Below are 56413 nucleotides of genomic sequence, written 5' to 3' on the forward strand. Positions count from 1 at the left end.
CCGCCGGCGGGGAGGTACGCCGGCGCCGGCACGTGGGGCGTAGGGCGAGCCGAGTGCTCCCCCGTTTTTCTAACCTGCTTCCAGATCCTCTTTCGTGTTCCCAAAGTCGTCGGCGAACGGTGGCCGAGCATGCACTGGCAGAGAGATCAGTCCCCTGTGACTGCTGCGACCTGTCGGGGTGGTTGCCGGTCTGTCCTTGCCTGTCGTCCGTCTGACTGAGGCGTCTCGGGGTATGAGGGCCGGGGCGCTGTTCATATCTGATGCCAGGGCAGGGGAGGGGCCAACATCGAGCGTGGGATGGTTGAACCCACCGGTTCAAGCATCGCACGCTCGATGTTGGCCCTTAGTACCGGCTGCGGTTGCGGAGGGCCGGTCGAGCAGGGTACCAAGTTGGACCTGGGAGCGTTGAGTTGGACGACTCAGAGCCTCCAGGTCCAACTTGGTACCCCGCGGTCGTCCATTGCCGCCGCCGGGCACCGAGAGCACCTCCGAGAGCACATTCGTCGCGCACCCCCCCAACGCACAATGAAGCCCCCACGACCAGATGGTCGCGGGGGCTGAGATTCGTACGTTAGCCGGCCGAACGGCTCCTACTCCGTGTGCTCCTCCAGCAGCGGCACGAGCTGCTCCAGGGCGTACTCGATGGCGGCGGGGGAGCCCAGGGCGTAGGCGCTGGAGATCTCCTTCGGCATGGGGAAGGAGTGGCCCTCCTCGGTGGCGGACAGACGCTGCCACGCGCTGTTGGCCTCCACGTCCTCCGGTGTGGTGCCTACGGCGAAGGCCACGACCAGGTCGGAGTCTGCGAGGGAGAGCGTCTCATCGCTGAGCTTCACGGAGAAGCCGGTGTCCCCGGTCTCCTCCTCGGCCAGTGTCTCGTTCTCCTGGAAGCCAAGGTCAAGCAGGGTGTCATAGCGCTCCGAGCCGCGGATGTAGGCACCCCAGCCCTCGGAGGACAGGGCGACAGTTGCGGCGGTCTTGTCCGCCCACTCGGGGTGGTCGTCGCGGATGCCGGAGACCATGGCCTCGTAGCTCTCGTTGAGCTCGTCGCCCTCGTCCGGCAGGCCCAGTGCGGTGGAGATCATGTCGACCTGCTGCTCGCGCGGGGTCAGGTAGGAGTCGGCACCCTCAGGGATGCCCACGGTGGTGGCGATCTCGGAGAGCTTGTCGTAGCGGTCCTCGTCGCCGGAGCTACGTACGTCGAGGATGAGGTCGGGCTCCAGCGAGGCGATCGTCTCGAACTCGGGCTCCATGGTGCCGATGATCTCGGGGGACTCCTGGTAGGCACCCTCGAGCCACGGGCCGACTCCGTCGCCGCCGAAGGCGAGCCAGTCAGACGCACCGACGGGCTGCACGCCCAGGGCCAGCGCGGTCTCCGCGTCGCCCCAGCCGAGTGCGACCACGCGGGTGGGCTGCTCGTCGACGGTGATGTCACCGAACTTCGTGGACACCGTCTGGGGGAACGTCCCCGCGGTCTCCACGGCGGAGGAGTCTGCGGCGCTGGCAGCGTCCTCCCCGTCGGAGTCGTTGTCGGAGCAGGCGGTGAGGGCGAGGGCGACACTCGCCGCGGCGAGGATGCCGACGCTGCGGCGATGATTGCGGAGTCTGAACGTCATGGAGGTCAGCCTACGCTAGCCATTGAGGTCCTTCGAGGCCAGTCGGGCACCCTCGACGAGGGATTCTAGCTTCGCCCAGGCGATCTGCTCGTGCAGGCGTCCACCCAGACCGCAGTCGGTGGAGGCCACCACGCGCTCCGGGCCGACGACCTCGGCGAAGGTCAGGATCCGGTCGGCGACGGTGCGCGGGTGCTCGACCACGTTGGTGGAGTGGCAGACCACGCCCGGGTAGATCAGCGAACCCGCGGGGAGTTCGTGGTCGGCCCAGACGCGCCACTCGTGGGCGTGCCGGGGGCTGGCGCCCTCGAAGGACAGACCGCCGACCTCGGCGCGAAGCACCTCGTCGATGATGTCGGCCATCGGGATGTCGGTGGTGTGCGGGCCGTGCCAGGAACCCCAGCAGATGTGCAGGCGGGTCTGCTCTTTCGGCAGTCCGGCCAGGGCGCGGTTGATGGCGTCGATGCGCACGCGGATCCACGCCTGGTAGTCGGCGACGCTGGGCTCCGGGTTGATCTGGTCCCAGGCCTCGGCGAGGTCCGGGGCATCGATCTGCACGGTCAGTCCGGCGTCAGTGATGGCCTTGTACTCGTGGTGCAGGGCGTCGGCGCAGGCGTTGACCAGGGCGGTCTCGTCGCCGTAGTGCTCGTCGGTGAGGCGGGCGGCGGAGCCCGGCGAGATCGCGGCGATGAAGCCGTCGCGGGACGTCCTGCCCGCGGCGTCCAGCGCGTGGGTGAGCAGGCGGGCGTCGGCGTCGACCTGGTCGCCGCCGATGTAGCCGATCTCGCCGGTGAACTTCGGGTTGCCGACCTTGTTGCGCCCGGTGAAGATGCCGGACTCCGGGTCCTCGTAGGCGGCGGAGAAGGCGGCGCGGTCACGCCGGTCAGGGAAGGAGGTCAGCCGGATGTTGCCCGGGGTGGAGCGGACCTTCTCGGCGTTGGCCCAGCGGTCGGTGTCGGTCATGGTCAGGCCGCTGAGGCGGGAGAAGATGTAGTTCCACCAGGCGCCGTAGTCGACCGCGCCGGAGGTGACGTGGCCGTACTCGCCCTCGTTGATGATGTCGAGGCCGAGGTCGACCTGGCGTTGGACGACCTTGTCCACGCCGTCCTGGAGGATGCCGAGGAACTCGTCCTGGCCGATGTCGCCGTTGTTGCGGCGCAGGTTGGCGTCCAGCAGTTCGGGGGTGCGGGGCAGTGAGCCCACGTGGGTGGTGCGAATGTCAGTCATGGGCACCATCGTAGTGTTTATGTTCAGCTGCTAATCAGTCGCGTCCGATCCGCGTCCAGTCGGCGGCCAGCAGCCGCTCCTCGGCGAGCGCCAGGGTCTCGGCGGACTTGCAGAACGTCCAGCGCACCAGCGTGCTGACCTGCTCATCCGGTTCCTCCACGAAGCTGCTCACCGGGATCGCCGCGACACCTACCGCCGCGGGCAGCGCCCGGCAGAACTCCTCGCCGGTGAGCCCGGTGCCCAGTGCGGCGATGTCGGTGACCAGGAAGTAGGTGCCGTCGGACGCCAGGACGTCCTGCCCGGTGTCGCGCAGGACGCCGGCGAGGCGTTCGCGGCGCTCGCGCAGCGTCGCCGTCCACGCGTCGCTCCAGTCCCCGGCGTTGTCGAGCGCCCAGGCGACCGCCGGCTGCAGCGGCGTGACGCCGACGTAGCTCAGGAACTGCTTCGCTGCGGTCACCGCCTCCAACAGGTGCGGCGGGGCGATCGCCCAGCCGGTCTTCCAGCCGGTCACATTGAAGCTCTTCGCTGCGCTGGACAGCGTCACCGTGCGCTCGGCCATGCCATCCAAGGTGGCGAAGGCGGTGTGCGGACGGTCGAAGGCGAGGCGTTCGTACACCTCGTCGCTAATCACCACCGTGGTGGTGGCGCGCAGCTGCTCGGCGATGAACTCCAGGTCGTCGCCGTCCAGCACCGTGCCGGTGGGGTTGTGCGGGGAGTTGAGGATCACCGCGGCCGGGCCGTCGGCGATGGCTGCGGCGAAGCCCTCGCGGTCCAGGTGCCACCTGCGCTGCGGCCCGTCGTCCAACAGCAGTCGGACGGGGCGGGCGACGGCCTCGGCCAGGTCGATCGCGGCAGAGTAGGCGTCGTACGTCGGTTCCAGGACCACGACCTCTTCTCCGCGATTGACCAGCCCCAGTACCGACGCGGCAATACCTTCCGTCGCACCCACGGTGACCAGGACGTCCTGCGCGTCGACGACGTGGCCGAGCCGCCGGGCGCGGTCGGCGGCCACCGCCTCGCGCAGCACCGGCAGGCCACGTCCCGGCCCGTACTGGTTATTGCCGCCGGTGATCTCCGACGCCGCGCGGCGCAGCATCTCCTCGGGTCCGTCCTCGTCCGGAAAACCCTGGCCGAGGTTCGCCGCCCCGGTGCGCACCGCCTCGGCAGTGATCGTGGCGAAGACGGTGGGGCCCACGCCGGCGACGCGGCTGGCTGGGGAGTGGGTGGTGTGGGGGTGAAGAGCCATGCGGCCATAGTATGGGGTCATGAGCATTCAGCCGATCACCGCCACCGGGGCCGACCCGGACGAGCCCGTCGCCCTGGAACAGACCGACCCCGCGTCCCTGCCGAAGGGTCACCCGGTCGACGCCCAGGCCGGCAAAGACGGCATCAGCCCGCGCGCGCAGCTCACCCAGCTGCTCAACTACTTCGAGGACAGCTACCCGGAGATCTTCCACTCGCTGACCACCGACGAGGCCGCGTCCTCGCCGGACGGCGTGACCGCCGAGCTCAAGGACCGCACCGAACGCATGTGGGCGCGCGTGCCCGACCTGATCACCCACTGCAGCCTGCTGGTGCTCGGCGCTGGCCTGGACCACGCGATGCCGACCGCGGCGTTCCTGAAGACCGGTCCTACCGCGGAGCCGACGGCGGTGGCGGGGTTGCCGGCCACGGTGCTGCGCCCCAGCGAACCGACCGGGGCTGTGGCCGTCAGCCTGCACGGCGGACCGGGCTGGTTCGGCGACGCCGAGGCCCACGACCAGTTGTGGCTGCCGCTGTTCGCCGCCCTGGCGGAGCGCTCCGGGGTGACCGTGGTGGACCTGGTGTACCCGCTGCCCGCCTTCGGGCAGGACGGCTCGGCCGCCGCTGGGGTTGCCGCCACGCAGGACGCCGTGGCCGCCGCCTTCCGCGAGGTGCAGGGCTGGGATCAGCCGGGGCAGCGCACCGGGCTGATCACCTTCGGCTCCGGCTTCGGCCTGGCCACCCAGGTGCTGCAGGACGCGGCGTTCCTGCTGGCGATGTCACCGCGCATCTCCCCGGAGCTGGTGGACGCCCCGCCGGCGTTGTCGCAGGTGCCGACGCTGGTCTCGGTGGCTTCCGAGGACTCCCGGGGGACGCCGGCCGCCGAGGTCCGCGACTTCTTTTCCGCCTGTGCCCCCTCGTCGGAGTTCCGGGCGTACCTGTCGGAGCACATCATCGGTGCACCGGACGTGTGGCGCCGCCGGGTCAGCGACGACGCGGGGTGGCTCGCGCAGCGGTAGGTGCTGTGGGCGGTGTGGGTGCTGTGGGCCCCAGCGTTCAGAAGTGTTACCACTTTTTCGACCGCCGCTCCGGCAAAACCCCAGGTCGCGGAAAATCTCGCCGCCGAAAAGTGGTAACACTTCTGGTCCCTCTGTGACAGGATCAGCGGTATGGAAATCCTGCTGATGGCCTTCTCCCTGCTGTTCAACGTCGGGATCCCGATCGTCCTTCTGGTCGCGGCGGTGATCTTCCTGCGCGAGCACTTCTCGAAGAAGAACTGAGCGCCGGCGGTTCAGTGTCCTAGATTCACCGTCTGGCGATCAGGGAGGGGAGCGAGTGCCCGGTGTCGGTGATGGAGGTGCGCAGGGCGGACGCAGCGCCGGGCCGGTCACCGGCCTGTAGGAGGGTGACGATCTGCCGGTTCGTCGCGACGAAGGGCCGGTGGAACTCGGGGTCGGCCCGCTCGGCGAGGAGGAATACCAACCGCATGCGGGCGAGCAGGCGGTCCATCTCCTGATCCAACAGCCGGGAACCCGCCGCCGTGACGACGGTGCGGTGAAACTGCTGGTTCGCCAGCCCGAGCTCGGTGAGGTTGCCGAGCGCCAAGTGCCGTTCGGCGTCGGAGACAACCTGGTCAAGTGCGGCGGCGTCGAGCATCTCGCCCCACAGCAGCGCCGCGGGTTCGATGACCGCGCGCTCGCGGTAGAGGTCCCCGATGTCCTCGGCGGTGGGGGAGGCGATGAACACGCCGCGGTTGGGGATGCGGTCGATGATGCCGTCGGCGGCGAGCGTGGCGAAACTCTCGCGCAGCGTATTGCGCGACACCCCGAGTTGCTGGGCGAGAACAACCTCATTGAGTTTGGCCCCGGGGGCGTACTCGCCGGCAGATACGGCGTGGCGCAGGCGGGTGGAGGCTGACTGGGCGCGCATGGTGGTCCAGTGTAAACGAGGGGTGCGGGCCGGTTACCCGGCCGTCTCCACAGTCGACACCGTCGCCAAAGTCTCCTTCGCCGTCACGGACTGCCCGGCGTGCGCGGTGATGCTCAGGACGCCGTCGGCCGGGGCGGCCACGGTGCGTTCCATCTTCATCGCCTCGACGGTCGCCACGGCTTGGCCCTTCTCGACCCGGTCACCGTCCTCGACCTTCCAGGCTACGACGGTGCCGGCGAAGGGGGCGGTCACTGCGGCCCCCGAAGTGGTGGTCCCCGAGCCGGCGGACTCCGAGCCGGTGTCGGCCGGAGCACCGCCCGAGGCCACGCCACGCGTCAGCAGGTCGGACGGGACCCCCACGCGGTGCAGGCGTCCGTCGATCTCCACGGAGATCTCGGTACGTTCGGTGTAGGCGTCCTCGACGGAACCGTCGCCGAAGGCCCCACCGGCACCCGGGGTGTAGCAGGTGTCCACCCAGTCGGTGTAGATGCCGAAGCTGTCGTCCGGCCCGTCGGCGGTGAACGCGGGGTGGCGCACGATGTCCCGGTGGAACGGCAGGACGGTCCGCACACCTTCGATGCGGAACTCGTCCAGTGCCGCCGTCGCGCGCCGCAGGGCGACCTCGCGGGTCGGCCCCCATACGATGAGTTTACCGAGTAGTGAGTCGTAGAACCCGGGCACGGTTCCGCCAGCGCGCACTCCGGCGTCGACGCGGATGCCGGGGCCGGTCGGGACCTCGAAGGTGCTCACGGTGCCGGGGCAGGGGACGAACCCGTTGGCGACGTCCTCGGCGTTGAGGCGGAACTCGATGGCGTGCCCGTGCGCGACCGGATCAACGCCATCAACACCCTCAGCCCCCAGGAAGCTCAGCTCCTCCCCGGCGGCGATGCGGAACTGCTCGGCCACGATGTCCACCCCGCTGGTCATCTCGGTGACGGGGTGCTCGACCTGCACGCGCGTATTGACCTCGAGGAAGGACACCGTGCCGCCGCCATCCCCGCCACCAGCCACGATGAACTCCACCGTCCCAGCCCCCACGTAGCTGGCGGCGCGGCAGATCGCGCGGGCACCCTCGGTGATCTCCTCGCGTTGGGCGTCGGTGAGGAAGGGGGCGGGGGCCTCCTCGACGAGTTTCTGGAAGCGACGCTGCGTCGAGCAGTCGCGGGTGCCGAGCACGGCGACATTGCCGTGCGTGTCGGCGAGCACCTGTGCCTCGACGTGCCGGGGATGCTCGAGGAACTTCTCCGCGAAGCACTCGGCGCGCCCGAACGCGGCCTCGGACTCGCGCGCGGCGGATAGGAAGGCGTCCTCGATGGAATCAACACCGTCGGATTCCCGGACGAACTTCAGTCCGCGTCCGCCCCCGCCGAAGGCGGCCTTGATCACGATCGGCAGGCCGTGTTCCTCGGCGAAGTCCCGCGCCTGCTCCCAGGATTCCAATGGTTCCGAGGTGCCCGGTGCCAGGGGTGCGCCCACGGATTCGGCGAGCTGGCGGGCGGCGACCTTGTCGCCCAGGGTGTCGATGGTCTCCGGGGTGGGCCCGATCCAGGTCAGCCCGGCCTCGGCGACGGCGCGGGCGAAGTCGGAGTTCTCCGACAGGAAGCCGTAGCCGGGGTGCACGCAGTCCGCCCCGGCCCGCGCGGCGACGTCGAGCAGCGCGGGGATGTTCATGTAGGTCTCCGCCCCGCTGGATCCGGGCAGGGCGTGGGCCTCGTCGGCGACGCGGGTGTGCAGCGCGCCGGCGTCCGGTTCGGAGTACACCGCGATGGCGCGGATTCCCAGGTCGCGGGCGGCCCGGGCGATGCGTACGGCGATCTCGCCGCGGTTGGCGATGAGGACGGTTCGGGTGTTCACAGCATCTCCTGGAAGGTCTGGAAGGCGATCTCGGTGCCGGGGGCGAGTTGGGCGGCCAGGTCGAGGTCCTCGGGGACCACGGTGGCGATGACGGGGTAGCCGCCGGTGACGGCGTGGTCGCGCAGGAAGACCACGGGGTTGCCGTCCGGCGGCACCTGCACGCAGCCGGGCAGCATCCCCTCGCTGGGGATTTCACCGGTCTGGGCGCGCTGTACGGGCTCGCCGGTGAGCCGGACGCCGATGCGGTTGGACGCGCCGCTGACCTGCCACGTCCTGCCGGTCAGTGCGTCCACGCCGTCGGTGAACCAGTCGTCGCGCGGGCCGGCGACCACGCGCAGCACCACCGGTCCCGTATCCGGCGCATGAACTTCCACGCAGGACGCTCCGACCACGCCGCGGGCCTCGCCCGCGCGGACGCTGTCGCCGTCCTGCAGGGGTGCCGGCCCGAGGCCGGACATGACGTCGGTGGACACCGACCCCAGCACGCTGCGTCCGGCCACACCGCCGCGCACGCCGACGTAACTGCGTAAGCCACCGGTCGCCGCGCCGACGCTCAGCCGGCTGCCCGACGGCACCAGCAGCGGGACGCCGGACGCCACGGCCCGGGTGCCCACGCGCACCGGGGCCTGCGCGCCGGTGACCGCGACGACGGTGTCGACCAGCGCGGTGAGTGTCAGCCCGCCGATGTTCTCCAGCACTCCGGCTCCGCGCCGGTTGCCCACCGCGTCGTTGGCGGCGATGGCGGAGGCGCGGTCCGCCGCCCCCGAGGCCGACACTCCCAGGTCGCCGAAGCCGGGACGTCCCAGGTCCTCGACGAGGGTCTGCAATCCGGCGTCGTCGAGGCGCAGCACCGGGCGCGCCGGGGCATCGGAGTGAGCCCCCGATTCGGCGGGACGAGAGACCTCGGCGAGGTCGCGCACGGCCCGGTAGCGCACCACGTCGCCCGGGGCGAGCAACGCCGGCGGCTCGGCGTCAGCGTCCCAGAACCGTTCGGCGGTGGTGCCGATCAACTGCCAGCCACCCGGTGACGTGCGCGGGTAGACCGCGGAGAAGCCGCCGGCCAGGCCCACCGCACCGGCCGGGATGGCCGTGCGTGGGCTGTCGCGCCGGGGGACGGTGAGCGCGCCCGAGGCGTCCTGCGCGCTGTTGTGCGGAGCGCAGTAGGTGAAGCCGGGGGCGAAGCCGCCGAAGGCGGCGACCCACGTGGTGGAGGTGTGCCAGTCGATCAGCGCCTGGCTGGACATGCCGAGTGTGTCGGCGAGGTCGGCCAGGTCCTCGCCGTCGTAGACGACATCGACCGTGACCTCCTTCGGGGTGGACGCCTCGGCCGCCGCCGGACGGAACCCCCGCAGCGCCTCCACCGCGGTGCGGGCGTGCGCCGATGCGCTGAACTGCAGCAACACCGTGCGCGCCGCGGCCACCACACCGGTCTGCCCGGGCAGCGGCGCGGCGCTGAGCGCACCGTGCCACGCCATCACCGTGTCCAGGTCAGGCAGGTCGACCAGCAGCGCGCGGGTGCCGACCGGATGGATGCCGCTCACAGGAACCCCCTGACCGCCACGCCCTCCGCCTGCAATCGCCCGACCACCGCGCGAGTCAGTTCCACCGCGCCGGGCGAATCGCCGTGCACGCACACCGACTCCGCGTCCACGGCCAGCACCGTGCCGTCCACCGCGGTCACCGCGCCGGACGTCGCGACCTGCAGGACGCGCCGGGCGACCGCGTCCGCCTCGGCGATGACCGCGTCCGGCCGGGAGCGGGGGACCAGCGTGCCGTCCGGCAGGTAGTTGCGGTCGGCGAAGGCCTCCCGGATTACCCGCAGCCCGGCCCGCTCGGCGACGTCGACGGCCACGCCGCCGGGCAGCAGCATCAACGGCAGTTCGCCGAAGGCGCGCACCCCCTCGACGACGCCGCGGGCCTGTGCCTCGTCGTGCACGATGGTGTTGTACAACGCCCCGTGCGGTTTGACGTAGCTGACCTTTGTTCCGTTTGCCCTGGCCAGGGCGTCGAGCGCGCCGATCTGGTAGAGCGTCTCATCGGCGAGGCGGGCGGGGTCGATGTCCACCGGGGTGCGTCCGAAGTTGGCGGGGTCGCGGTAGCCGATGTGTGCGCCCACGGTGACGCCACGCTCGGCGGCGGCGCGCACGGTCGCGGCGATGGCATGGGGATCGCCCGCGTGGAAACCGGTGGCGATATTGGCGCTGGAGACCAGGGCGACCATCGCGGGGTCGTCGGCCACGGGGACACCGTCGGTGGTCTCCCCGAGGTCGGCATTGAGGTCGATGGTGGTGGTCTTGGCGGTGGGGTTGGTGGGGTTGGTGGTCATGGGAGCGCCTTCCCGTCGCTGCGTTCAGGATTGTTGAACAATCCTGGTGGTGGTTCACAGTGTAGCGGGCGTCACGGCGTGGTGCACGGGGTTCTGCGTGGTGATTGCGGGGGCTGTCGGATTCTGTCGCGGCCTGGATGCAGCGAGATCACCCTCCCAGGTAGCGAATCGGGGTGTTTCGCTACCTGGGAGGGTGATCGGTCTACAGCGCGGAGGACCGCCCAGCGCTACTCCAGCTCCAGCAGCAGGTGCCGGGTCTTCTGCACGTCGGCGAGGCGGTCCACCAGGGACTCCACCTGTGCCCACTGCTCGGCCGGGATCGCGTCCTCGGCGGCGGCGATCACCGAGCGGTCCTGCGTCCCCCAGGCCACGGGCATCGGGGAGACCTGCTCCCAGTGGTCCTGCTGGCCGACCGAGCGCATCCCGGTCACGGCCATGGCAGGCACACGCTCACCCACGCGCCGTTCAATCCCGGGGATCGAGGTCACGGTGCGCAGCGCGAGGGCGGGGCGTGAGGACGCCGACTCGGTGGCGGCGGTGTCGACCAGCGACATCAGCACCACGTCGCGCGGGTTGACCTGCGCGATCACGGTCGGGGCCAGGGCGTAGGCGTCGTAGTAGCGCTGCGGGGAGCCGAGCTGGCGGGGGAAGACGGGCACCATGATGAAGCAGATCAGGCCCATCACCAGGGCAGCAGCGCCCACGATCACGGCCCAGCCGGTGTCGACAACCACGAACAGCACTACCGCGGCGATGACGAGGATCGCCCCCATCAGCCCGGCGGACCACTGGAACCGGCGGGCGTCACGGAAGAACTCATTGTGCTTGCGGGCGAAGGACTCGTCGACGGGGAAGTTGAAGCTGACCACGGTGAATGATCCTACAGGCCGGGCTACAGGTCGACCGAGTCGATGATGCGGTAGCCGTAGCCCTGCTCGGCGAGGAAGCGCTGGCGGTGGGCGGCGTAGTCGGCGTCCAGGGTGTCGCGGGCGACGACGGAGTAGAAGAACGCCGGGCCACCGTCCGGCTTGGGGCGCAGGATGCGTCCCAGGCGCTGGGCCTCTTCCTGGCGCGAGCCGAAGGTGCCGGAGACCTGCACGGCGACGGAGGCGCCCGGCAGGTCGATGGAGAAGTTGGCGACCTTCGAGACGATCAGGACGCGCAGCTCGCCGCGGCGGAAGGCGTCGTAGAGTTCCTCGCGGCGGTGGGTGGTGGTGCGCCCGTCGATGACGGGGGCGTCGAGTTTCTCGCCGAGTTCCTCGAGCTGGTCGATGTAGGCGCCGATGACGAGGGTGGGTTCGTCGGGGTGCTGGTCGAGGATGCGGCGCACGATGCCGGTCTTCGTCGGCGAGCACGCGGCCAGGCGGTACTTCTCGTTCTGCTCGGCGGTGGCGTAGACCATGCGTTCCTCCTCGCCGAGCTGCACGCGGACCTCGGTGCAGTCCGCCGGGGCGATCCAGCCCTGGGCCTCGATGTCCTTCCAGGGGGCGTCATAGCGTTTCGGGCCGATGAGGCTGAAGACGTCGTCCTCCCGGCCGTCCTCGCGCACGAGTGTGGCGGTCAGGCCGAGGCGTCGGCGCGACTGCAGGTCGCTGGTCATGCGGAACACCGGGGCGGGCAGCAGGTGGACCTCGTCGTAGATGATCAGCCCCCAGTCGCGGGAGTCGAAGAGTTCCAGGGCGCGGAATTCGCCCTTCGTCTTACGGGTCACGACCTGGTAGGTGGCGATGGTGACCGGGCGGATCTCCTTGCGCTCGCCGGAGTACTCGCCGATCTCCTCCTCGGTGAGGGAGGTGCGGCGGATGAGTTCGTCCTTCCACTGGCGTCCGGCGACGGTATTGGTCACCAGGATCAGGGTGGTGGTCTGCGACTTCGCCATCGCCGCGGCACCGACCATGGTCTTGCCGGCACCGCAGGGCAGCACGACCACGCCGGAGCCACCGGCCCAGAAGGACTCGGCCGCCATCTCCTGGTAGTCGCGCAGTTCCCAGTTCTCCTGCTCGGTGGACAGGGCGATGGGGTGAGCCTCGCCGTCGACGTAACCGGCGAGGTCCTCGGCCGGCCAGCCGACCTTCACGAGTTCCTGCTTCAGGCGTCCGCGTTCGGACGGGTGCACGACCACGGTGTCGGGGTTCTCGGGGTCGATGGGCTCGCCGAGCATGGGGCGGATCTTCTTGTGCCGGCGGATCTCGGCGAGCACGGCGGGGTCGGTGGACTCCAGCACCAGCCCGTGGGCGGGGTGGCTGGACAGGATCAGCCGGCCGTAGCGGTCCATGGTCTCGGCGACGTCGACGAGCAGCGGCTGGGGCACGGGGAAGCGCGAGTACGTCTCGAGGACGTGGACGACCTGTTCGGCGTCGTGCCCGGCAGCACGGGCATTCCACAACGCCAGCGGGGTGATCCGGTAGGTGTGGACGTGCTCGGGGGCGCGTTCGAGTTCGGCGAAGGGGGCCAGGGCGGTGCGGGCCTCCTGCGCCTGGGCGTGTCCGGTCTCCAGCAGCACGGTCTTGTCCGACTGGACGATCAGGGGTCCGTCACCGAGTCCCACGGATGCCTCCTTGAGGGGTTATTGGGGGTTCGAAAAGCAACCCGACCATTCTACCCGTTCCGGCTCACTCCAGCGGGGTGCCCACCCAGGCGACCCGGTGCGGCTGGATCTGCAGCGACTGACCGCCGGCCTCGGTGACACCCACGATGGACACCGGGCTCATCGTGACCACGGAGATCCATTCGTGCACCGCGGAGCCGGTGGCGTCGACGTAACTGATCTCCACGGATGTGCCGGAGTCGTAGGCGTGGCGCAGGGCGGTCATGATGGCGCGCGGCTCGTGCACGCGGGTGGTCTCCCCGTCATGGCCGGACGCATCGGCGCTGTTGCCGCTGCCGTCCGTGCCGTTGCTGCCGGCCTGCCGGCTGCGTCGGAAGCCTTCGACGGCACCGGCGAGCTGGTCGGCGACCTGCTCGCGCGAACTCACGGGACGTTCGGGGTCGGGCACGGTGGGCAGCAGCGGCATGGCGGTGGCGCGCCCCACTCCGGTGTCGCCGTCGATGCTGATGCGCACGCCCTCGTCCTCCAGCGCCTCGACGACGAGCGAGAGTTGCACAGAGCTGGCGGCGACGGTGGGGGAGAGCAGGCGCAGGCCGGTCTCCTCGGCGGCGTCGGTGTCCATGATGGTGGCCATGGATTTTTCGTCGGGTGCGGTGAGCACGCTCGCCGCGGTGCTGCCGACGACGGGGTTCTCCGGGCGGTGGGTGCGGAAGGTGTCCTGCACCAGGTACCACATGGATTGCGGCACGTCCGGGGCCATGCCGGCGAGGAAGTCCTCGATGCCGGCAGCGGTTTCGCCGTGTTCCACGGCGCGTTGCATGCTCTGGCGGGTCACGCGCCACACGCTGGCCATGCCGGTGGATTCCACGTCGGCGAAGGTGCGCAGCCGGGCTTCGGTATCGCCGTCGAGCAGGCCGGGGGCGAGGATGGTCATGTCGGCCTGGATGATGAGCATGTGGACGGGGTCGGGCAGGATCTTCGCCAGCGCGGCGGTCAGCTCGTCTTCGGCATCCTCGGAGTCCGCGACGGCGGCCAGCGCGAGTGCCGCGGAGGAGACCTGCCCCTCAGCGCTCAGCCCCAGGATCACGCCCTCGTCGACGACGCTGGCCACCGCCTCATCCGAGGTCACTGCCGCCACCGCCGGGCGCAGTCGCCACAGGTCAGCCCCGGTAGGAATGACGGCTGCCTCGGCGATCACGCCGCGCAGCGCGGCGGCCTCCGGAGCGTCCAGCGACTCCTGCAGCAGGTGCGAATCGGTGCCGGACGGCTCCTTCGCCAGCCACGGGGCGTGGGCGCTGTGGCGCCAGCCGTCGAGCAGCATCGCCCAGCGCCGCGAGAGCGGGGCCGACAGGTAGGACGCACCGCGTTCGGTGAGCGTCCAGAAGTCGCCGCTGCCCACGGCGTCCTGCGGGGCGGGCACCGGCAGGCCGACGGCGATGAGGTCGGCGTGGCGGCACAGCACGAGCGTGTCGCCGACGACTGCGGCGTCCACCCCGAGGGCCTTGGACAGGCGTGCGATCTCGCGCACGCCGACGCCGCCGGCGTTGAGCGGACGCACCGGGGCGCGTCCGACCTCCTCGAGGACGTCGGCAACGAGCCGGACGGTCTCCACCACGCGCGCCACCGCGGTGGCGTCGGTGCGCTGGTCGGGGGTTTCGGTTGCGGCGCGGGCACGGAAATCGCCGCCGGCCGGGGGGACGACCCGTCCCGTGATGGACGCCGCGACGCGCGGGGACAGGCGCGCTGTCTGCGCGTCGACGCGGTCGAGCAGGCCCGCGGAGATCATCCGGGCCAGCGGACGCTCCGGATCGTCCAGCGTGGCGGAGTGCCCGATGCCGCCGGAGAGTTCCAAGGTGTCGAGCAGGCGACGCTGCCGGGTGGGCAGAGCGTCGAGCACCTCGGGGAGTTCCTCGGTGGGTACCGGGCAGCGGTAGCCGTCGACCAGCACCCACGGAAGGTCCGTGGTCGCGGAGAACAGCGGCGGCAGGTGCGAGGGCACCTTCACCTGCCCCGGATCGGTGGTGCTTCCCGTGCCTGACACCGTGAGGCCGGGGCCGAAGGCCAGGCCCCAGGACGCCAGGACGTGCACCATCGCCGTCACCGTTTCCGCGTCCGCCCGCGCGTCGGCGGCGGTGCCCGCGGCGTCCCACAGTTCGGTGAGCGCCTCGTCCACCGCGTCGATACCCACCGGGTCATGGGCGGCACCGGCGGCCACCAGGGCGTGCAGGACGGCGAGTCCGGTCGCGTCGAGACGACGCAACGCCGCCACGTCCGACACCGAGCCCAGGGACCCGGGGTGGAAGGCGCGCAGACGCCAGAGCAGGTCGACGAGCTCGTCGTCGGAGTGGCCGGCGAGCCACTCGGCGTAGGTGGGGAAGGAGTCAGGCATAACGCCGGTCACTTTACCCGCCGACGGGGTCACGGGTGTAGACGCCGGTGTAGACGGCGATGTCGGAAAGTCGCCTGACGGGCACGGATGTGGAATGATCGGGGATATGTCTCACGCAAAGAAGAAGCACTACGTTGATCCGGGCTGGCCGCAGAACCTGCCCGAGGGTAAGCACGCGGTCACCGAACTCATCGCCGAGGACGCTGGCGCACTGAGCCCCTTCGGGGACGCCGAATTCCCGGTGCCCGCCGAGAAGCTGTCGTACGTGCACCCGTACACGGTCATTAACCGCTAGTCGGTTTTCTGCGCGCACGAACGTCGCCCAGCTCATATCCCGTTTGTACGGGAATGGGCTGGGCGACGTTGTTGTCGTGCGTTGTTGCGCATCGACGAGTGGGACCGTGGGCCCGTCAGATGGAGGGCCCGGTGCGACCGCGGGGGCGGCGCGGAGAACTAGAAGAGGTTGCCGGCGAGGGCAGCGTACTGGTCGCCTGCGGCCTTGGCCTGGTCGGCGGCACCCTGTGCCTGGTCGACGGCGGCGGAGTAGTTGTCGTTCAGGACCTCGCGGTTGTCCTGGTAGAGGGCCTGCAGCTCGGTCGGGACCTCGATGCCGTTGGCGGCGAAGGCTGCGGTGATCTCCTCCCAGACGGAGTCGATGGACAGGACGTCGCTCTGGCTGCTCAGGTCGGCAGCGGCCTCGCCGGTGTTCTCGGCGTAGTTGTCGGTGGAGGTGGTCTCCTGGGTGCTGGCACCCGGGGCGTCACGCTGCTCGGCAGCGGAGCTCAGACCCAGCTGGGAGGAGCAGGACGGCCATGCGCCCCAACCCTGGCCCTCGAGGACGCGCTCGGCGACCACGATCTGCTCTTCGCGGGAAGCCTGGTCGGCGGAGGCTGCGAACTCGTCGCCGCCGTAGCCGCTCCAGGTGCTCGGGGAGAACTGCAGTCCACCCTGGAAGCCGTTGCCGGTGTTGATGGACCAGTCGCCGCCGGACTCGCACTCTGCGAGGCGGTCCCAGTCGGAGTCGGGGGCGGCGTTGGCGGCCGGGGCGGCTGCGGCACCGAGTGCCAGTGCGGCCATGCCGGCGACGGCGAGGCGCTTGGTGCTGAAGGTGCTCTTACGGATGGTGTGTCGTCCCATGTGGGTTGATTCCTTTCGGAGTCGTTGATGCGGGGATCCGGTCCCGTGGATCACCGCGGTGTTCATTGCTGAGGTCCGACACTAACGGTTTGTCACGATTGAGTCACGCTGATTGCGGGGATTCGTGGCTGTTCAGGCGGTGTAGCGGCGAATCCTGCTCGATGTGAGTTGCGTCGTGGTGGCGGTCGAAACCGGGCTTGCCCTGCGCGTTATCGTTCCGTGTCTCCGCCGTTACCGAACCGTTATTTTCTGGCTGTGACCTTCGTCACATTCCTCGTGGGCGTCGCGATGTCGACCCCACGCGCCCCACGGGTAAAATGGCTGGTTCCCCACCGGACAGACAGTACACAGCAGTAATACAGGGCAGTAGTACAGAGAAGTGACAGAGAGGACTGGCGAGGAACATGCCGACCGGAAGAGTGAAGTGGTACGACCCGGACCGGGGATTCGGCTTCGTGTCCAACCCCGAGGGTGAGGACGTCTACGTCGGGTCCCAGGTGCTTCCCGACGGGACCAGTGAACTACGCAAGGGACAGCGCATCGAATACGACTTCGCCGAGGCACGCAAGGGGCCCCAGGCGATGCGGATCTCGGTGCTGGACGACGGGCCGCCGCCGTCGGACGAGAAGTCCGGTGGCCGGGGTGCCAGCCGGGGCGCAAAGAACGCCCGGGGTCAGCGCGGAGCACGCGGTCATCGCTACAGCCCCGACCAGCTCCACGAACTGGTCCAGGACACCGTCACCCTGCTGGAGTCGCGCGTGCAGCCCAGCCTGGCGGCAGGGCGGCGTCCCGACCGAAAGGAAGGACGCCAGGTCGCCGAGATCCTGCGCACCATCGCCAGCGAGCTTGAGAGCTGACATAGAGAACTGACGCAAAGAGCAACCCCCAGGGTGGTGAAACCATCCTGGGGGTTGCTCTGTGACTAGCGCTGTTCTCGGCGCCGTTCTCGAATCATTCTTCTTCGTCGGCAGTGGGGTCGGGCTCGACGCCGGTGCTGAAGGCCCACACCACTCCATAGGGCACCTCTTCGCCGTCTTCCTCCCCGAGGATCAGCGCATGGACCTCGACGATGGCGAGCTGGGCAGTGCCGTCCTCTTCATCGCTGTCGAGGTCGGCGGACCCGTGGACGGTGACCTCATTTCGCTCCCCGGCTGCCGAGGTGCTTTCGGTGTCCGCGGCATGGTTGTCGTAGATCTCCAGAAGTGACCAGTCCTGGCTGGTGATCTCTTCGGGGAGCGACAGGGTGAGGTCGTCGTCCGGCCCCAGGTCGATGTCGATGGGATCAGACTCATCGCACTCACCGGTGAATCGCTGGCATATCCGGTACGGGGCGTATTCCTTCTCCTCGCCGGAGGCGTCGGTGACGGTGACCCGCAGATCCTCCGGCGGGGTGCCGGGGCGGTTGTTGCTCCAGTGCTGATAGCCCAGCACCGCGGCGGCCACCACGACGACGAGCAGCACGATCGCACCGAAGGTCATCAGCTGCTTGCGCTGGGCGGCCCGACGACGCTGCTTCTTCGTCTGTTTCTTCGGCGGGTTGGTGTTGTCCGTGCTCATCCGGTGGGGAACTCCTGTCGGCGTCTGATGAGGTGCGCGGGGGTCGGGGGTTTCGACCAGCTCAGCGCGAACTTCTCGCTCGACCGATCAGGGCCCCGGCGCCGACACCACGTGACGCGGCGATGACGTTGACGTACATCACTGTACCGGCGACGGCCAGCACAGCCATACCCACGGTGAGCTCCGGGGGAAGCAGGATGCCCAACGTGCCTCCGAACACCCACGACAGCTGCAGTGCGGTCTCGGAGACGCCGAAGGCCGAGGCCTGGGCGGACTGGTCGAGTCCGGACTGAATCGCCGCGTCCAGACACACCTTGGACATCGCGCTGCCCAGCGACAGCACCGCGGTCGCGACCGCGGCGGTGAGCGTGCCGTCCCACACCGCGGCTAGCACCACCGTGGCGATCGATACCGCGCCGAGCACCAGGACGGCGGCCTGCGGCCGGGCGAAGCGGATCCGCGAGCCCAGGGCGTTGCCGGCGAAGGTGCCGACCCCGCCGGCCGCGCCGACGGCGGCGAGGATGGACAACTGCTCGAAGCCAGACAGATCGCTGGACGACTTGGCGACGAAGGCGATGTAGATCGTCATGAACCCGGTGCCGCAGCGCTGCAAGGCGGTGGCCCAGAGGCAGGTCCGGGCGGCGTCGGGGAAGCGCACACGCACGGCCCGACGCCAGCCGGTCACCGCGCGACCGCCGGCGTGACCCGTTCCGTGACCCGTTCCCTGGCCTTCCGGCACGAACGGGCTCACCGTCACCTCGTCGCGTCCGCGCTCGGCGCTGGACGGGATCAGCGCGCAGCCGTAAATACCCGACAGGGCCACCACCATCAGCAGCCACAGTGCCGCCTGCGGGTCGATGAGGTAGGCGATGGCCGCGGCGAGACCGCCGGCGACCAGCGAGCCACCAATGTGACCGGCGATGGTCAGCCGGGCGTTCGCGCGCACCAGGTCCAGACCGTCCGGCGCGACACGTGGGGTCACCGAGGATTTCAGTACTCCATAGGACTTGCTGAGTACCAGCATTCCCAGCGCCACGGGATAGAGCAGCCATGAGTCGAAGTTCTGCAGCAGGATGGCGGCCAGCAGGACGCGTCCGGTGAAGGTTAAGGACAACGCCAGACGCCGCCCGGTGCGCAGCCGGTCCAACGCCGGGCCGATCAACGGGGCGAGTAGGGCGAAGGGGGCGATGGTGACCAGCAGGTAGGCGGCCACCGAGGTCCGCGACTCCGCCTCGGCGGCGGAGAAGAACAGGGTGCCGGCCAAAGAGACCGCCAGCACGGCGTCCACCGCGAAGTTGGCGATCGAGGTGTACATCAGGGCGGTGAGCCCGGACTCGCGGGCACCGTCGGCACCCATCAGCCCGGAGACCCGGTTGGCCGAACGGGCCATCACGCCAGTACGAGCACCACCACGAGCCCCACGGTCATTCACTGAAACGCACCTCGTAGAGGGTGTCCCACAGCTTGCCGGTCACCAGGAACGTGTCGTCCCCGGCGCCGCCATCCGCGGCGATGCCATTGAGCACGTCGGCACCATCGCGGTCACCGGCGGGCAGATCGAGCTCCACGACCCCGGTGACCTCCCCGGAGTCCGGGTCGATGCGCAGCACCCGGTCGGAGTGCCATACGTTGGCCCACACGGTGCGGTCGTCCCCGCTGCCGGTGCACTCCAGCTCATTGAGCTGCTCGACGGGCTCGCCGTCCAAGGTGACCTCTACCTCGCCGGTGGCGGCGAAGGTCTCGGGGTCGCGGAAGGTCAGCCCCGAGGAGCCGTCCGACATCACCAGACGCTCGCCGTCGGAGCACAGCCCCCAGCCCTCACCGTCGTAGGACACCTCGTCGGTGACCTCCAGGGTTTCTGCATCGCGGGCGAAGGCCACCCCAGACTTCCAGGTCAGCTGCCACACGGTGTCGTCGTGCACGGTGGCGCCCTCGCCGAAGTAGCGTTCGTCGAGGGCCTGGTTCACGGTGGGGGACGTCGCGTCGTCCACCGGCGCACGGTAGATCCGCGACTCGCCGTTCAGGCCGGTAGACACCAGCAGGTCACCGTCCGGCATAACCTCCAGGCCCTGGGTGAAGGCGTCCGGGTCGAAGGGGTGCTCGGCGAGGACCTCCGCGGACAGCACCGGCACCGAGCCGGTGCCGGAACCGCCGGGGGTACCGTCCTGCCCGTCGGTCGTGCACGCGGCCAGCGCGCCGACCAGGACAGTGGAGGTCAGGACGGTGCCGGCCATGGTGAGGGCGCCGGGTGCGCCGCGCGGTGCCAGGAGAACGCGGGGGGTCATGTGTCCCATGCTGCCATACCGGTTGCACACGGGCCTGCCTGGTGCGATTCTTACTTCTTATGTCAGCTTCCTCGGGATCCACGGGACCCACGGTCGAAAAGACCGGTACAGAATCGACCGGTGCTCTCGACCGGTACTTCCACATCACCGAGCGTCGCTCCACGATCGGCACGGAGGTCCGTGCCGGTGTCGTGACGTTCTTCGCGATGGCGTACATCATCATCCTCAACCCCCTCATTTTGGGGACGGTGGAGGACGGCAACGGCGACGTGCTGGGTACCTCGCGCGTCGCGGCGGTCACCGCCCTGGCCGCCGGCGTGATGACCATCGCCTTCGGTGTGTTCGCCAAGTATCCCTTCGGCATCGCCGCCGGTCTCGGCATCAACACCCTGGTCGCGGTCACCTTCGTGGCGACGGAGGGCCTGACCTGGCCGCAGGCGATGGGCCTGGTGGTGATCGACGGCGTGATCATCGTGCTGCTCGCCGTCACCGGATTCCGCGAGGCCGTGTTCAACGCGATCCCAGGTTCGCTGAAGGCGGCGATCAGCGTGGGCATCGGCCTGTTCATCGCCATGGTCGGCGTGGTGGACGCCGGCTTCGTGCGCCGTGTGCCCGACGCCGCCGGCACCACCGTGCCCGTCGGTCTCGGCGACGGCGGCTCCATCGCCTCCTGGCCCACCCTGATCTTCGTGGTCGGCCTGATCGTCTGCGGCATCCTGGTGGCCAAGAAGGTCCGCGGCGGACTGTTCATCGGCATCATCGCCACCACCGTGTTCGCCATGATCGTCGAGGCCGCCGCCGGGCCTTTCGACAGCGACGCCGGCAAGGGCTGGCAGATGGCCACCCCGGCGATCCCGGACTCCTTCGGCAGCATGCCCGACCTCAGCCTCGTCGGCGCGGTCGACCTCTTCGGCGCCTTCGGCAAGATCGGCGCACTGTCGGCCTGCCTGCTGATCTTCACCCTGGTGCTGGCGAACTTCTTCGATGCGATGGGCACGATGACCGCGCTGGGTAAGCAGGCGCAGCTCGTCGACGAGCAGGGTAACCTGCCGAACCTGCGCACCGCCCTGATCATTGAGGGCGCGGGTGCTGCGGTCGGCGGTTCGGTGTCGGCGTCGTCCAACACCGTGTTCGTCGACTCCGCCGCCGGCGTCGGCGACGGTGCGCGCACCGGCCTGGCCAACGTGGTCACCGGCGTGATCTTCCTGGCCGCGATGTTCCTCACCCCGCTGTACTCCGTGGTGCCGATCGAGGCCGCCGCCCCGGTGCTGGTCATCGTGGGTGCGATGATGATGGCCCAGGTCGCCGACATCGACTTCACCCGCTTCGAGGTCGCCCTGCCGGCCTTCCTGACCATCGTGATCATGCCGTACACCTACTCCATCGCCAATGGCATCGGCATGGGCTTCATCGCCTGCGTGGTGATGTACCTGGTCACCGGCCGTGCCAAGGAGCTGCACTGGCTGATGTACCTGGTCGCCGCACTGTTTGTGGTCTTCTTCGGCATCGACCCGATCATGGATGCGATCGGGTAGGACGCCATGAGCAGCATCGTCCCCGTGACCGATCCGTCCGACTCCCGTCTCGACGACGTCCGCGACCTGAACTCCTCCGATAAGCGTCCCGACCTACCCGGCGGCCGCGGCCTCGTCGTCGCCGAGGGCAATCTGGTGGTGCCGCGCCTGGCGGCGTCGCGCTTCCCGGTGCGCTGCGTGGTGGGCTTCGCCCACCGTCTCGAGCAACTGCAGGACGCCGCGGCGTCCGACCCGGACGTCGCCCGTGGGCTCGACGGCGTGCCCTTCTACGAGGTCACCCGGGAGGTGCTCGCCGAGGTCGCCGGCTTCGACATGCACCGCGGGCTGGTGGCCACCGCCGACCGGGTCGACGAGCCCGACGCCAGTGACGTGCTGGACGCCCTGCCGGCCGGCAACCGGGTCGTTGCCGTGCTGGAGGGCGTCGGCGACCACGAGAACATCGGCGCGCTGTTCCGCAACGCCGCCGGCCTCGACGTTGGCGCGGTGCTGCTGGGGGCCGGTTGCGCCGACCCGTTGTATCGGCGGGTGGTGCGCGTGTCGATGGGGCATGTGCTGCGCACCCCGTTCGCGCACCTCGGCAGCCGTCCGACGACGTGGCAGCACAGTCTCGCCGACCTGCAGGAGCGTGGCTACCGGGTGGTGGCGATGACACCGAATACGGACAACACCCTGGCTGAGGCCGTGGCCGGCGCCGACAAGGTCGCCGTGATGGTCGGGGCGGAGGGGCCCGGGCTGACCGAGCACGCCATGCGCGCGGCGGACGTGCGGGCGAAGATCCCGATGGCCCCGGGTACTGACTCGCTCAACGTGGCGACGTCCGCGGCGATCGGCTTCTACGCCGCACAGTTCTGACGCTACCGCCCGGTATTGCGGGCGCGGCGGCGGACCTCGTCGCCGATCCTGTGCGCCCCGGTCTGTAGTAGACGCACCCCACCGACCACGCCGCGTCCGACCCCGGTCACCGCGGACACCGTGGCGCCCTTGAGCAGGTCGGACGTGGAGCGCACCGCCGACTCCTTGCCCTCGGCGTAGTCGTCATAGCCCGGGGGGAGCGGGTTCTGAACGTTCTGGGGGCGCTGGGGCCGCTGGGGGTTTCGGGTCCGCGATGCCGGTCGGGAGTCGCCGGGCACCGCACGCGGTGCGGGGCGTCCGTCCAGCGCGAAGGCGCACACCGGGATGTCGATGCCCTCGCGCTCGACCCGGAATCCCAGCCAGTGTTCCTCGGCGGCAGCGGCGAACTCGCCGGGCCGGAAGGGTAGTTGGATGCCCGTGGCCTCCACGTTGCCCTCCCAGAACGGGGCCTCGAAGGGCTCGGGTAGGCCGGTGTCCTCGTAGATCTTGTCGCGCGTGGCGGTGAAGGCGCGCTTCAGCGTGCCGCCGGACCAGTGGGCGAAACCGCCGAGGCCGTCCGGATCGTCCGGCGTCCGGCACGTCACGTACAGGTCGGCGGCGGCGATGAGTTCCCGCAGCGGGGCCGGGACTTCCGACATCAGGCAGGGTTCCGGCAGTACGGTCTGCACCAACGACAGACCCGCGTAGCCGCCGATGTAGAACTCGGCGCGCCCCGGCGGGGCCGAGCGGTTCATGTCGAAATCGCCGATGTGGGTGGGGGAGGAGAAGTCGCCGAAGGTATTCGCCGAGCCTTCGGTGCTCAGGCGCACGCCGAGTTGGGCGAGGAACTTGCGGGCGAAACCACGGTCAGGCGTCGGTTCGGCACGCAGTACCTGCACCGGGATGGCGGCGCTGGCGAACCACAGTGTCACCACCGTGTCGGGGGATCCCACCGTGGTCTACTTCTTCTTGTTCCGGCCATTGGCCCGCGGGTTCGTGCGGACCCCGAGCAGGACGTCCTCCCAGTGAGGCGTGACGGCCTTCTTCTTACGCTTCGACGGGTCCTCGCCGCCGCTGGCCGGGTGGGAACGGCGACCGAAGAGGTCGACGGGGGCGTCGGCGGTGGGATCCTGGGGTTCGGCAGACTCAGAGGTCTCAGGAGCACCAGAAGTCTCTTCAGCGGGCTCCTGCACCGCGGCGGTATCCGGCCGGGTCTCCTCGGTCGCGGGGGTACCGTCCTCCCCGCGGCTGGAGGGAACCATCGGGGACACCGTGCGCACCGGGCGCTCGAAACGCGGGTCGATGAGGTCGGAGGCCACGGAGTTCACCGGCTCGGCGGTGGCCGGACCGTCCTCACCCGGGACGAAGCGGAAGTCGGCGACGAACCGCGAGGCGCCCTCCCGGTTGCCCTTCGTCCAACTCACCGAGATCACCCAGTGGTCGGACGAATCCATCGCCGCCGACCAGTCGGCAGCGCGCAGGCTCTCGCCACGGGCGGCGAAGGCGCCGGCGAGCACCTCACGCAGCGGCGCGTCCGTCGGACCATCGGCACGGACCGGGTGGGCGTCGCGCGCCATCTCGGCGATGCGGTGGCGCTCCATCGCGATCGGCACGGCGAAGGGGCGGACGCGGCGGTCCTCCATGCCGGTCTCCGCGACGATCTGCTCCACGGTCTCACCGTGGCGGATGCGGTCCTGGATGTCGCGCGGGCGCAGGTGCACGCGCTCACGCACCGGGATGACGGCGGGTTCCGCAGCGTCCGGCGCCTCGGTGCTGTCCTGAGCGGGGGCAGGGGCGGCTTCTGTGGAGGTGTCTTCGGCAGGCTCTTCCTTGGGCTGCACCAGGGTCCCGAGGAACTCGGTGAGCTCGTCGGTGACCGGCAGGAAGAACTCGGGGGCCGCGTCCTCCCCGTCGGTGCCTTCGGTGCCGTCGGTACCGTCGGTACCACTTTCGGCCACGCGGAGAACGAGGGACGCCCGGTCGCTGTCGTCCTGGACGAACCGCAGTTCCTGCATCGGTGGGACCTCCATCATCCACTCGGTGTTTTCCGCCACACTAGCGCAAAAACCCCCGGAAGACGGTGATCTTCCGGGGGTGAGTCAGGGGTCTGGACCTGACGGTACGTCCTGTTCGGACTAGCGCGAGGCAACACCCGAGTCGAGGATGTAGTCGATCGCGGTGGTCAGCGTCTTGACATCCTCCGGGTCGATCGCCGGGAACATGCCGACGCGCAGCTGGTTGCGGCCCAGCTTGCGGTAGGGCTCGGTGTCGAGCACACCGTTGGCGCGCAGCGTCTTGGCGATGACGTCGGCGTCCACCGAGTCGTCGAAGTCGATCGTGCCGACCACCAGGGAACGGCTCGACGCCTCGGCGACGAAGGGCGAGGCCTCCGGGCGGGCTTCCGCCCAGCTGTACAGAGTGGAGGAGGACTCAGAGGTGCGGGCGACCATGCCGTCCAGACCGCCATTGGCGTTCATCCACTTCACCTGGGCGTCCATCATCAGCAGCGTGGAGACGGCCGGGGTGTTGTAGGTCTGGTTCTTGCGCGAGTTGTCCACCGCGGTCTTCAGGTCCAGGAAGGCCGGGATGTAGCGGTCGGTGGCGGCGATCTCCTCGACGCGCTCCAGGGCTGCCGGCGAGAAGGCGGCGAACCACAGGCCACCGTCGGAGGCGAAGCACTTCTGGGGTGAGAAGTAGTAGACGTCGGTCTCGGCGATGTCGACGGGCAGTCCGCCGGCACCGGAGGTGGCGTCGATGGCGACCAGGGCGTCCGTGGCGGGACGCTTCACGTCCACCATCGCGCCGGTGGAGGTCTCGTTGTGCGCCCAGCCGACCAGGTCGACGTCGGCGTCGACGCCGTCGAGCTCGGAGGGGGAGGGGGCGGTGCCCGGCTCGGAGGCGAAGACCTGCGGCTCGTCCAGCCACGGGGCCTTCTTCGAGACGGAGGCGAACTTGCCGGAGAACTCACCGTAGGTCAGGTGCGCCGAGCGGTTGCGGATCAGGCCGAAGGAGGCGGAGTCCCAGAAGGCGGTGGCGCCGCCGAGGGAGGTGATGATCTCGTAGCCCTCGGGCAGGTTGAACAGGTCCGACAGGCCCTCGCGCACGGAGCCGACGAGGTTCTTCACGGCCGGCTGGCGGTGGGAGGTGCCGATGACGTCCCGGCCTCCGGAGACGATGGCGTCGATCTGGTCCTGGCGGACCTTCGAGGGGCCGCAGCCGAATCGGCCGTCGGCGGGCAGGAGGTTCTCGGGCAGGGTGGGGAACTGGTCGCTCATGATCGGCTTTCCTGGCTCTCTTCCTAGTCTTCCAAGCACGGTCGTACGGGAACTCCGCCAGCCTAGCCGGTGGGGACGCTTCTGGGACAGGTTGTCCCACAGTCCGGGATGCAGCGGGGGTGGCTGACGGGGATACCGTACGACCCTACTGTGTCGGCGCCGGGGGGATTCGGTACAGTGTGTCCTATCCCACGATCGTTGACGGTCCGCTCCGTGAGATTCTCTCACCTCGGGCCGCTCGGTTCGAGGCGGGCCCCGGGACGGTGATCTCCGTCTGGGGGCATAACCGAAAGCATCGAAGTACCTGAATAAACGAAAGGGCTGTCAATGGCTTCCGACAACCAGGACAAGGCCGTTCTCCACTACCCCGGTGGCGAATACGAAATGCCGATCGTCAAGGCCAACGAGGGCAATTCCGGATTCGCGCTGGGCAAGCTGCTCGCCGAGACCGGTCTGACCACCGTTGACCCCGGCTACGTGAACACAGGTTCCACTCTCTCCGAGATCACCTACATCGACGGTGGCGAGGGCATCCTGCGTTACCGCGGTTACGACATCGCTGATCTGGCGAACAACGCCACCTTCAACGAGGTCAGCTACCTGCTCATCAACGGCGAGCTGCCGAACAACGAGGAGCTGGAGGCGTTCAACGCCAACATCCGGCGCCACACGCTGCTCGACGAGGACTTCAAGAGCCAGTTCAAGATCTTCCCGCGCAATGCGCACCCGATGAACGTTCTGGCCTCGTCCGTCAACATCCTCGCGACCTACTACGAGGATGAGCTTGACCCGTTGGACAAGGGCTTCCAGGTCAAGAACACCCACCGCCTGATGGCGAAGGTGCCGATGCTCGCGGCCTACGCTTACCGCGCATCCAAGGGCAAGCCCTACATGTACCCGGACAACAACCTGAATGCGCGCGAGAACTTCCTGCGCAATATGTTCGGCTACCCGACCGAGGACTACGAGGTCGACCCGGTGCTGTCCAAGGCACTGGACAAGCTGCTCATCCTGCACGCGGATCACGAGCAGAACTGCTCCACCTCCACCGTGCGCATGGTCGGCTCCTCGCACGCGAACATCTACTCCTCCATCGCCGCGGGCGTCAACGCCCTGTCCGGCCCGCTGCACGGCGGCGCCAACCAGGCCGTCCTGGAGATGCTGGAAGAGATCCACGCCAACGGTGGCGACGCGACCGACTTCATGAACCGCGTGAAGAACAAGGAGCCGGGCGTCAAGCTCATGGGCTTCGGTCACCGCGTGTACAAGAACTACGATCCGCGCGCCGCGATCGTCAAGGAGTCCGCACACGAGATCCTGGAGCACCTCGGTGGCGACAACCTCCTCGACCTTGCGATGAAGCTTGAGGACATCGCCCTTAACGATGACTACTTCATCTCCCGCAAGCTGTACCCGAACGTGGACTTCTACACCGGCCTGATCTACCGGGCCATGGGCTTCCCCACGGACTTCTTCACCGTGCTGTTCGCCATGGGTCGCCTGCCGGGCTGGATCGCTCACTACCTCGAGCAGATCAACGAGCCGTCGGCGAAGATCAACCGTCCCCGCCAGATCTACACCGGTGAGGGCAAGCGCTCCTTCGTCCCGCGCGACAAGCGCTAGAGACAGGAACGCAGGACGGCGCACGCGCCGTCCGTGCACAGGCAGGACGCCTCGGCCCCGCATCACGCGGGACGGGGCGTCCTGCCTTTTCGCGTTGCGCGGGTGGCGCGGCCGGCAGGCCTGCTAATCTAGTTCGGTTAGCACGACCGCGAACCCACAGGAGTACCTCCATGAGCAAGCCCACGATCGAGCCCCAGTCCGGCCCCGCCCCGTCTTCCCTGGTGATCGAGGACATCTCCGTCGGTGACGGTGCCGAAGCCGTGGCAGGCGGCATGGTCGAGGTCCACTACGTGGGCGTGGACTACGAAACCGGCCAGGAGTTCGACTCCTCCTGGGACCGTGGCCAGACCATCGAGTTCCCGCTGACCGGCCTGATCCAGGGCTGGCAGGACGGCATCCCCGGCATGAAGGTCAACGGGCGCCGCAAGCTCACCATCCCGCCGGAGCTGGCCTACGGCCCGGCCGGTGCCGGCAACCCGCTCGCCGGACGCACCCTGGTCTTCATCATCGACCTGGTGGATGCCCGGTAGTTATATCTCTCGGGGGAGGAGCGGGGTCAGCGGGAGACGGGGTCCCCGCCGGCGTCCCGTGCCGCGAGGTCCTCGATGAAGGGGGCGCTCTCCCAGTCGCCCGGGGTGGTGCAGGCGAAGGCTCCGCAGGAGTTCGCCCGCGCCAGGCATGTGGCGGTATCCGCGCCGGAGATCACGGCGCTGAGGTAGCCGGCCACGAAAGCATCGCCGGCGCCGACGGTGTCCACCACGTCGACGACGTGTCCGGGGCAGTGTGTCAGTTCTCCGTGGCGTAGGGCGGTTGCCCCGTCCGCGCCGAGTTTCGCCACGACCTCGGCAGGGCCTAGGTTCGCCACCGCGCGCAGCAGTGCCTCGGTATTGTCTTCGGGGTCGCCTTCGGTGTGACCCGGTGCGAGGATCGACAGTTCCTCGGGGCCGCCGAAGACGATGTCCACGTGGGGTAGGACATCTACCAGCAGGTCCCCCAGGTGTTCACGGGAGCCAAGCCGGGAACGATAGTTCACATCCAGACTGATCCGGGTACCCGCGGCGACGGCGCGGTCCACCGCCGCTGCCGTCGCGTGTGCCGCGGACTCGGACAACATCGGGGTGATGCCGCTGAGATGCAGGACGTCGGCATTCTCGATGAGCCCGTCCGGTAGGTCAGCGGGGGAGAGGGCCGAGGCTGCCGAGCCAGCCCGGTAGTAGTCGACGCGGGTCGTGGTCGCGGTGGGGCGGGATTTCAGCATCAGCCCGGTCGGCCGCTCGTTGTCGACCCGGCAGTGTACCTGGACCCCTTCGGCCCGGATCTCCCGCGCCACCCGGGTGCCCAGCGGGTCGTGGCCGACTCGGCTGATCCATGCGGCCTGTACGCCGAGGCGCTGCAGGCCGATCGCGACGTTCGACTCCGCGCCGGCGAGGGAGATGTCGACCGACGGCAGGTGGGCCAGTGAACCGACCTGGCCGCTGCGCATCATCGCCATGGTCTCGCCGATGGTCACCACCTGTGGGTGCGGGGGCTGGGGCAGGAACTGGGATGAGCGTGGGGCGGTGGTGTGGGGGTCCATTGTTTTCCTTTTGGGGTGTCCTTCTGGGGCGAGCGGGTGGAGATCGCGCTATTGACGTTCCGCATAGCGTAACGTACATTCTGCATTACGTAACAGAGTATCAGTGCCGCCGGGCGACTGGCGAGCGACTGGCGAGTGACCAGGAGGCCCCCGATGTCGGCAGAACAGGACGTGAGCCCCGTGACGAGCGTCGACAAGGCGCTCCTGCTCCTCGGTTTTCTCGCGCAGGCCGGCCCCGACGGGGCCACGCTCGCCGAACTGGCGGGTGCGACCGGGTTCACCAAACCGTCCGCCCACCGACTGCTCGGCGCCCTGGTCTTTCGCGGCTACGCCGCCCGTGAGATCGAGGGGAAGCGCTACCGACTCGGCCCCAGCGCGCTCCGGCTCGGACTCGAGTTCCACCGCGACGAGAACCTGCCCGCGATGATGCGTCCGACGCTCGAGGCGCTCTCGCGTAGCACCAGCGAACTCGTCCACCTCGGCATGCTCTCCGGGTCCCAGGTGCTCTACCTGGACAAAGTTGACCCCGATCGTCCACTGCGGGTCTGGTCCCGGGTCGGCAACCTCGCGCCGTCGGCGCGCACCGGCCTCGGACGCGCACTGCTCGCCGCGCAGGACGCCGAGGCGTCCGACCTGGAGACCTACGTCGATGCCGCCCGGGCGCAGACGGACCTGCCGGTGAACGCCGCGCCGGAGGTCAGCCTCGACCGACTGGAAGAAGTCCTCGACCAGGCGCGTTCCCGCGGCTGGGCCGAGGAAGTCGAGGAGAACGAACGCGGCATTAGCTGCGTCGCCGTCGCGCTGACCAGGCCCCAAGGTGCAGACGTCGCCGTGAGCATCACCGGTCCCGCCGAACGCATGACGGATGCGCGCCGGGCGGAGCTCGGCGCATACCTCCGCGAGGAACTGGCCGCGCATGCGCCAACCGGCGTCGAAGTGGTGCCCATCGCGACGAACCGTCCGACCCACCCTGCCCGCCCTACAACCCCCGATCTTGGAGCACACCAGTGACCCGAACCGATACGCTTCCGCCCACCGGCCTTGTCGCCATTCTGCGCGGACTCACTCCCGCCGACGCACCTGCGGTTGGCGACATCCTGCGCGAGGCGGGGTTCCGCCGGCTGGAAGTCACCCTCAACTCTCCGGACCCCTTCACCTCGATCGAGCTGCTGGCGCAGCGGCTTCCCGATGTCATCGTCGGCGGCGGGACCGTCGTCACCGTCGCCGACGTTGACCGGGTGCGCGACGCGGGAGGACGCATCATCGTCGCGCCCAATGCCGACCCGGCCGTGATCGGCCGCTCGGTGGAGCTCGGTCTCGAACCCTATCCCGGTGTCGCGACCCCGACCGAGGCTTTCACCGCCCTCGGCGCCGGTGCGCGGGCGTTGAAACTCTTCCCCGCCCCGGCCGTCGGTATCAGCGGAATGAAGGCGTGGTCGGCCGTGGTGCCTGCGGGAACCCAGTTCCTGCCCGTCGGCGGCATCGACGCCGGCAACCTCGGCGACTGGCTCGCCGCGGGTGCCCAGGGGGCCGGGATCGGCTCTACCCTCTACAAGCCAGGTCGCAGCACCGGTGAACTTGACCAGTCCGCCCGCGACCTTATGACCGTCTGGAACAACCACCAGGACAAGGATCAGGAGAACCACCAGTGAAGATCACCGCAGTCACCACCTACCAGGTCCCGCCGCGCTGGGCCTTTGTGAAGATCGAGACCGATGAGGGGATCGTCGGATGGGGAGAGCCCGTCGTCGAGGGTAGGGCCGCCACCGTGTGCGCGGCCGTCGAGGAACTCTCCGACTACCTGATCGGCCAGGACCCCGCGAACATCGAGGACCTGTGGACGGTCATGTACCGCGGCGGGTTCTACCGTGGCGGGCCCATCCTGATGAGCGCTATCGCCGGTATCGACCAGGCGCTGTGGGATATCAAGGGCAAGGCGCACGACCTGCCGGTCCACCAGCTCCTCGGCGGTCGCGTGCGCGACCGCATCGACGTGTACTCCTGGATCGGCGGGGACCGTCCTTCAGAGACCGCGAAGGCCGCCGCGGATGCAGTCTCCCGTGGCTTCAGCGCGGTGAAGATGAACGGTACCGAGGAGATGCAGTTCATCGACTCGTGGGACAAGGTCACCCGCGCCGTTGAGAACGTCGCGACGATCCGGGAGACCGTCGGTGAGAACATCGGCATCGCGGTGGACTTCCACGGCCGGGTGCACGCACCGATGGCGAAGACTCTCATCCGCGAGCTCGAGCAGTTCCACCTCATGTTCATCGAGGAGCCTGTGCTCAGCGAGAACGTCGACTCGCTGCTCGACACGATGCGGTCAACCCCGACCCCGATCGCCCTGGGTGAGCGGCTGTTCAGCCGGTGGGACTTCAAGGACGTCCTGGCCAGTGGAGCGGTGGACATCATCCAGCCCGACCCGTGCCACAGCGGCGGTATCACCGAGACCCGGAAGATCGCCGCGATGGCGGAGGCCTACGATGTCGCCCTCGCTCTGCACTGTCCACTCGGGCCGATCGCGCTGGCGACCTGCCTGCAGCTGGACGCCAACTGCTACAACGCGGTGATCCAGGAGCAGAGTCTCGGCATCCACTACAATGCCGACAACGACCTGCTCGACTACATCACCGACCGTAGCGTCTTCGCCTACGAGGACGGCATGGTGAAGATCCCGGACGGTCCCGGCCTCGGCATCGACATCGATGAGGAGTACGTGATCGAACGGGCGAAGACCGGACACCGCTGGCGCAACCCGATCTGGCGCCACGCCGACGGCTCCTTCGCCGAATGGTGATCCGGACGAGCCGCGTCGCCCGGCCGGCTCAGCCGTACCCAACTTTCTGAGTAACCCCTGCCCAACCCCCTTCCCAATGACGTAAGGACCCCACAATGCCTTGGATCGAAGAGACCGGCTGGGAAAGCTGGCTCGGCACCGGAGGGCTCATCGGGCTCGCCGTGGTCGCCGTGGCGCTGCTCCTGTTCATGGTCATGAAGCTCAAGCTCCATGCGTTCCTCTCCCTGGTCATCGTCAGCCTGCTGACGGCGATCATCGCCGGCATCCCCGCCGAGCACCTGGTTGACACCATGGTGAGCAGTTTCGGCGGGACGCTCGGTAGCGTCGCGCTGTTGGTCGCGATCGGCGCGATGCTCGGCGCCCTCGTCGAGACGTCCGGCGGTGCGAAGGCGCTCGCCGACAAGATGATCAGTATCTTCGGTGAGAACCGCGCACCATTCGCCCTCGGTGTCGCCGCCCTATTCGTCGGCTTCCCGATCTTCATGGACGCCGCCTTCGTGCTGATGGTCCCCATCATCTACGCGGTCGCGCGCCGACTCGGATTGAACCTGCTGGCGGTCGGTATCCCCGTCGCCGCCGCGCTGTCCGTGATGCACGTCTTCCTGCCGCCGCACCCCGGCCCGGTCGCCGCGACGGAGTTCGTCGGGGCGAACCTGGGCATCGTGATGATCATGGGTCTGATCCTGGCGTTCCCGATCTGGTTCATCTCCGGCCACCTGTGGGGCAAGGTCGTCGACAAGCGTCACCGCATCGATGTTCCGGACGCAGTCTTCGCCAAGATGGTCGGTGAGGAAGAGGATATCGAGAAGCCGCCGAGCGCGGGCCTCGTGGTCTTCCTGCTGGTCCTGCCGCTGCTACTGATCCTGCTGAACACCGGGCTGGACGCGCTGGGTTCCATCGGCGTGGTGGACGCGGACTCCACCTGGGTGAATGCCGTCCAGGTGGTCGGGGCGACGCCCGTTGCGCTGCTGATCTCCGTCCTCGTGACGATCGTCGCGCTCGGCCTGCGCCGCGGCAAGAGTGGTACTGCCATCGAGAAGACGATCGACGGTGCCCTCGGGCCGGTCTGTTCCGTCATCCTGATCACCGGTGCCGGCGGCATGTTCGGTGGTGTGCTGCGTGCGACGGGTATTGGCGACGCGATCGCCCAGTCCTTCGACTCCCTCGGCATCCCGCTCATCGTCGCAGCATTCCTCATCGCCGCGGCCATCCGCGTGGCACAGGGTTCTGCAACCGTGGCGCTGACCACCGCGGCGGCCCTGGTGGCCGATGGTGTGGCGTCGAGCGATATGTCCGCTGTCCAGGTGGCTTGTGTCGTGATGTCGCTGGCCGCGGGTTCCGTGATTGCCAGCCACGTCAACGACTCCGGTTTCTGGCTGGTCGGCCGACTGCTGAACATGGACGTGAAGACCACGTTGCGCGTGTGGACGGTCCAGCAGACCATTGAGTCGGTTGTCGCCTTCGCCCTCGTGCTCGTGATCTACGGGGTTGTCAGCCTCGTGTGATCAACCGACCACCGTGCGCAGCCGCAGGGCGTTGATCCTGCCGAGCTCGCGCACGGTGGTCTCCCATTCACCGACGGTCGGGTTCTCCAGGCGCCGCTTGAGCAGCAGGAGGACCTCATTGCCGCCGATGCCTTGGGCACACACCAGGAAGATGTGGTGGAACCGTGCCTCGTAGCGACGCACCAGGTCGGAGATCTCGGCGAGGACCTCGGGAGGGGAGTCGAGGATGAACGCCTGCTCCTCGCGTGAGTAGGAGTCAGTCGTCTTCTCCCCGAGGACCGGGTGGGACTGGATACTGGTGATGATCTCGACGCGTGGCAGCCGCAGCAGTTCGCGGTGGGCGACGTCGAGCAGGTGCTCGAGGCTGCGGAAGGGTGCGGCTGCGGCAATGGCCGCGCCGAGCGGGGGTGAGTAGAGCAGGGCGCCGATCATCTCTGTGACCTCGGTGGGGGTCATCCTGTTGAGGTCGTCGACGGTGGTGACGGGAACGGTGTCAATCATGGTTCCCAGTGAACCGGCGGGTCGTTTCCGCTCCGTTTCGCGATGGTGAACTCCGATCGGTGGTGCCCCCGCACGTCCGGCCCCTGCACCTCTAGTGGTGCGGGGGCTTTCGTGCGCGCGGGGGTTAGTTCTCGTCGGGAGGTTCCTCGGTGGTGTCGTCTGTGTCGTCGAAGGTAGGGGCCGGACCGGTGTCCTTGACATCCGGACCATAGACCTGGGCCAACGGGCCGGTCGCGTGCGTGGTGTAGCGCACCCCGCCCGGGCCCTGCCAGTGGATCGTGAACCCGCCATCGGGGGAGGAACACCGCCAGGACCCCTCGGTTTTCAGCCGGTGGTGTGGACGGCAGAGTTTCTGCCCATTGCTCGGGTGCGTGGCGCCGTCGCTGGTGGGGTCGGTATGAGGGGAGTTGATGATGTGGTCGTTGTCGCAGAGCGTGGCCGGCACGTCACAGTACGGGAACCGGCAGGTCGCGTCCCGGCCCTCCATGTAGGTGCGGTGGCCCAGCAGGAACGGGTAGCCCGGCGACTCGGGGTAGTCCTGCGGGTCGATGGGGATCTCTTTGACCTTCTTCGGATCGCAGGCCCCTTCGAAGCGTTCGGCGGTGGCCGGGTTGATCCACCCGACCCCGGCGACGTAGCCGGCCCCGGTGCCGTGCACGCCGTCGATCGTTGCGCGGTAGAGGTGCACCCGGATTTCCATCGAGTTCGGGTTGTCGCCGAGTTGTTCGAGCATGACCTGTGCTTTGAGCTGGGAGCGGGTCGGTAGCTCGGAGCGTTCGTCTTCGGGGAGGTTTTCCTGAAGGCGGCGGGCGTCGGCGAGCATGACGCGGGCTTTCTTGTCGAGTTCGTCGTCGATGGCCGCCAGGGTGACGATATCGCCGCCGGTGAGGATCATCTTGTTGCCCCGGCGCTTGAGGGTGACGATGTCCTCCTGGGCCAGGGCGGTGTTGTCGGCCAGCACCGGGGCGGCATCCAGTATCGCCGCGCGTACACGGTCGCGGAGTTCTTGCAGGGTGACCAGGCGGGTGGTTTCGCGCAGCCAGGGGGTGACGTGGGTGTTGATTGCCGCGTCGAGGCAGGCGGTGATCTCGTCGTGGCGTCCTTTGGGCACGGTGGATAGTTGGGCGTTGATCATCCGGCGGATCAGGGCGAGGTGGTCGGCGGCGAGGATGCCGGTGGTGACGACGGCGCAGAAGAGTTCGAGGTTGCGTGCGGCGAGTTCGCCTGCGTGTGCGAAGCGGGTGGCGTCGTGTTGGGAGCGTCCGCGTAGGGCCAGTGCTGAGCCGAGGCGTTCGCTGGCCGGTAGTTGGCGCAGGTGGATGATCAGGCCCATCTCGACGATGTTGATGTGGCGCTGCAGTGCGTCGATGTCGACAGTGGGCGGTTCGTCGGTGGTGGTCATGTCCCTGTTTTCCCCCTTCTTCCATTTGTTGGAGGAAGTGTATACCAGGGCCCGGACATGAAACGTGCACCTGTTCGAACAGTAGTCGTTAGTGCACCATATACGGGGTTCCGCGGGGGTTATTGCGCCGGAAGGTCATCATGTCGTGGAAGATCTCGGCGGAGGAACGCTCGTCACTAGTCGGATCAGTGTCCGGACCGGCACCGTCAGAGTGCGCACCCGGGCGCAGCATCTGCGCGAGGTAGGACGGGTCGACCGTCGCCGCGCCGACGTAGCGGGCGGCGTGCACCTGCTCGGCGTTGATCCGCGTCCAGTCCACCGTCCAGCCGGCGTGCCGGAGCAGCTGGTCGAAGAAGTAGCGTTGCGTCCGGCTGTTGCCGTCCTGGAAGGGATGCACCATCGTCATCTCCGACCAGTGGTCGGCGACGGTGCGCACCGCCGCGTCGAGGTCCGTGTCCGACGGGGGCTTGCGGGCGATATCGCGGAGCACCCGGTCGAGTTCCTTGTCGACGTACTGGGCGCGGCACATCGCCATGCCCATCGCGCCGACCTCGGTGGTGCGCACAGCGCCCGCCCACGGGTACACGTCCTGCATCAGGTACGAGTGGACCCTGACCAGGTCATCACGGGTGAAACTGGTCAGAGGATCGCCACGCTCGATTTCGGCCAGGCGCAGGGCGGCGGTCCGTCCGGCCAGTGACTCCAGTTCCGGGAGGTCGGTGATGTCGAAGAAGTTCTCCGGAGCGCCGCCCGTCATGCTCCGGCCACCCGCTCGCGCAATTCACCGGCACGGGCGGAATCGCCGTAGCCGTCGTGCTCCAGCATCGCCAGCACCGAGTTATCGACGCTGGTCTCACCCCGGAAGATCCGCCGGACCTCAGCCTCGGTGTCCTGGTTCAAGGGTTGGCCGGCCATGGTCATCGATGCGTCGACGGCGGCGACTTTCTGGTCTTCGGTGCGGTGATCTGTCACGGTTCTCGTGGGCCTTCCTGTGGTGGTTGACAACCACCACAGTCTACCAAGGAAAAGCGACCTGAACTGCAGGAATGTTCTACTTTCCGGCCTTGATGGCGCGCATCCAGGTCATCTTCTTGCCGTTGTTGAGGATCGAACCACGGTAGATCCGGGCGACCAGCAGGAGCACCAGGAAAATGGTCAGCGCCAGCAGTGCGAAGGACGCGATCAGCAGTCCCAGCGACATGTCCCCGGAGGCGTAGCGCATCGGTGCGACACCCAGCGACATTGGCGGCACCCAGGAGAGTACCTGCATCACCGTGGAGTCCGGCACGCTCCAGCCGAAGATCGGCGGGTACATCACCGCGAAGAAGATCAGCATCACCGGCATCTGCGTACTGCCCAGATCCTCGGCCTTGCTGACCAGTGATCCGGCGGCGGCATACAGTGCGCTGAAGAAGAGCATGCCCAGGATGAAGGAGACCAGGAGCACCGGTATCGTCGCCGCGTGAACTTGTATGTCGGCGAGCATGCCCGTCATCCCGAGCGCGGCGAGTGCGGCGCCGAGGATCACCACGGTGCCGACGAATCCGACGATCAGCATCGCGAGGATCTTGCCGATGAGCAGGTCGATCGGACGGATGGTGGCGAGGATGATCTCGACGACGCGCGAGGACTTCTCCTCGGTCACCCGGCCACCCACGTTGCCGGCGAAGATCATGATGAAGGTCAGCACGACCATGGTGCCGAGCATGGTGGTCACCACGGCGGCGATATTGTCGTCCTGGGCGTCCTCGGAGACGTCGATGGTGGTCAGGGCCGCGTTGGGGAGTGCGGCGGCGAAGTCGTCGGGATCCACGCCCACGGCGTCCAGTGCTTCGTTTTGGGCGACGGCGGACGCCGCGGCCTGCGCGGCAGCGGCGACGGCCGGGTCCGGCGTGCCGTCGGCGATGAGCTCGAAACCGTCGGACGTGCGGACAAGCGCAGCGTCCTTCCCGTCCTGGACCGCCGACACCGCGGCGTCCCGGTCGTCCACCGCACTGACGTCGATACCGTCGCCGGCGATCTCGGAGACGACGGAGGAGTCCGTGCCACCGACGACGAGCTCCGGATTGTCGCTGTCTCTGCCGGTGAAGAAGTTGACGATGAACACCGCGGCGACCACGCCGACGAGCACGATGATGAAGGTGGCGATGATCGCCTTGTTCTTCGTGGCGACCTGGATCTCACGCTCGGTGACGGTGCGGATCGCGCCGGCGCGCGAGTAGCCGGAGGAGGCGGGAGCGGGGGTTCGCGCAGGGGTTCGCTCAGGGGTTCGCGTGGTCATGAGGAGACGACCTCCTTGAAAAGATCGGTCAGGTCGGGGACGCGGCGGGAGAAACCGTGGACGGTGCCCGCGTCGAGCGCGGCGTGGAGGATCTGCTGGTCACCGACGTGGCCGGCATCCAGGACGACGGACTCCGCGTCCGACTCGACGACCCGCGTGCCCGCCGGGTACCAGTCGCGCGCGGTGGTGCGGACCTCGTAGAGGACGGGGCCGCGGTCGCGCAGGTCGTCCACCGTGCCCTCGGCCTTCATCTGGCCCTTGGTGATGATGCCCACCCGGTGGCACAGCCGCTGCACCAGGTCGAGCTGGTGGGAGGAGAAGAGGACCGGCACACCCTCGGCGGCCTTCGCCAGCAGCAGCTCGCTCATCACCGAGACCGCGACGGGGTCGAGACCGCTGAACGGCTCGTCGAGGATGAGCAGCTCGGGGTGGTGCACCAGGGAGGCGGCCAGCTGCACGCGCTGCTGGTTACCGAGGGAGAGCTCCTGGAGTTTGGAGTTGGCGCGCTCGGTCAGGCCGAGCTGTTCCAGGAGTTCATCGGTGGCGGTGGTGGCGGCCTGCTTGGTGAGCCCGTGCAGGCGTCCGAAGAAGATCAGCTGGTCGGCGATCTTCTCCTTGTCGTAGAGGCCGCGTTCCTCGGGCATGTAGCCGATGGTGCGGCGGATGTCGTCGTTGATCGGGGTGCCGTCCACGCGGGCTTCCCCGGTGTCCGAGGTCAGCACGCCGAGCGCGATGCGCATGGCGGTGGATTTGCCGGCGCCGTTGGATCCGACGAAACCGTAGACCTCGCCGGGGCGCACGGTGAAGGTCATGTCGGTCAGGGCGCGGACGGCGGAGTCGCCGCTGCCGAAGGTCTTGTTGAGGTGGTCTATTTCCAGGGTGGGCACGGTTGCTCCTCTGGTTGTGGGGACGTGATGGCCAGACTAGTTGTTTGCTGGGGGAACTGGAACGGGAACCGGAACGGGGCCGAAGGTCGTGGCGTAGGCGATGGTGGGTGTGGCGATGGAGAGCATCGTCCCGAGGATGGTCAGCAGGCCGCCGGTGTAGACCCAACGGTCCAGGCTGTCCGGGTTCGCGACAGCGATGATGATCATGAAGAACGCGACGATCATGAGGAACGATGTGGTCCAGCCGTAGGCGATGGATTGCCATGTGCTTAAGACCTTCGCCTCGTACTCGTCGAGCTCGGAGTCCGGGGCCATGTCGCGGGTGTTGATCACGGTGCGTAGCATCGTCCAGCTCACGCAGACGATGACGGTGAAGGGCAGCCATGCGAGGACGAGCGGCAGCCAGATGACCTGTGCCAGGGCGGTGACCACCCCGAGCACGAGGGACCACAGGTAGATCCTGATCAGGAGGCGGACACGGGCCTCGGTCCGCCAGGACGGTGCCTGGGTGGACAGGGTCTTCTCGCGGAGCCGCCAGCGCTCGGCTTGGCGTTCGGCGCGGTTCTCCGCCCAGTCGTTGACTCTGGTGAGGGCGCTCATGGCTGATCCTTCCGGTAGATCTCGGTGGACATGGGGCCGAACTCCGTGCGGCTGAACACCGCGGCGACGGGGAGGTCGAAGACCTCGCAGACGCGGAAGGCCAGGTCGAGGCTGGGGGAGTGGTCGCCGCGTTCCAGTGCGCCCACGGTCTGGGGGTTCACGTCGATGAGTGTCGCCAGGTCGGCGCGCGACATGTCCCGTTCCGCGCGCAGCACCCGGATCCTGTTGTGGATCGGGGCGGCAGGCTTCTTCTTCGAGGACATGACACAAAGTGTTGTATAAACCCAACGACTTGTCAAGAATTTTAGGTGGCGGACGGGCCAGGGGCAGGCCTACGCTGGCGGCCATGACCAACGCAGAAACAGCACAAACAACACAGACAGTCACCCTCAACGACGGCCACGAGATCCCGCAGCTCGGCCTGGGTGTGTGGGAGCTCTCCCCGGAGGACGCCTACGCCTCCACCCGCGCGGCGATCAGCGCCGGCGCCCGCCACATCGACACCGCCGCGGCCTACGGCAATGAGCCGGACGTGGGACGCGCCATCGCCGACGCCATCGCCGAGGGTGAGGTCACCCGCGACGACCTCTACGTGACCACCAAGCTCTGGAACGCCGACCAGGCACCGGGCAAGGCCGCCGGGGCGATCGACACCTCCCTGGCGAACCTCGGTCTCGACCACGTGGACCTGTGGCTTATCCACTGGCCCGTGCCGTCCTACGGCCGTTACATCGAGGCATGGCGCGCGCTGATCGAGGCGCGCGAGGCGGGCAAGACGACGTCCATCGGTGTGTCGAACTTCTACCCGGAGGTGCTCGACGAGATCATCGACGCCACCGGTGTGGTCCCGGCCGTCAACCAGATCGAGCTGCACCCGGGCCTGTCCCAGCAGGCGCAGCGCGCCGACGACGCCAAGCGCGGCATCGTCACCGAGGCCTGGTCCCCGCTGGGCCGTGGTCTGCTCGACCACCCGGTCATCGCGGCCGTGGCAGAGGAGGTCGGGGCGTCCGCCGCGCAGGTCATCGTGCGCTGGCACCTGCAGCAGGGCATCGTGGTGTTCCCGCGCTCCAGCAAGGCCGAGCGGGTGAAGGAGAACCTCGCGGTGGACGGTTTCGAGCTCAGCGACGAGCAGATCGACCGCATCACCGCCCTGGACGACGACGAGGCCGCCGCCGGACGCGTCGGCGCGGACCCGCGCGAGGCGTCCTTCGGTGTCCCGGAGGAGTGACCTGCCCCTCGTTTGAGGTGTTCACCTCACCGCCGCCGGAACTTTCGGGGACAATGGGTTACCGGAGAACAACCGGACGGGAAGGCAAGTGAGGGTATGGCAGAGGCACAGGCGGGATCAGGGGTACGGGTCACGCGCGACGGCACCGCGCCGGGAGTCGGCATCATCACGCTGTGCCGTCCGGAACGGCGCAATGCGCTGGACGCGGACGTGTGCGTGGCCATCGCCGAGGCGGTGGAGGGCTTTGTAGCGTCCTGCTCCGCCGATAACGCCGACGACCCCGTGCGCGTGATCCTCCTGCGTGCCGAGGGGCCCGCCTTCTGTGCGGGCGCGAACCTGAAGGGCGGGGTGTACGCCACCGACTTCTTCGGCAGCCTCGAACGCATGCTCCGGGCAATCACCGAGGCCCCGGTGCCCGTGGTCGCCGACGTGCAGGGCCCGGCGGTCGGCGCGGGCTGCCAGCTCGTGCTCGCCTGTGACCTGCGGGTGATGGGCCCGAAGGCGCGGGTGTGGGTGCCGGCGGTGCACCACGGCTTCAGTCTGGACCGCTGGACGGTCGCCCGCGCGGTGGAACTGCTCGGCGGCTCCGTGGCGCGCAATGTGCTGATCGCCGGGGCGCAGGTGGGACAGTCCATGGCCGTGTCCACCGGGTTCGCCATCCTCGGCGGGCCTGCGCACGATGCCCTGGAACTGGTTCGCACCATGGCCGGCCAGGCGCCGATGCCGATGCACTACTTCAAGCTGGCGTTGAACAATCCCTCGCCGGATGAGGAGCTCGCCGGGGAGATCGACCGGCTCGGCGGGTCCTGCTGGCTCAGCCGCGACGCCGCGGAGGCGCGTCGGGCCCGTGAGGAGAAGCGTCCCCCGGTTTTCGAGGGACGGTAGGTTTTCGAGGAAGGTAGATGGCGGTGTCCCAGAACATCGGCGGTGCCCTGACCGGGCTGAGTTCGGCGGAGGTGGCGCAGCGCGTCCGTGAGGGCAGGACGAATGAGGTCGGACGCAGTACCGGCCGCAGCGTGTGGCAGATTATCCGCGCGAACGTCTTCACCCGCGTCAACGCGATCCTCGGCGTGCTGTGCGTGATCGTGCTGTCCACCGGATCGTGGATCAACGCGGCGTTCGGCCTGCTGATCATCGCCAACTCGGCGGTGGGAGTAATTCAGGAACTGCGCGCCAAGCGCACGCTGTCGAACCTGCGCATCGTCGGGGAGACGCAGCCCAGCGTGCTGCGCGACGGGGAACGCCGCACCGTGCACCAGTCCGAGGTCGTGGTGGACGACCTGATCGTGGTGCGCACCGGCGATGAGATCGTGGTCGACGGCCCGCTGGTGGCCGTGGCCGACAGCGGCTTCTCCGTCGACGAGTCACAGCTCACTGGTGAAGCAGACGCGGTGTCCAAGCAGGTCGGCGACGAGGTGCTCTCCGGATCCTTCGTCTCCGCCGGCACCGCGGTGTTCCGCGCCGGACGGGTCGGGCAGGACGCCTACGCCGCCCAGCTCGCCGCCGAGGCCAGCGAGTTCTCGCTGACCGACTCGGTGCTGATGAGCGGCATCAACTCCATCCTGCGGGTGATCACCTGGCTGCTGATTCCCACCGGCGTACTCACGATCTGGACGCAGCTGGTGCGTTCCGGCACCGGCGTGCGCGAGTCGATCCTGTCCATGGCGGCGGCGATCGTGCCGATGGTCCCCGAGGGGCTGGTGCTGATGACGTCCATCGCCTTCGCCGCCGGGGTGGTGCGCCTCGGCAGGTACAAGGCGCTGGTCAATGAGCTCGTCGCGATCGAGGGCCTGGCCCGGGTGAATACGGTGTGCACGGACAAGACCGGCACGCTGACCACCAATGAGATGGAGTTGGACGGCGTCTACGCCGCCGACGGATCCGAGGCGTCGCCCGCGGCGCGCGAGGCCTTGGGCCGCCTGGTGGCGTCCCAGCAGGACCGCAACATCACCGCCGAGGCGATCCTGGCGTCCTACGGGGACGCCATTCCGGAACCTTTCGCGGGCACCGAGATCCCCTTCGGGTCGGCGTGGAAGTACTCCGGCGTGCAGCTGGAGGACGCCGCCTGGATCCTCGGCGCGCCGGACGTCCTGCTCGCCGACGGGGTCGCCGCGGCGACCGCCCGCGAGCTCGGCGACCGGGGGCTGCGCGTCCTGGCGTTCGGGCGGGTGGACGGCACGCCAGGGCAGGACGTGCCCACACTGCAGGACCCGGCGCTCGTCGCGCTTGGCCAGCAGCTGCGCCCCGACGCCCGCGAGACGCTCGACTTCTTCGATACCCAAGACGTGGACCTGAAGATCATCTCCGGGGACAACCCGGACTCCGTGGCCGCCGTCGCCCGCGGTGCCACCGACCACGAGCTACATGCCGTGGATGCCCGTGATCTCGACGAGCTGTCGGAGGAGGACTTCGACGCCGAGGTCGCCCGCGCCAACGTCTTCGGCCGGGTGCGTCCCGAGCAGAAGCAGCAGATGGTCGGCTCGCTGCACCGCGCGGGGCGCACGGTGGCGATGACCGGCGACGGGGTCAACGACGTGCTGGCGTTGAAGAAGGCCGATATCGGCGTGGCCATGGGGGCGGGCGCCCCGGCGACGCGCAGTGTGGCGCAGCTCGTGCTGCTGGACAACCGGTTCTCCGCGCTGCCGCGGGTGGTGGGGGAGGGGCGCCGGGTGATCGGCAATATCGAGCGGGTGGCGAACCTCTTCCTCACCAAGACCGTGTACTCGGTGGTGCTGGCGCTGGTGGTGGCGGTGCTGGGCATGTCCTTCCCGTTCCAGCCGATCCACGTGACCATCACCGGCTGGTTCACCATCGGGATCCCGGCGTTCATCCTGGCCTTGGCGCCGAATAACGAGCGCCCGCGGGACGGCTTCCTGCGCCGCGTGCTCGCACTGGCCGTGCCGTCCGGCGTGCTTGTCGGCGGCATCGCCGTGGCGATGTGGATCGTGGTGTACCCCGGTGGCGACGCCCCGGCGATCGAGCGTGCGCAGGCGGGCACAGCGGTGCTGTTGGCGCTGATCGTGATGGGGCTGTGGGTGCTGGGCATTGTGGCCCGGCCGCTGGTGTGGTGGAAGGTGCTGCTGCTGGTGGGCTGCGTGACCGGCTACGTGCTGCTGTTCACGGTGCCTTTCCTGCGCGAGCTGGTGCTGCTGGAGCCCGGCAATACCGGCCTGATGCTGACTGGTCTGGTGGTCGGCGCGGTGGGCTGTGTGGCGATCGAGGCGGTGCACCGGCTGGTGCAGTGGTGGGCGCGTAGGACACAGGAAATGCAGGAAGCCAAGGAAACACAGGAAACACAGGAAATGCAGAGTGAGGAGGCCGTCGATGCGTGAGCCGCAGGAGGTCGCGCGTGAGCGCGCGGAGGAGTTGCCGGGGGCGCGTCCGACCGCGCCCTTCGGCCCGGACTGGGAGGTGCACAAGGTGCACGGCAAGGTCTTCATGCTGCTCACGGAGGTCACCGGTGAGCCGATCGTGATCCTGAAGTCCGACCCGGTGGAGGCGACGGCGCTGCGGGCGCAGTACGGGCTGATCACGCCGGGGTACCACATGAATAAGCGGCACTGGATCACCCTGAAACCGGGGAACGGTGAGGGGCTCGAGGGTCTCGAGGAGGATCTGGTGCGCGAGCTGGTGACCGAGTCCTACCGTCTGGTGGTGGCCAATAACCTGCCGCGGAAGCGCTGGCCGATCGACCCGGAGACCTTCGGTAAACCGGGAAAAACCCAAAGTAGTTGACACGTCATCTACTTTGGGTAGATCATGGGGACATGGACTTCGGAATCTTCACCATCGGTGACGTCACAGCGGACCCCACCACCGGACGCACCCCCAGTGAACATGAGCGCATCGCCGCCACCGTCGAGTACGCGAAAAAGGCAGAGGAGGTCGGCCTCGACGTCTTCGCCACCGGCGAGCACCACAACCCGCCCTTTGTCGCCCCGGCGAACCCGCCGATCCTCATGGCGCACCTGGCGGCGGTGACCGAGAATATTCGCTTCTCTACCGCCACGACCCTGATCACCACCAACGACCCGGTCCGTCTGGCCGAGGACTACGCCTACGCCCAGCACCTCACCGGCGGACGCATCGACCTGATGATGGGCCGCGGCAACACCGGCCCGGTGTACCCCTGGTTCGGCAAGGACATCCGCCGGGGCATCCCGCTGGCCGTGGAGAACTACCACCTGCTGCGCCGGCTGTGGCGCGAGCAGGACGTCTCCTGGAAGGGCGAGTTCCGCACGCCGCTGCAGAACTTCACCGCCACGCCGCGTCCGCTGGACGACGTCCCGCCGTTCGTCTGGCACGGCTCCATCCGCTCCCCGGAGATCGCCGAGCAGGCCGCGTACTACGGCGACGGCTTCTTCCACAACCACATCTTCTGGAACATCGAGCACACCGCCCAGATGGTGAACACCTACCGCGAACGCTTCGAGCACTACGGCCACGGCTCAGCCGACCAGGCGATCGTGGGCCTGGGCGGGCAGGTCTTCATCGGCGATACCGAGCAGAAGGCCAAGGAATTCTTCCGCCCCTACTTCGACAACGCCCCGGTCTACGGCCACGGCCCCAGTATGGAGGACTTCACCCGCATGACCCCGCTGACCGTGGGAACGGTCGACCAGGTCATCGAGCGTTACCTCGGCTACGCCGATGCCGTGGGCGACTACCAGCGCCAGATGTTCCTCGTCGACCACGCGGGACTGCCGAAGGAGGTCGTGATGGAGCAGATCGAGATCCTCGGCACCGAGGTCGTCCCGGTGCTGCGCCGTGAGCTCGAGGCCAGGCGTCCTGCGCACGTGCCGTCCGGGCCGCCGTCCCACGCCTCCCTCGTGGCCGCGGGAATGGACGACCCCTTCCACGACGTTGACCCCGTGAAGGAGAGGAGCACGAAGTGAGCAATCTGGAGAGCGGGCCGGGCAACGGTCCGGGCAAGGTCCGGACGCTGGTCGTCGTCAACGCGGGGCTGAGCAACCCGTCGAGCACCCGCGACATCGCCGTGCGTGTGGCGGACGCCGCGGTCGGTGCTGGTGCTGCACGTGGGGCAGTGGGCGCAGCCGTCGAGATCGTGGACCTGCGCTCGCTGGCCGGTGACCTGGCCACGTTCATGACCACCATGATCCCCACTCCCGAGCTGGACCGTGCCCGCGCACTCGTCTCCAGCGCAGATGCGCTGATCGCCGCCACGCCGGTCTTCCAGGGCAGTTACGCCGGACTGTTCAAGATGTTCTTCGACACCCTGGAGAAGCATTCGTTGCGGGGAGTGCCGGTCAGCCTCGTCGCCACCGCCGGCACACCGCGGCACTCGATGGTGCTGGACTACGCCATGCGCCCGCTGCTGTCGTTCCTGCAGGCCACGGTCCTGCCGACCGGTGTCTTCGTCGCCACCGGCGAGTTCGGCGAGGCCGGGTCCGACGGGGAGGACGGCGACCTGCAGGAGCGCATCGCCCGCGCCGGGCGTGAGCTCGCCGCCGAGTTGGGTACCGGGGTGGTGGGTGGAACCGCGGCTCCCGCCGCCCCCTCCTCTGATGACGCCACTGACGACGCCGACACCAGCGGTATCGGCGGCTTCGAGGCCCTGCTGAAGGCGCACTCTGGGGTTTAGCGCCAGTGAGCCGAGGAAACCCGGTGTGCTCGTCAGCCCACCACTTTTTTCATCAGGCTCTCCATCGGGCCGGGCTTGTTTGCACGTTCCAGTAGAACAGCGAGGATGAGCGACACCAGCCACGCGGCCGTCGCCACGCCGAGTGCCCCCAGGGCGCCGACCGGCAGGCCGAGTAGATCGGACTGCAGGGCGACGGCGACGAGCACCGAGTTGAGTAAGTAGAAGGTCAGGGACCGCTTACCCATCGCCATGATCGCCGAGGGAACACGCTTCGAGGCGGCGACTATCTTGTCGCTGAACAGGGCGAACAGAGCGACATAGCCGGCACCGCCGGCGACCCCGGTGAGGATCTGCAGGGAGAATACGAGACCTTCGGCGGCCCACGGGACCTCCACGACGTTCAGCATCACCAGGACAGACGGCACCGCGCCGAGGACGGAAGCGGTGACTCCGCCGACCGCGATCCGGGTGAGCAGCGGACGGTTCCGGTCAGGTTCTTCCAGGAGCCGCGCATTGGCCGCCATGTACCCCAGGACCACCAGAAGGATCAGCGGGTAGGTTACCGCGAGGAAGAAGGGGTTGAACGGCACCCCGACGATCCGCTCGATCCAGTCTTCTGCGGTGGAGTAGCCCGGCATCAGGAATCCGTCGGGATCCTCCTGATGACCGAAAGCTTGGAACATCATTCCTACGGTGACCGTGACCAGGTAGAACGCCCCGGTGATGACGGCGGCCCAGGCGAGTGTCCGCTGGGAGCGGAACAACAGCCACCCGGTCAACAGAATCGCTAGTCCGTAGGAGGTGAGTATCTCCCCGGGGAAGACCAGCACGGCGTGGACGGCACCGACGGCCAGCAACATCCACGCCCGTCGCCGTAGCTGGAACACGGTGTCGAGCCGGTCCACGTTGCGCTCGCGTTGTCGACGCACCGTCCAGGCCAGACCGTAGCCGAAGAGGATGGCGAACATGGGGAAGGCGCGGTTGTCCAGAACTATGGTCGACATGGCCGTCGCCGCACCGTCCCACCAGGGTTGACCGGTGGTGACCGCGCCGAAGCCGAGCCCGGCATACACCATGGCATAGGCCATGGCGATCAGCAGCAGCATTACGCCGCGGGCCAGGTCGGGGGCGGGGATGCGCCGGTTCGGCTCTGACGGGAGTACCTGTGGTGTGGGACGTTCGGTCGTGAAATCGTCGAGCAATCCGGGTGCGGAGTGTCCGGCGAAGTCTGTGGAGCCCCGGACCCCTACGTCTGGAATGTCGTAGCAGCCGTAGCCTGCGGCCGTCATCGCGGAGACGGTGCGCAGCCCCAACCTGCGCTGTAGGGGTGACTCCTTGATCGCGATTGTGCTCACTGCGTCTCGGCGAAGGACGAACGTCGCGCGATTGAATAGTCCCACCCGGACCACCAGGTAAGGGCCGACGATCGCATGGCCCAAGGTTCGGTACGCGATGACCGCACCGGTCAGTGCCAACGCCCAGAAGGCGAGGGCGGCCGTGATGCTCCAGGCGGGGAGGGTGCTGGTGCTAACCACGATCCCCAAGACCGCCGCGACGGCGAGGCTGAGAAGTGTGGCCCACCACAACCGACGGAACAACGCGCTGCGAGGGTGGCGCCGCAACGGGGTATCGAGCAGCGAGGCATCCTCACCCAGGACGGCGGTGGCAGTTCGGCGAGCGAGGTCGCGGTGGACGCGCGGAAGAATCGCTGCAGGATCAGACATGGAGTTCACGTCAAGTCCGGTGGTGATGACATGGGTGTCGGTGACACCCAGCCACCGCCAGACGAGGGGCTCGGCGAGCTGCACTCCGCGGATGCGGTTCTCGTCCCGGTTGACCTCGCGGGTGGTGAACAGCCCTTGTCGGGTACGTAGTTGGGTTCCCTCGGGCCCGGGGACCCGGGCGAGCTCGAACTTCCAGAACTCGGTGAAGAAGTTGATGGTGAGGCCGACCCACCCCAGCAGCGTCACGCCGACTATCACGACGACGGCAACGCCCAGCCAGCCCAGCGACCCCCAGTCATAGAGACCGTCGACTAGGCCGACGAGGTCGACCCCGACGGCAGTGAACAATCCGAATGCACCGGCGATGAGACCGAGGGCCATCAGGTAGGCCCACACGTTGAACATGTTGTAGATGACCCAGCGAGGGTTCATCGTGGCGAACACCCGCTGGGGCCGTTCATCGGGTTCGTCGTGGGCCTCGTCTGAGGTCTTGTCCGAGGCCTCGTCGTGCAGAGCCTCGGGCTGCTCGGGTGCAGTCGTGGGGGAGTTGTTTTTCGTCGGGCTCAATAGCTTGGACTGCAGGGTGAGTGCGTCGTCGGCGGACAGAGCGTCGAGGGTAAAAGCGGACTCGCCGGCTGCGGATTGCTGGCCGGCACCGACCTTGACCATCCTCATGCCCGACAAGCGGTGGCGTAGTTTGGCCTCGACGTCCACACTGCGGATGCGTTCGCGTCGCAGCGAGCGGTGCTGCCGGTAGACCACTCCGCTGCGCAGTTCGATGTGTGTGGAAGTTACTTGGTAGCGGGTGAAAATCCAGCGTAGTGCGTCCGACACAGCGGTGAAGATGCCGAAGGCGGCGATGGCCACCAGCGGCCAGGCGATGTCGGTGATTCCGTCGTCGGCGATGACCAATGTGATGAGCATGGGTGACAGGGATAGGACGGTGAGTACCAGGTCGACCCAGATCACCCGTGGGCTCAGGCGGCTCCATGTGAACGTGAGATCTGAGGCGCGGTCACTCATGTCGCGTCGCCTGGGGTGAGCTCGGCTATCTCGGTGAGCTTGAGGGCCACCCGGTCAGCGGTGGACTTGGCCAGCCCGCTGATCTCCACTGCACCGGACGATGATGCCGTGGTGATCTTCAGGGTGGATAGCCCGAGGATCTGCTCCAGTGGGCCCTGGGTGGCGTCCACGGTCTGCACCCGTGACAGTGGGGCAGCCCGCCATTCACGTACCAACCATCCGGTGCGCGCGTAGACGGCGGTTTCGGTGGTTTCCCAGCGGTGAACGCGGAAGCGCCAGAATGGTTCAACGAACAGGCCGACCAGCCAGAACAAAACGACGAGAACAACTGCCAGGGGAACGAATCCCCTGAGGGACTCGAAGAGCCAGGCGAGGGCGGCGATGACGACGAACGCCAGAACTGCGATCGCGGTCGACTGCAGCATCCACCAACCGATCGCTTTGCGGGCTATCGGGTGGGCGGGTTCGCGCAGTAGCGTTCGGGTTGGGTCGGTCACGACACTTCCTTTCTGATCGCGTGCCGGATGAAGTCCTTGAGGGTGTCGATTTCGTCGGACAGATCCTTTCCGGGGTCATAGGCCCATGAGTTAATCGTCCCGTCGATGCAGCGCAGGACGATGTTGGCGACGCTGACCGGGTCGAAGTCGCGCAGTTGGCCATCCTGTTGGCCGCTCTCCAGAATCTCCGCGAGGCCGTCGACCGTCTGCTGGCTGTCCTCGTCGTAGCGTGAGGAGCCGTCGTCATTTCGGTGGTTGGCCATGATTGCAGCCATCGCAAAGAACTCGGTGGGATTGGACGTGAAGAACTCAAGCTGTGTGCTCACCCAGGCATTCACCTGTCCTACCCCGGTCGGTTCAGCGAGGATGCGGGGCTCCATGTACTCCCAACCGCGGACAAAGTAGTCGGTGACCATCTGCTCGAGCATTTCGTCCTTGTTGGTGAAGTGATAGGTCACCACGCCCTTGCTCACCCCTGCCTGTTTGGCGATGCGTGCGAGCGATGCCTTGGCGAAACCCTCGTTTGCTACGACCTCGGCCGTGGCCGTGAGAATCTGCGCGCGCCGCGCACGCTCGATGAACGACTGTCCATCTGGTCCATTTTTGGTCGACATGGTTCAAGATTAAACCAACTGGTCTAAAGCGGCAATATGCCCAGGAAATTCTGGGTGCCGGTTTCTGGCACTCTTGGGTCTCAACGCCGTGGATTTCCGTGGCGACGACGCCCAAGGAGACGCCACCGTGCACGCAGCAACTACAGCGACCGCATCGAGAACCCTGCTGCGACGACTGCTCCCGGCCCTGCTGATCTTGCTGTGGCTCGCGGTCGCGGCCATCGGCGGCCCGAAGTTCGGGGAGATCAGCGAGGTCGCCACCAACGACCAGTCGTCCTTCCTGCCCGAATCCGCCGAATCCACGCAGGTCGGCGAGCGGCTGGCGGACTTCCAGGACTCCGGCTCCGCCCCGGCGATCGTGGTGCTCACCGCTCAGGACGACACCTCCCTGGACCCCGCGACCCTGGCCGGCCTGGCTGATCTGCCCGACCGTCTCATCGCCGCCGTCGACGGGCTGGGGGAGGGCACCGGCACCGAGGCCAGCCCGCCGATCCCCTCGGAGGACGGTGAGGCGGTGCAGCTCATCGTCCTGCCGCCGGAGAACGTGGCCCCGGCGGACGCCGTCGACGCCCTGAACTCAGCCTTGAACTCAGCCCTGAACGAAGCTCTCCCGGACACCCTGGACGCCCGCATCACCGGCCCCGCCGGGTTCAGCGCGGACCTTTCGGAGGCCTTCGCCGGTATCGACGGCCTGCTCCTTCTCGTTGCCGTCGCCGCGGTGCTGGTGATCCTGGTGCTGGTGTACCGCTCGCCATTCCTGCCGTTCATCGTCCTGCTGAGTTCGATGGTGGCCCTGTGTGCCGCGGTGCTGGTCAACGTGGCCCTGGCGCGCTCCGGGGTCGTGATGATCAACGGCCAGATCCAGGGGATCCTGTTCATCCTGGTCATCGGCGCGGCCACGGACTACGGGTTGCTCTACACCGCACGCTACCGCGAGGAACTGGGACGTCACCCGGACGCCTGGTCGGCGACGGTGGCGGCGTTGCGTGGCACGTGGCAGCCGGTGCTCGCCTCCGCGGCGACGGTGAGCGCGGGGCTGCTGTGCCTGCTGCTGTCCGACCTGGCGTCCAACGCAGGGCTCGGACCGGTGGCCGCGGTGGGCATCGCTGCGGCGTTCCTCACCTCGTTGACGTTCCTGCCGGCGGTGCTGGCGCTGCTGGGGCGCCGGGTCTTCTGGCCGCGCGTGCCGCACGACACGCACAACACGCAGGACGCACCGGACGCCGCAGCGTCCGGCGGTGGTTTGTGGCCGCGCGTCGCGGGCGTCGTCGGACGCTACCCGCGCCGCATCGCCGCCGGCGTCGGCGTCGTCCTGGTGGCCGGGTGTGCTGGTCTCTTCGCCCTGGACGCCGACGGCGTGCCCACCAGCGATTACGTGATCGGGCAGAGTGATGCGCGCGATGGGCAGAGCGTCCTCGACGAGCACTTCCCGGCCGGTTCCGGAGCACCGACGTACGTGCTCACACCCGCCGGGAACCAGGACGAGGTGGAGTCGGCGGTGGCAGCGCTGAACGGTGTGGCGTCGGTGGACGCCGCCGGCGCTGACTCCCCGGAAGGACGCACCGAGGTCGACGGAGACGTCTTGCTCGAGGTCACGCTCGCTGACTCCCCGTACTCCGATGCGGCGGAGGACACCGTGCGCGAGATCCGCGCGGAGGTCGGGGACTTCGGCGCGATGGTCGGCGGGACGACCGCCACCGAGCTGGACACCAAGGAGACCTCCGTGGCCGACCGCACGCTGATCATCCCGATCGTGCTGCTGGTGATCACGGTGATGCTCGCGCTGCTGCTGCGCGCGGTGGTCGCACCGCTGGTGCTGCTGGCCACCACGGTGCTGAGCTTCGGTACGGCGCTGGGCGTGGGGGCGGTGATCTTCTCACTGGTCGGGTTCAGCGGGTCTGATCCGTCGGTGCCGCTGTATGCGTTCGTGTTCCTGGTGGCGTTGGCGATCGACTACAACATCTTCCTCATGACGCGGGTGCGCGAGGAGTCCATGGTCCACGGCACGCCCGAGGGGGTCAGTCGCGGGCTGGTGAGCACCGGTGGGGTGATCACGAGTGCGGGTATCGTGCTGGCCGCGACCTTCGCCGCGCTGCTGGTCATCCCGATCCAGTTCCTGGTGCAGCTGGCGATCATCATCTCCCTGGGTGTGCTGATCGACACCTTCCTGGTGCGCTCCTTCCTGGTACCGGCGTTGACGCACATTCTCGGCGATCGGATCTGGTGGCCGGGGAAAACCGGTAGGGTGCGTGGACATGAGCCGCACAGAACTGGTGACCATGCTGATCCTGCCCGAGGTGGAGCAGGAGGTGATCACCGAGCTGGAGCGACGCCTGGGGCGTGACGTCGGGGTGGTCTTCACCGACGGGGACCAAGAGGACACCGCTTCCCTGGTGGAGCAGTGGACCATCGAGCACCCCGGACAGCCGGTGGGGCAGCGGCGGATACGGACGATCGGTTCGGGTGTCACGGGCTTCACAGATTCCGAGGCGCAGCAGGTGGCTGAGGCGGTCGTGGACATCATCTGCCCGCACGCACGCGAGGAGGAGCGCCAGCTTCAGGCGGGCGAGCTGTTCGAGGTGACACCCGACGAGATCCCGTGGTCGGGGCACACGCTGTTGTGGGAATGAGAGAAACCGCCGGTCGTCGTGACCGGCGGTTTCTCGGGGAGTGCCCCAGGGCAGATTCGAACTGCCGACACCCGCTTTAGGAGAGCGGTGCTCTATCCCCTGAGCTACTGGGGCGCACCGCAACAGTGTACCGTGCCGGGGCGGCGGCGTCGGAAACGAGGTAACCCGAGGTACCTCAGCGGGCTTCCGGTGCCTCCTGAGCCGCGGGTTGTTCCCGCTTCGGCCCGATCACCGGGGCCAGCAGCGGGAAGATCAGCACGGTAAGCGCCCCGCCGGCAACGAGCAGGGATGCCTCGTCCTGCCCGATGATCCCGGACGAGGTGGCCACTCCAGTCACGGCGACGATGATCGGCAGGCCGGTGGCCGAGTACAGCGACATCTCGAACTTCTCCCGCCAGCCGGTCAGTCCCGACCCGGTGTTGGTCCACAGTTCGCGCAGGAAGATGGGCATGCCGCGGGCGATGAAGATCGTCGGGACGATGGCGAGCACGAACCACGTTTTGTCGGTGATGACTCCGGTGTCGATGGCCATGCCCGAGGTCACGAAGAAGACCGGGATGAAGACGCCGTAGCCGATGGTCTCCATCTGCTCCTCCAGCCCCGGACGGTAGGCCTCCGGCACGATCTGGTGCAGGATGATGCCGGTGGCGAAGGCACCGAGCACCACGTCCAGGTCGAAGACGGCGGCGACGGCCATCAGCACGGCGAGCATGAGGACCACCGAGCGGATCACGGTCTGGTTCGTCGAGCCGGCACCGTCGCGGATCGCCCACCCGATCCACGGGGTGAGCGTCCGGACCGTCCTGGGCAGCAGGGCGACGACGATGGCGACGACGAAGAAGGCGGCGAGCACCGCGGCGCTGGCCCACGTGGTGCGGGCCGACAGCAGGATCGCCATGGCGATGACCGGGGCGAGTTCGCCGATCGCGCCGTGGATCATCACGCTGTCGCCGACCCGGGTGCCGCTGAGACCGTTCTGTTTGAGGATCGGCATCAGTGTGCCCAGTGCAGTGGAGGTCAGGGCGATGCCCAGCACGATGGAGACTCCGATGTCTCCAGAGGTCAGCAGCATTGCCGCGCCGAAGCTGAGCACCAGGCACATCGCCCAGGTCAGCAGGGCGTGGCCGCCCTGGCGGGATTTGAGCATCGCCGGGTTGATCTCCATGCCGGCGAGTAGGAAAAGGAAGCCAAGTCCGAGTTCGCGCAGCAGGTCGACGGCTTCGCCATCCGTGGCGAGTTCGAAGCCGAAGGGGCCGATCACCAGTCCGAGGATGAGCAGGAAGACGACGGCGGGGACGCGCTTTCCGGTGAGGAAGGCGAGGACGGGGGCGAGGAGTCCGGCTCCGGCGATCCAGGCGAAGGAGACGAGGGCGTCTGTCATGTTGCTGAGCCTACCGGCCCGTTTCTCTTGGGTGGAAACGGATGTCGGCGGACCGAAAACACCGCCGCCCCCTCCCCGTGTGGTGTGTGGGGAGGGGGCGGCGGCGGTATGTGGTGTGTGGTGCGCGGTGTGTGGTGACAGTGGTGGTGTGCCGGTGGTGGTGTCGCTGGAAGGTTGTGGCTTAGTGCTCGACCACGGCCTCGACGCCGACGCCGGTGAGGGAGCGGACCTCCATCTCGGCCTGCAGCTCTTCCTTGTGGTCCGGCTTGCCGAGGTAGGTACCGACGATGCCGGCGAGGAAGCCGAGCGGGATGGAGATGATCGCCGGGTTGGTCAGGTCGATGAGAGACCAGTCAGAGTTGGCGAACATCGCCGTCGGGGTACCGGAGACGGAGTTCGAGAAGAACAGCACGACCAGGGAGGAGATGAGACCCACGTAGATCGAGGCGACCGCGCCGGTGGTGTTGAAGCGCTTCCAGTACAGGGAGTACAGGATGGTCGGCAGGTTGGCCGAGGCGGCGATGCAGAAGGCCAGGGAGACCAGGAAGGCCACGTTCTGGTCCATCGCCAGGATGCCGAGGATGATCGAGGCGATGCCGATGACGACCACGGTGATCTTGGAGACGCGGACCTGCTCGGCCTCGCTGGATTGCCCGCCACGCAGCACCGCATCGTAGAAGTCGTGGGCGACGGAAGCCGAGGCGGTGATGGCGAGGCCGGCGACCACGGCGAGCACGGTGGCGAAGGCGACCGCGGATATCAGCGCCATGAAGACCGATCCACCGAGTTCGAAGGCGAGCAGCGGTGCTGCGGCGTTCGCGCCACCCGGGGCACTCTCAATGCTGTCCACACCGACGTAGGCGGCGGCAGCGAAGCCCAGGATCAGGGTCAGCAGGTAGAAGCCGCCGATCAGGACGATGGCCCAGGTCACGGACTTGCGGGCCTCACGGGCGGTGGGCACCGTGTAGAAGCGCATCAGCACGTGGGGCAGGCCAGCGACGCCGAGGCACAGGGCCATGGCCAGGGAGATGAAGTCGAGCTGGCCCATCAGGGAGCCGCCATACTTCATTCCGGGCTCCAGGATACCGGCTGCGTTCTCGGTGCCGGCCTCGGTGTGGTTGTCGATCGCCATCTGCAGCAGCTCGGAGAAGTTGCCCTTGACCATAACCATGATGATCACGGCCATGATGAACACACCGGTGCACAGCAGCACGGCCTTGATCATCTGCACGTAGGTGGTGCCCTTCATTCCGCCGATGAGCACGTAGGCGATCATCACGGCACCGACGATAGCGACGACGGCGGCCTGGGCAGGCTTCTCGTGGATGTCGAGCAGCACGGAGACCAGTGAGCCGGCACCGGCCATCTGGGCGATCAGGTAGAACAGCGACACGAACAGTGTCGCGAAGGAGGCGGCCATTCGGACCGGACGCTGCTTCAGACGGAAGGACAGCACGTCGGCCATGGTGAACTTACCGGTGTTACGCAGCGGCTCGGCGACGAGCAGCATGGCGACGACCCAGGCGACGAAGAAGCCGATTGAGTAGAGGAATCCGTCGTAACCGTTCAGTGCGATCGCACCGACGATGCCGAGGAAGGATGCCGCGGAGAGGTAGTCGCCGGCGATGGCGAGACCGTTCTGCGTGCCGGAGAAGCTTGCGCCACCGGTGTAGAAGTCCTTGGCGGAGTCCTTCTGCTGGGACTTGCTGGCCCGGGTCACGATGTACATCGTGATCACGATGAAGCCGACGAAGATGGCGATATTGAGGATGGGGTTGCCCGCATCCGCCTGGGCAAGGAGATGTGTCTGCATGTTTTCTCTCAGTTCCGTGTCAGCGGGGCTTACGCCGGGGTAGTGCCGGTCTCGGCGAAGTCACCGGTGCGCTCGAGGCGGTCACGCAGTGCTGCGGTACGCGGCTCGAGCTCACGGTCGGCGTACTTCACGTAGGCGTAGGTGATGGCGAAGGTGGTCACGAACTGGAGCAGGCCCAGGATGATTCCGACGTTGATGTTGCCCCAGACCTTGCCAGCGAAGAGGTCGGGGGCGAACATGGCGAGCAGGACGTACGCTGCGAACCAGAGCAGCGCGCAGATCGTCACGGGGAAAGCGAAGCTACGCTGCTTTTTGCGGAGCTCCTGGAACTCGGGGCTCTTCTGCGCCTCGACGAACTCCTCGGGGGTCGGTGTGTGCCGGAGGTCGGGTGTCGACATCGGCTCCCTTTCTGTCAGTGATAATGGTCACAGCCGCGCTGTGGATGGGTGTCAAGTTACAGAACCCAAGGAAGCCATTTCAAGGCCAAATGTGACTGGGCGGGGGCGATGAACGCAGTGCACCCCCGCTTGTCGTCCTGACATGCGCCTAAGCAGGAGACAAACGGGGGTGGGTACTGGGAGGGGTGCGTCGCAAATGTGCGGCAGGCCCTCCCTAAGTGTTTCCGAAAATATGTGCTTATGGGTGCACGCTGTCGTTAACCGATCTCGGCGAGCTTCGCTCGGACATCGTCGGCCGGCGGGTTGGTGGCGTGCGTGCCGTCGGAGTACTTCACGGTGGGCACCACGCGGTTGCCGTCGTTGACGGACTTGACCCACTCGCCGGCATCCGGGTGCTCCTCGACGTCGATACGCTCGTACGGGGTATCGGTGGCGTCCAGGTCAGCGGTGAGCTGCTTGCAGAAGGGGCACCAGGTGGTGGTGTACAGGGTGACGGACATGGGATTGCTCCTTGATTACTTGCTGTTCGTGTTCGTGTATTCGCAGATACGGTAGCGCAGCGGGTCTTCCCCGGTCAGGGCGGTGC

The 56413-nt window shown here is 68.0% G+C and carries 53 protein-coding genes and 1 tRNA gene (1 of these 54 cut by a window edge); 19 read left to right on the top strand and 35 right to left on the bottom strand.

Annotated elements, in window-relative coordinates; translation table 11 throughout:
* Window positions 1-590: 590 nt before the first annotated feature.
* Genes ACT3SZ_RS13945 through ACT3SZ_RS13955 form a run of 3 tightly spaced genes read right to left on the bottom strand, consistent with a single transcriptional unit; the run spans window position 591 to window position 4083 of the window.
* Window positions 591-1613 (bottom strand): iron-siderophore ABC transporter substrate-binding protein, encoded by a 1023-nt coding sequence (locus ACT3SZ_RS13945; protein ID WP_444619589.1) that lies wholly within the window; start codon window positions 1611-1613, stop codon window positions 591-593.
* A 15-nt stretch (window positions 1614-1628) separates the two neighbouring features.
* A complete protein-coding gene (locus ACT3SZ_RS13950) occupies window positions 1629-2837 on the bottom strand; it encodes a cobalamin-independent methionine synthase II family protein (RefSeq protein ID WP_444619591.1) in 1209 nt (402 codons plus the stop codon).
* A gap of 34 nt (window positions 2838-2871) precedes the next feature.
* A complete protein-coding gene (locus ACT3SZ_RS13955) occupies window positions 2872-4083 on the bottom strand; it encodes an aminotransferase class I/II-fold pyridoxal phosphate-dependent enzyme (protein WP_444619593.1) in 1212 nt (403 codons plus the stop codon).
* 19 nt (window positions 4084-4102) lie between these two features.
* On the opposite strand from ACT3SZ_RS13955, the gene ACT3SZ_RS13960 reads away from it, so the two are divergent.
* The gene (locus ACT3SZ_RS13960) at window positions 4103-5098 is read left to right on the top strand and encodes a hypothetical protein (protein WP_444619594.1); all 996 of its coding nucleotides are present in this window, start codon (window positions 4103-4105) and stop codon (window positions 5096-5098) included.
* 286 nt (window positions 5099-5384) lie between these two features.
* Here the strand turns inward: ACT3SZ_RS13960 and ACT3SZ_RS13965 are convergent, their stop codons facing one another.
* The 7 genes from ACT3SZ_RS13965 to ACT3SZ_RS13995 form a co-directional block, all read right to left on the bottom strand.
* Complete coding sequence (locus ACT3SZ_RS13965; RefSeq protein WP_444619596.1) at window positions 5385-6008, bottom strand: GntR family transcriptional regulator; 624 nt, start codon at window positions 6006-6008, stop codon at window positions 5385-5387.
* Between the two features lie 33 nt (window positions 6009-6041).
* A complete protein-coding gene (locus tag ACT3SZ_RS13970) occupies window positions 6042-7862 on the bottom strand; it encodes an acetyl/propionyl/methylcrotonyl-CoA carboxylase subunit alpha (RefSeq protein ID WP_444619598.1) in 1821 nt (606 codons plus the stop codon).
* The gene (locus ACT3SZ_RS13975) at window positions 7859-9403 is read right to left on the bottom strand and encodes a carboxyltransferase domain-containing protein (RefSeq protein WP_444619599.1); all 1545 of its coding nucleotides are present in this window, start codon (window positions 9401-9403) and stop codon (window positions 7859-7861) included. Before ACT3SZ_RS13975 ends, ACT3SZ_RS13970 begins: the two co-directional genes overlap by 4 nt.
* Window positions 9400-10188 carry a LamB/YcsF family protein gene (locus tag ACT3SZ_RS13980; RefSeq protein WP_444619600.1) on the bottom strand — a complete coding sequence of 263 codons (789 nt, stop codon included), beginning with the start codon at window positions 10186-10188 and terminating at the stop codon, window positions 9400-9402. Before ACT3SZ_RS13980 ends, ACT3SZ_RS13975 begins: the two co-directional genes overlap by 4 nt.
* Before the next feature lie 227 nt (window positions 10189-10415).
* The gene (locus ACT3SZ_RS13985) at window positions 10416-11057 is read right to left on the bottom strand and encodes a DUF3239 domain-containing protein (RefSeq protein ID WP_444619601.1); all 642 of its coding nucleotides are present in this window, start codon (window positions 11055-11057) and stop codon (window positions 10416-10418) included.
* A 23-nt stretch (window positions 11058-11080) separates the two neighbouring features.
* Entirely contained in the window at window positions 11081-12736 is a 1656-nt protein-coding gene (locus ACT3SZ_RS13990; RefSeq protein WP_444619602.1) for a DNA repair helicase XPB, read from the bottom strand.
* A 64-nt stretch (window positions 12737-12800) separates the two neighbouring features.
* Window positions 12801-15125, bottom strand: coding sequence for a helicase-associated domain-containing protein (locus tag ACT3SZ_RS13995; protein WP_444619603.1), 2325 nt, complete (start codon window positions 15123-15125; stop codon window positions 12801-12803).
* A gap of 106 nt (window positions 15126-15231) precedes the next feature.
* Between ACT3SZ_RS13995 and ACT3SZ_RS14000 the strand changes: the two genes are divergently transcribed.
* Window positions 15232-15420, top strand: a complete 189-nt coding sequence (locus tag ACT3SZ_RS14000) for a hypothetical protein (protein ID WP_444619604.1) — start codon at window positions 15232-15234, stop codon at window positions 15418-15420.
* A 158-nt stretch (window positions 15421-15578) separates the two neighbouring features.
* Here the strand turns inward: ACT3SZ_RS14000 and ACT3SZ_RS14005 are convergent, their stop codons facing one another.
* The gene (locus tag ACT3SZ_RS14005) at window positions 15579-16262 is read right to left on the bottom strand and encodes a resuscitation-promoting factor Rpf1 domain-containing protein (protein ID WP_444619605.1); all 684 of its coding nucleotides are present in this window, start codon (window positions 16260-16262) and stop codon (window positions 15579-15581) included.
* Between the two features lie 404 nt (window positions 16263-16666).
* Between ACT3SZ_RS14005 and ACT3SZ_RS14010 the strand changes: the two genes are divergently transcribed.
* Complete coding sequence (locus tag ACT3SZ_RS14010) at window positions 16667-17119, top strand: cold-shock protein (RefSeq protein ID WP_444619606.1); 453 nt, start codon at window positions 16667-16669, stop codon at window positions 17117-17119.
* Window positions 17120-17213: 94 nt separating this feature from the next.
* Here the strand turns inward: ACT3SZ_RS14010 and ACT3SZ_RS14015 are convergent, their stop codons facing one another.
* From ACT3SZ_RS14015 to ACT3SZ_RS14025, 3 genes are all read right to left on the bottom strand, one after another.
* Window positions 17214-17819, bottom strand: a complete 606-nt coding sequence (locus ACT3SZ_RS14015) for a DUF2771 domain-containing protein (RefSeq protein ID WP_444619607.1) — start codon at window positions 17817-17819, stop codon at window positions 17214-17216.
* A gap of 61 nt (window positions 17820-17880) precedes the next feature.
* Window positions 17881-19251 (bottom strand): MFS transporter, encoded by a 1371-nt coding sequence (locus ACT3SZ_RS14020; protein ID WP_444619608.1) that lies wholly within the window; start codon window positions 19249-19251, stop codon window positions 17881-17883.
* Window positions 19244-20104, bottom strand: a complete 861-nt coding sequence (locus ACT3SZ_RS14025) for a glutaminyl-peptide cyclotransferase (protein WP_444619610.1) — start codon at window positions 20102-20104, stop codon at window positions 19244-19246. Before ACT3SZ_RS14025 ends, ACT3SZ_RS14020 begins: the two co-directional genes overlap by 8 nt.
* Window positions 20105-20163: 59 nt before the next feature.
* On the opposite strand from ACT3SZ_RS14025, the gene ACT3SZ_RS14030 reads away from it, so the two are divergent.
* On the top strand, window positions 20164-21639 hold the full coding sequence (locus ACT3SZ_RS14030; RefSeq protein WP_444619612.1) for an NCS2 family permease: 1476 nt from the start codon (window positions 20164-20166) through the stop codon (window positions 21637-21639).
* A gap of 6 nt (window positions 21640-21645) precedes the next feature.
* Window positions 21646-22491, top strand: a complete 846-nt coding sequence (locus ACT3SZ_RS14035; RefSeq protein WP_444619614.1) for a TrmH family RNA methyltransferase — start codon at window positions 21646-21648, stop codon at window positions 22489-22491.
* A gap of 2 nt (window positions 22492-22493) precedes the next feature.
* Here the strand turns inward: ACT3SZ_RS14035 and ACT3SZ_RS14040 are convergent, their stop codons facing one another.
* The 3 genes from ACT3SZ_RS14040 to serC form a co-directional block, all read right to left on the bottom strand.
* Window positions 22494-23423 carry a DUF6928 family protein gene (locus tag ACT3SZ_RS14040; RefSeq protein ID WP_444619616.1) on the bottom strand — a complete coding sequence of 310 codons (930 nt, stop codon included), beginning with the start codon at window positions 23421-23423 and terminating at the stop codon, window positions 22494-22496.
* Between the two features lie 6 nt (window positions 23424-23429).
* On the bottom strand, window positions 23430-24524 hold the full coding sequence (gene sepH, locus ACT3SZ_RS14045; RefSeq protein WP_444619617.1) for a septation protein SepH: 1095 nt from the start codon (window positions 24522-24524) through the stop codon (window positions 23430-23432).
* Between the two features lie 81 nt (window positions 24525-24605).
* Window positions 24606-25745 (bottom strand): phosphoserine transaminase, encoded by a 1140-nt coding sequence (gene serC, locus ACT3SZ_RS14050; RefSeq protein ID WP_444619619.1) that lies wholly within the window; start codon window positions 25743-25745, stop codon window positions 24606-24608.
* A 327-nt stretch (window positions 25746-26072) separates the two neighbouring features.
* On the opposite strand from serC, the gene ACT3SZ_RS14055 reads away from it, so the two are divergent.
* Both ACT3SZ_RS14055 and ACT3SZ_RS14060 read left to right on the top strand, forming a co-directional pair.
* Window positions 26073-27368, top strand: a complete 1296-nt coding sequence (locus ACT3SZ_RS14055; protein ID WP_444619621.1) for a citrate synthase — start codon at window positions 26073-26075, stop codon at window positions 27366-27368.
* Window positions 27369-27538: 170 nt separating this feature from the next.
* Window positions 27539-27898, top strand: coding sequence for an FKBP-type peptidyl-prolyl cis-trans isomerase (locus ACT3SZ_RS14060; protein WP_444619623.1), 360 nt, complete (start codon window positions 27539-27541; stop codon window positions 27896-27898).
* Window positions 27899-27924: 26 nt separating this feature from the next.
* Here the strand turns inward: ACT3SZ_RS14060 and ACT3SZ_RS14065 are convergent, their stop codons facing one another.
* The gene (locus ACT3SZ_RS14065; RefSeq protein ID WP_444619625.1) at window positions 27925-28944 is read right to left on the bottom strand and encodes a sugar kinase; all 1020 of its coding nucleotides are present in this window, start codon (window positions 28942-28944) and stop codon (window positions 27925-27927) included.
* A gap of 153 nt (window positions 28945-29097) precedes the next feature.
* On the opposite strand from ACT3SZ_RS14065, the gene ACT3SZ_RS14070 reads away from it, so the two are divergent.
* The 4 genes from ACT3SZ_RS14070 to ACT3SZ_RS14085 all read left to right on the top strand — a co-directional run bounded on the left by ACT3SZ_RS14070 (window position 29098) and on the right by ACT3SZ_RS14085 (window position 33246).
* Window positions 29098-29955: an IclR family transcriptional regulator gene (locus ACT3SZ_RS14070; protein ID WP_444619627.1), complete on the top strand. Its 858-nt coding sequence runs from the start codon at window positions 29098-29100 to the stop codon at window positions 29953-29955.
* Window positions 29952-30596 carry a 2-dehydro-3-deoxy-6-phosphogalactonate aldolase gene (locus tag ACT3SZ_RS14075; protein ID WP_444619629.1) on the top strand — a complete coding sequence of 215 codons (645 nt, stop codon included), beginning with the start codon at window positions 29952-29954 and terminating at the stop codon, window positions 30594-30596. Before ACT3SZ_RS14070 ends, ACT3SZ_RS14075 begins: the two co-directional genes overlap by 4 nt.
* Window positions 30593-31741 (top strand): galactonate dehydratase, encoded by a 1149-nt coding sequence (dgoD, locus tag ACT3SZ_RS14080; protein ID WP_444619631.1) that lies wholly within the window; start codon window positions 30593-30595, stop codon window positions 31739-31741. The genes ACT3SZ_RS14075 and dgoD overlap by 4 nt, the downstream gene beginning before the upstream one ends.
* Before the next feature lie 95 nt (window positions 31742-31836).
* Entirely contained in the window at window positions 31837-33246 is a 1410-nt protein-coding gene (locus tag ACT3SZ_RS14085; protein ID WP_444619633.1) for a GntP family permease, read from the top strand.
* On the opposite strand, the gene ACT3SZ_RS14090 is transcribed toward ACT3SZ_RS14085, so the two are convergent.
* From ACT3SZ_RS14090 to ACT3SZ_RS14125, 8 genes are all read right to left on the bottom strand, one after another.
* Window positions 33247-33747: a 2-oxo-4-hydroxy-4-carboxy-5-ureidoimidazoline decarboxylase gene (locus ACT3SZ_RS14090; RefSeq protein ID WP_444619635.1), complete on the bottom strand. Its 501-nt coding sequence runs from the start codon at window positions 33745-33747 to the stop codon at window positions 33247-33249.
* A gap of 124 nt (window positions 33748-33871) precedes the next feature.
* Complete coding sequence (locus ACT3SZ_RS14095; RefSeq protein WP_444619637.1) at window positions 33872-35149, bottom strand: HNH endonuclease signature motif containing protein; 1278 nt, start codon at window positions 35147-35149, stop codon at window positions 33872-33874.
* An 88-nt stretch (window positions 35150-35237) separates the two neighbouring features.
* A complete protein-coding gene (locus ACT3SZ_RS14100; RefSeq protein WP_444619638.1) occupies window positions 35238-35906 on the bottom strand; it encodes a Fic/DOC family protein in 669 nt (222 codons plus the stop codon).
* Window positions 35903-36121 carry a hypothetical protein gene (locus ACT3SZ_RS14105; protein WP_444619640.1) on the bottom strand — a complete coding sequence of 73 codons (219 nt, stop codon included), beginning with the start codon at window positions 36119-36121 and terminating at the stop codon, window positions 35903-35905. The genes ACT3SZ_RS14100 and ACT3SZ_RS14105 overlap by 4 nt, the downstream gene beginning before the upstream one ends.
* Window positions 36122-36200: 79 nt before the next feature.
* Window positions 36201-37430 (bottom strand): ABC transporter permease, encoded by a 1230-nt coding sequence (locus ACT3SZ_RS14110; protein WP_444619642.1) that lies wholly within the window; start codon window positions 37428-37430, stop codon window positions 36201-36203.
* On the bottom strand, window positions 37427-38317 hold the full coding sequence (locus tag ACT3SZ_RS14115) for an ABC transporter ATP-binding protein (RefSeq protein WP_444619644.1): 891 nt from the start codon (window positions 38315-38317) through the stop codon (window positions 37427-37429). The genes ACT3SZ_RS14110 and ACT3SZ_RS14115 overlap by 4 nt, the downstream gene beginning before the upstream one ends.
* A 36-nt stretch (window positions 38318-38353) precedes the next feature.
* On the bottom strand, window positions 38354-38917 hold the full coding sequence (locus tag ACT3SZ_RS14120; RefSeq protein ID WP_444619646.1) for a hypothetical protein: 564 nt from the start codon (window positions 38915-38917) through the stop codon (window positions 38354-38356).
* Window positions 38914-39180: a helix-turn-helix transcriptional regulator gene (locus tag ACT3SZ_RS14125; protein ID WP_444619648.1), complete on the bottom strand. Its 267-nt coding sequence runs from the start codon at window positions 39178-39180 to the stop codon at window positions 38914-38916. Before ACT3SZ_RS14125 ends, ACT3SZ_RS14120 begins: the two co-directional genes overlap by 4 nt.
* A gap of 83 nt (window positions 39181-39263) precedes the next feature.
* Between ACT3SZ_RS14125 and ACT3SZ_RS14130 the strand changes: the two genes are divergently transcribed.
* The 6 genes from ACT3SZ_RS14130 to ACT3SZ_RS14155 all read left to right on the top strand — a co-directional run bounded on the left by ACT3SZ_RS14130 (window position 39264) and on the right by ACT3SZ_RS14155 (window position 45747).
* The gene (locus tag ACT3SZ_RS14130) at window positions 39264-40145 is read left to right on the top strand and encodes an aldo/keto reductase (protein WP_444619650.1); all 882 of its coding nucleotides are present in this window, start codon (window positions 39264-39266) and stop codon (window positions 40143-40145) included.
* A 96-nt stretch (window positions 40146-40241) separates the two neighbouring features.
* Complete coding sequence (locus tag ACT3SZ_RS14135) at window positions 40242-41030, top strand: enoyl-CoA hydratase (protein ID WP_444619652.1); 789 nt, start codon at window positions 40242-40244, stop codon at window positions 41028-41030.
* A 17-nt stretch (window positions 41031-41047) separates the two neighbouring features.
* On the top strand, window positions 41048-43477 hold the full coding sequence (locus ACT3SZ_RS14140) for an HAD-IC family P-type ATPase (protein ID WP_444619654.1): 2430 nt from the start codon (window positions 41048-41050) through the stop codon (window positions 43475-43477).
* Complete coding sequence (locus tag ACT3SZ_RS14145; RefSeq protein ID WP_444619655.1) at window positions 43470-43880, top strand: MmcQ/YjbR family DNA-binding protein; 411 nt, start codon at window positions 43470-43472, stop codon at window positions 43878-43880. Before ACT3SZ_RS14140 ends, ACT3SZ_RS14145 begins: the two co-directional genes overlap by 8 nt.
* 32 nt (window positions 43881-43912) lie before the next feature.
* Window positions 43913-45040 carry an LLM class flavin-dependent oxidoreductase gene (locus tag ACT3SZ_RS14150; protein WP_444619657.1) on the top strand — a complete coding sequence of 376 codons (1128 nt, stop codon included), beginning with the start codon at window positions 43913-43915 and terminating at the stop codon, window positions 45038-45040.
* Window positions 45037-45747, top strand: coding sequence for a CE1759 family FMN reductase (locus tag ACT3SZ_RS14155; protein ID WP_444619659.1), 711 nt, complete (start codon window positions 45037-45039; stop codon window positions 45745-45747). The genes ACT3SZ_RS14150 and ACT3SZ_RS14155 overlap by 4 nt, the downstream gene beginning before the upstream one ends.
* A 32-nt stretch (window positions 45748-45779) precedes the next feature.
* On the opposite strand, the gene ACT3SZ_RS14160 is transcribed toward ACT3SZ_RS14155, so the two are convergent.
* From ACT3SZ_RS14160 to ACT3SZ_RS14170, 3 genes are read right to left on the bottom strand one after another with little or no spacing between them, the layout of a single operon-like run.
* Window positions 45780-48494: a PH domain-containing protein gene (locus tag ACT3SZ_RS14160; RefSeq protein WP_444619661.1), complete on the bottom strand. Its 2715-nt coding sequence runs from the start codon at window positions 48492-48494 to the stop codon at window positions 45780-45782.
* Window positions 48491-48991 (bottom strand): PH domain-containing protein, encoded by a 501-nt coding sequence (locus ACT3SZ_RS14165; protein WP_444619662.1) that lies wholly within the window; start codon window positions 48989-48991, stop codon window positions 48491-48493. Before ACT3SZ_RS14165 ends, ACT3SZ_RS14160 begins: the two co-directional genes overlap by 4 nt.
* Window positions 48988-49605 carry a TetR/AcrR family transcriptional regulator gene (locus tag ACT3SZ_RS14170; RefSeq protein WP_444619664.1) on the bottom strand — a complete coding sequence of 206 codons (618 nt, stop codon included), beginning with the start codon at window positions 49603-49605 and terminating at the stop codon, window positions 48988-48990. Before ACT3SZ_RS14170 ends, ACT3SZ_RS14165 begins: the two co-directional genes overlap by 4 nt.
* A gap of 127 nt (window positions 49606-49732) precedes the next feature.
* Here ACT3SZ_RS14170 and ACT3SZ_RS14175 point away from each other — a divergent pair, with 127 nt between their 5' ends.
* Together ACT3SZ_RS14175 and ACT3SZ_RS14180 are read left to right on the top strand one after the other, a co-directional pair.
* Window positions 49733-51949: an MMPL family transporter gene (locus tag ACT3SZ_RS14175; protein ID WP_444619666.1), complete on the top strand. Its 2217-nt coding sequence runs from the start codon at window positions 49733-49735 to the stop codon at window positions 51947-51949.
* A complete protein-coding gene (locus ACT3SZ_RS14180) occupies window positions 51861-52235 on the top strand; it encodes a hypothetical protein (protein WP_444619668.1) in 375 nt (124 codons plus the stop codon). Before ACT3SZ_RS14175 ends, ACT3SZ_RS14180 begins: the two co-directional genes overlap by 89 nt.
* Window positions 52236-52276: 41 nt before the next feature.
* Here the strand turns inward: ACT3SZ_RS14180 and ACT3SZ_RS14185 are convergent.
* From ACT3SZ_RS14185 to ACT3SZ_RS14210, 6 genes are all read right to left on the bottom strand, one after another.
* Window positions 52277-52349 (bottom strand) — tRNA-Arg (locus tag ACT3SZ_RS14185).
* 61 nt (window positions 52350-52410) lie between these two features.
* Complete coding sequence (locus tag ACT3SZ_RS14190; RefSeq protein ID WP_444619670.1) at window positions 52411-53616, bottom strand: cation:proton antiporter; 1206 nt, start codon at window positions 53614-53616, stop codon at window positions 52411-52413.
* A 181-nt stretch (window positions 53617-53797) separates the two neighbouring features.
* On the bottom strand, window positions 53798-55429 hold the full coding sequence (locus ACT3SZ_RS14195) for a solute symporter family protein (RefSeq protein WP_444619672.1): 1632 nt from the start codon (window positions 55427-55429) through the stop codon (window positions 53798-53800).
* Between the two features lie 29 nt (window positions 55430-55458).
* Window positions 55459-55827 (bottom strand): DUF485 domain-containing protein, encoded by a 369-nt coding sequence (locus tag ACT3SZ_RS14200; protein WP_444619674.1) that lies wholly within the window; start codon window positions 55825-55827, stop codon window positions 55459-55461.
* Between the two features lie 257 nt (window positions 55828-56084).
* Window positions 56085-56327, bottom strand: coding sequence for a mycoredoxin (locus ACT3SZ_RS14205; protein ID WP_444619676.1), 243 nt, complete (start codon window positions 56325-56327; stop codon window positions 56085-56087).
* 15 nt (window positions 56328-56342) lie between these two features.
* Window positions 56343-56413: the final stretch of a dihydrofolate reductase gene (locus ACT3SZ_RS14210; protein ID WP_444619678.1), read on the bottom strand. Its footprint extends 565 nt past the window's final position; only the last 71 of its 636 coding nucleotides appear in the window; its start codon lies off the right edge, out of view — the gene reads right to left on this strand; its stop codon occupies window positions 56343-56345.

This window comes from Corynebacterium sp. AOP40-9SA-29, from assembly GCF_052377405.1.
Taxonomy (GTDB): Bacteria; Actinomycetota; Actinomycetes; order Mycobacteriales; family Mycobacteriaceae; genus Corynebacterium.

Bases quoted from the DNA above. Each gene is read 5' to 3' on its own strand.
- ACT3SZ_RS13945 (WP_444619589.1), bottom strand. From the start codon at position 1,613: ATGACGTTCAGACTCCGCAATCATCGCCGCAGCGTCGGCATCCTCGCC.
- ACT3SZ_RS13950 (WP_444619591.1), bottom strand. From the start codon at position 2,837: ATGACTGACATTCGCACCACCCACGTGGGCTCACTGCCCCGCACCCCC.
- ACT3SZ_RS13955 (WP_444619593.1), bottom strand. From the start codon at position 4,083: ATGGCTCTTCACCCCCACACCACCCACTCCCCAGCCAGCCGCGTCGCC.
- ACT3SZ_RS13960 (WP_444619594.1), top strand. From the start codon at position 4,103: ATGAGCATTCAGCCGATCACCGCCACCGGGGCCGACCCGGACGAGCCC.
- ACT3SZ_RS13965 (WP_444619596.1), bottom strand. From the start codon at position 6,008: ATGCGCGCCCAGTCAGCCTCCACCCGCCTGCGCCACGCCGTATCTGCC.
- ACT3SZ_RS13980 (WP_444619600.1), bottom strand. From the start codon at position 10,188: ATGACCACCAACCCCACCAACCCCACCGCCAAGACCACCACCATCGAC.
- ACT3SZ_RS13995 (WP_444619603.1), bottom strand. From the start codon at position 15,125: ATGCCTGACTCCTTCCCCACCTACGCCGAGTGGCTCGCCGGCCACTCC.
- ACT3SZ_RS14000 (WP_444619604.1), top strand. From the start codon at position 15,232: ATGTCTCACGCAAAGAAGAAGCACTACGTTGATCCGGGCTGGCCGCAG.
- ACT3SZ_RS14005 (WP_444619605.1), bottom strand. From the start codon at position 16,262: ATGGGACGACACACCATCCGTAAGAGCACCTTCAGCACCAAGCGCCTC.
- ACT3SZ_RS14010 (WP_444619606.1), top strand. From the start codon at position 16,667: ATGCCGACCGGAAGAGTGAAGTGGTACGACCCGGACCGGGGATTCGGC.
- ACT3SZ_RS14015 (WP_444619607.1), bottom strand. From the start codon at position 17,819: ATGAGCACGGACAACACCAACCCGCCGAAGAAACAGACGAAGAAGCAG.
- ACT3SZ_RS14025 (WP_444619610.1), bottom strand. From the start codon at position 20,104: ATGACCCCCCGCGTTCTCCTGGCACCGCGCGGCGCACCCGGCGCCCTC.
- ACT3SZ_RS14030 (WP_444619612.1), top strand. From the start codon at position 20,164: ATGTCAGCTTCCTCGGGATCCACGGGACCCACGGTCGAAAAGACCGGT.
- ACT3SZ_RS14035 (WP_444619614.1), top strand. From the start codon at position 21,646: ATGAGCAGCATCGTCCCCGTGACCGATCCGTCCGACTCCCGTCTCGAC.
- serC (WP_444619619.1), bottom strand. From the start codon at position 25,745: ATGAGCGACCAGTTCCCCACCCTGCCCGAGAACCTCCTGCCCGCCGAC.
- ACT3SZ_RS14055 (WP_444619621.1), top strand. From the start codon at position 26,073: ATGGCTTCCGACAACCAGGACAAGGCCGTTCTCCACTACCCCGGTGGC.
- ACT3SZ_RS14060 (WP_444619623.1), top strand. From the start codon at position 27,539: ATGAGCAAGCCCACGATCGAGCCCCAGTCCGGCCCCGCCCCGTCTTCC.
- ACT3SZ_RS14065 (WP_444619625.1), bottom strand. From the start codon at position 28,944: ATGGACCCCCACACCACCGCCCCACGCTCATCCCAGTTCCTGCCCCAG.
- ACT3SZ_RS14070 (WP_444619627.1), top strand. From the start codon at position 29,098: ATGTCGGCAGAACAGGACGTGAGCCCCGTGACGAGCGTCGACAAGGCG.
- ACT3SZ_RS14085 (WP_444619633.1), top strand. From the start codon at position 31,837: ATGCCTTGGATCGAAGAGACCGGCTGGGAAAGCTGGCTCGGCACCGGA.
- ACT3SZ_RS14090 (WP_444619635.1), bottom strand. From the start codon at position 33,747: ATGATTGACACCGTTCCCGTCACCACCGTCGACGACCTCAACAGGATG.
- ACT3SZ_RS14095 (WP_444619637.1), bottom strand. From the start codon at position 35,149: ATGACCACCACCGACGAACCGCCCACTGTCGACATCGACGCACTGCAG.
- ACT3SZ_RS14100 (WP_444619638.1), bottom strand. From the start codon at position 35,906: ATGACGGGCGGCGCTCCGGAGAACTTCTTCGACATCACCGACCTCCCG.
- ACT3SZ_RS14110 (WP_444619642.1), bottom strand. From the start codon at position 37,430: ATGACCACGCGAACCCCTGAGCGAACCCCTGCGCGAACCCCCGCTCCC.
- ACT3SZ_RS14120 (WP_444619646.1), bottom strand. From the start codon at position 38,917: ATGAGCGCCCTCACCAGAGTCAACGACTGGGCGGAGAACCGCGCCGAA.
- ACT3SZ_RS14125 (WP_444619648.1), bottom strand. From the start codon at position 39,180: ATGTCCTCGAAGAAGAAGCCTGCCGCCCCGATCCACAACAGGATCCGG.
- ACT3SZ_RS14130 (WP_444619650.1), top strand. From the start codon at position 39,264: ATGACCAACGCAGAAACAGCACAAACAACACAGACAGTCACCCTCAAC.
- ACT3SZ_RS14135 (WP_444619652.1), top strand. From the start codon at position 40,242: ATGGCAGAGGCACAGGCGGGATCAGGGGTACGGGTCACGCGCGACGGC.
- ACT3SZ_RS14140 (WP_444619654.1), top strand. From the start codon at position 41,048: ATGGCGGTGTCCCAGAACATCGGCGGTGCCCTGACCGGGCTGAGTTCG.
- ACT3SZ_RS14145 (WP_444619655.1), top strand. From the start codon at position 43,470: ATGCGTGAGCCGCAGGAGGTCGCGCGTGAGCGCGCGGAGGAGTTGCCG.
- ACT3SZ_RS14150 (WP_444619657.1), top strand. From the start codon at position 43,913: ATGGACTTCGGAATCTTCACCATCGGTGACGTCACAGCGGACCCCACC.
- ACT3SZ_RS14160 (WP_444619661.1), bottom strand. From the start codon at position 48,494: ATGAGTGACCGCGCCTCAGATCTCACGTTCACATGGAGCCGCCTGAGC.
- ACT3SZ_RS14170 (WP_444619664.1), bottom strand. From the start codon at position 49,605: ATGTCGACCAAAAATGGACCAGATGGACAGTCGTTCATCGAGCGTGCG.
- ACT3SZ_RS14180 (WP_444619668.1), top strand. From the start codon at position 51,861: ATGAGCCGCACAGAACTGGTGACCATGCTGATCCTGCCCGAGGTGGAG.
- ACT3SZ_RS14190 (WP_444619670.1), bottom strand. From the start codon at position 53,616: ATGACAGACGCCCTCGTCTCCTTCGCCTGGATCGCCGGAGCCGGACTC.
- ACT3SZ_RS14195 (WP_444619672.1), bottom strand. From the start codon at position 55,429: ATGCAGACACATCTCCTTGCCCAGGCGGATGCGGGCAACCCCATCCTC.
- ACT3SZ_RS14200 (WP_444619674.1), bottom strand. From the start codon at position 55,827: ATGTCGACACCCGACCTCCGGCACACACCGACCCCCGAGGAGTTCGTC.
- ACT3SZ_RS14205 (WP_444619676.1), bottom strand. From the start codon at position 56,327: ATGTCCGTCACCCTGTACACCACCACCTGGTGCCCCTTCTGCAAGCAG.